Origin of the sequence: Streptosporangium sp. G11 (assembly GCF_051192615.1) — a bacterium.
Taxonomy (GTDB): domain Bacteria; phylum Actinomycetota; class Actinomycetes; order Streptosporangiales; family Streptosporangiaceae; genus Streptosporangium.
The window spans coordinates 228759-285483 of sequence record NZ_JBPJUQ010000006.1; the positions used below are offsets into that span (position 1 = coordinate 228759).

General features: G+C 71.0%; 49 protein-coding genes, 4 tRNA genes, 1 pseudogene and 1 riboswitch (1 of these 55 running past the window's edge). Of the genes and pseudogenes, 31 read left to right on the forward strand and 23 right to left on the reverse strand.

What is annotated here, in order from left to right:
• Together ACSDR0_RS09190 and ACSDR0_RS09195 are read left to right on the forward strand one after the other, a co-directional pair.
• Positions 1–425 carry the 3' portion of a DUF2809 domain-containing protein gene (locus ACSDR0_RS09190; RefSeq protein ID WP_435288331.1) on the forward strand. The gene continues 13 nt to the left of window position 1, outside the view, so only the last 425 of its 438 coding nucleotides appear in the window; the start codon falls outside the window, past its left edge; the stop codon is at positions 423–425.
• A 33-nt stretch (positions 426–458) separates the two neighbouring features.
• The gene (locus tag ACSDR0_RS09195; protein ID WP_435288332.1) at positions 459–1268 is read left to right on the forward strand and encodes an Fpg/Nei family DNA glycosylase; all 810 of its coding nucleotides are present in this window, start codon (positions 459–461) and stop codon (positions 1266–1268) included.
• Between the two features lie 25 nt (positions 1269–1293).
• Here the strand turns inward: ACSDR0_RS09195 and ACSDR0_RS09200 are convergent, their stop codons facing one another.
• On the reverse strand, positions 1294–2148 hold the full coding sequence (locus tag ACSDR0_RS09200; RefSeq protein ID WP_435288333.1) for a tryptophan 2,3-dioxygenase: 855 nt from the start codon (positions 2146–2148) through the stop codon (positions 1294–1296).
• Between the two features lie 149 nt (positions 2149–2297).
• On the opposite strand from ACSDR0_RS09200, the gene ACSDR0_RS09205 reads away from it, so the two are divergent.
• Positions 2298–2723 (forward strand): Lrp/AsnC family transcriptional regulator, encoded by a 426-nt coding sequence (locus ACSDR0_RS09205; protein ID WP_435288378.1) that lies wholly within the window; start codon positions 2298–2300, stop codon positions 2721–2723.
• Positions 2724–2766: 43 nt separating this feature from the next.
• Here ACSDR0_RS09205 and ACSDR0_RS09210 read toward each other — a convergent pair whose 3' ends face one another.
• Positions 2767–3987, reverse strand: coding sequence for an alpha/beta hydrolase (locus tag ACSDR0_RS09210; protein WP_435288334.1), 1221 nt, complete (start codon positions 3985–3987; stop codon positions 2767–2769).
• Positions 3988–4015: 28 nt separating this feature from the next.
• The gene (locus ACSDR0_RS09215) at positions 4016–4702 is read right to left on the reverse strand and encodes a GntR family transcriptional regulator (RefSeq protein WP_435288335.1); all 687 of its coding nucleotides are present in this window, start codon (positions 4700–4702) and stop codon (positions 4016–4018) included.
• Between the two features lie 124 nt (positions 4703–4826).
• Between ACSDR0_RS09215 and ACSDR0_RS09220 the strand changes: the two genes are divergently transcribed.
• The 5 genes from ACSDR0_RS09220 to ACSDR0_RS09240 all read left to right on the forward strand — a co-directional run bounded on the left by ACSDR0_RS09220 (position 4827) and on the right by ACSDR0_RS09240 (position 9757).
• Positions 4827–6200, forward strand: coding sequence for an MFS transporter (locus ACSDR0_RS09220; protein WP_435288336.1), 1374 nt, complete (start codon positions 4827–4829; stop codon positions 6198–6200).
• Between the two features lie 225 nt (positions 6201–6425).
• Positions 6426–7463: an SPFH domain-containing protein gene (locus ACSDR0_RS09225; protein ID WP_435288337.1), complete on the forward strand. Its 1038-nt coding sequence runs from the start codon at positions 6426–6428 to the stop codon at positions 7461–7463.
• A 250-nt stretch (positions 7464–7713) separates the two neighbouring features.
• Positions 7714–8271, forward strand: a complete 558-nt coding sequence (locus ACSDR0_RS09230; protein WP_435288338.1) for a GNAT family N-acetyltransferase — start codon at positions 7714–7716, stop codon at positions 8269–8271.
• 265 nt (positions 8272–8536) lie between these two features.
• Entirely contained in the window at positions 8537–9283 is a 747-nt protein-coding gene (locus ACSDR0_RS09235; protein ID WP_435288339.1) for a sirohydrochlorin chelatase, read from the forward strand.
• A gap of 66 nt (positions 9284–9349) precedes the next feature.
• A complete protein-coding gene (locus ACSDR0_RS09240; RefSeq protein ID WP_435288340.1) occupies positions 9350–9757 on the forward strand; it encodes a nitroreductase family deazaflavin-dependent oxidoreductase in 408 nt (135 codons plus the stop codon).
• Positions 9758–9809: 52 nt separating this feature from the next.
• On the opposite strand, the gene pgeF is transcribed toward ACSDR0_RS09240, so the two are convergent.
• Positions 9810–10496 (reverse strand): peptidoglycan editing factor PgeF, encoded by a 687-nt coding sequence (gene pgeF / locus ACSDR0_RS09245; RefSeq protein WP_435288379.1) that lies wholly within the window; start codon positions 10494–10496, stop codon positions 9810–9812.
• 96 nt (positions 10497–10592) lie between these two features.
• Here pgeF and ACSDR0_RS09250 point away from each other — a divergent pair, with 96 nt between their 5' ends.
• Positions 10593–10958 (forward strand): PH domain-containing protein, encoded by a 366-nt coding sequence (locus tag ACSDR0_RS09250; RefSeq protein ID WP_435288341.1) that lies wholly within the window; start codon positions 10593–10595, stop codon positions 10956–10958.
• A gap of 18 nt (positions 10959–10976) precedes the next feature.
• Here the strand turns inward: ACSDR0_RS09250 and glgA are convergent, their stop codons facing one another.
• Complete coding sequence (glgA, locus tag ACSDR0_RS09255; protein WP_435288342.1) at positions 10977–12173, reverse strand: glycogen synthase; 1197 nt, start codon at positions 12171–12173, stop codon at positions 10977–10979.
• A 48-nt stretch (positions 12174–12221) separates the two neighbouring features.
• Here glgA and glgC point away from each other — a divergent pair, with 48 nt between their 5' ends.
• Together glgC and ACSDR0_RS09265 are read left to right on the forward strand one after the other, a co-directional pair.
• The gene (gene glgC / locus ACSDR0_RS09260; protein ID WP_435288343.1) at positions 12222–13448 is read left to right on the forward strand and encodes a glucose-1-phosphate adenylyltransferase; all 1227 of its coding nucleotides are present in this window, start codon (positions 12222–12224) and stop codon (positions 13446–13448) included.
• Positions 13449–13742: 294 nt separating this feature from the next.
• Positions 13743–14942, forward strand: a complete 1200-nt coding sequence (locus tag ACSDR0_RS09265; RefSeq protein WP_435288344.1) for a DUF5685 family protein — start codon at positions 13743–13745, stop codon at positions 14940–14942.
• Positions 14943–14966: 24 nt separating this feature from the next.
• Here ACSDR0_RS09265 and ACSDR0_RS09270 read toward each other — a convergent pair whose 3' ends face one another.
• The 6 genes from ACSDR0_RS09270 to ACSDR0_RS09295 form a co-directional block, all read right to left on the reverse strand.
• Positions 14967–16124, reverse strand: a complete 1158-nt coding sequence (locus ACSDR0_RS09270) for a mechanosensitive ion channel family protein (RefSeq protein ID WP_435288345.1) — start codon at positions 16122–16124, stop codon at positions 14967–14969.
• A gap of 91 nt (positions 16125–16215) precedes the next feature.
• Positions 16216–17211 (reverse strand): ribonucleotide-diphosphate reductase subunit beta, encoded by a 996-nt coding sequence (locus ACSDR0_RS09275; RefSeq protein WP_435288346.1) that lies wholly within the window; start codon positions 17209–17211, stop codon positions 16216–16218.
• A gap of 55 nt (positions 17212–17266) precedes the next feature.
• A complete protein-coding gene (locus ACSDR0_RS09280) occupies positions 17267–19639 on the reverse strand; it encodes a ribonucleoside-diphosphate reductase subunit alpha (RefSeq protein WP_435288347.1) in 2373 nt (790 codons plus the stop codon).
• Positions 19640–19755: 116 nt separating this feature from the next.
• Positions 19756–19956: riboswitch (cobalamin riboswitch) on the reverse strand.
• Between the two features lie 4 nt (positions 19957–19960).
• On the reverse strand, positions 19961–20980 hold the full coding sequence (locus ACSDR0_RS09285; protein ID WP_435288348.1) for a tripartite tricarboxylate transporter substrate-binding protein: 1020 nt from the start codon (positions 20978–20980) through the stop codon (positions 19961–19963).
• 224 nt (positions 20981–21204) lie between these two features.
• Entirely contained in the window at positions 21205–23025 is a 1821-nt protein-coding gene (gene glmS, locus ACSDR0_RS09290; RefSeq protein ID WP_435288349.1) for a glutamine--fructose-6-phosphate transaminase (isomerizing), read from the reverse strand.
• Between the two features lie 43 nt (positions 23026–23068).
• Positions 23069–23344 (reverse strand): hypothetical protein, encoded by a 276-nt coding sequence (locus tag ACSDR0_RS09295; protein ID WP_435288350.1) that lies wholly within the window; start codon positions 23342–23344, stop codon positions 23069–23071.
• A 153-nt stretch (positions 23345–23497) separates the two neighbouring features.
• Here ACSDR0_RS09295 and ACSDR0_RS09300 point away from each other — a divergent pair, with 153 nt between their 5' ends.
• From ACSDR0_RS09300 to ACSDR0_RS09320, 5 genes are all read left to right on the forward strand, one after another.
• Positions 23498–25720: an N-acetylmuramoyl-L-alanine amidase gene (locus ACSDR0_RS09300; protein ID WP_435288351.1), complete on the forward strand. Its 2223-nt coding sequence runs from the start codon at positions 23498–23500 to the stop codon at positions 25718–25720.
• Positions 25721–25809: 89 nt separating this feature from the next.
• Positions 25810–25881, forward strand: a tRNA-Gly gene (locus ACSDR0_RS09305).
• Positions 25882–25906: 25 nt separating this feature from the next.
• Positions 25907–25977: transfer RNA gene (locus ACSDR0_RS09310), tRNA-Cys, on the forward strand.
• Positions 25978–26050: 73 nt separating this feature from the next.
• Positions 26051–26122 (forward strand) — tRNA-Gly (locus ACSDR0_RS09315).
• Positions 26123–26135: 13 nt separating this feature from the next.
• Positions 26136–26207 (forward strand) — tRNA-Val (locus ACSDR0_RS09320).
• Positions 26208–26514: 307 nt separating this feature from the next.
• Here the strand turns inward: ACSDR0_RS09320 and ACSDR0_RS09325 are convergent.
• Entirely contained in the window at positions 26515–26985 is a 471-nt protein-coding gene (locus ACSDR0_RS09325) for a hypothetical protein (RefSeq protein WP_435288352.1), read from the reverse strand.
• Between the two features lie 91 nt (positions 26986–27076).
• Positions 27077–28348, reverse strand: coding sequence for an alpha/beta hydrolase family protein (locus ACSDR0_RS09330; protein ID WP_435288353.1), 1272 nt, complete (start codon positions 28346–28348; stop codon positions 27077–27079).
• 58 nt (positions 28349–28406) lie between these two features.
• On the opposite strand from ACSDR0_RS09330, the gene ACSDR0_RS09335 reads away from it, so the two are divergent.
• The 8 genes from ACSDR0_RS09335 to pcp all read left to right on the forward strand — a co-directional run bounded on the left by ACSDR0_RS09335 (position 28407) and on the right by pcp (position 35365).
• Positions 28407–28958 carry a helix-turn-helix domain-containing protein gene (locus ACSDR0_RS09335; RefSeq protein WP_435288354.1) on the forward strand — a complete coding sequence of 184 codons (552 nt, stop codon included), beginning with the start codon at positions 28407–28409 and terminating at the stop codon, positions 28956–28958.
• 74 nt (positions 28959–29032) lie between these two features.
• On the forward strand, positions 29033–29464 hold the full coding sequence (locus tag ACSDR0_RS09340; protein WP_435288355.1) for a PPOX class F420-dependent oxidoreductase: 432 nt from the start codon (positions 29033–29035) through the stop codon (positions 29462–29464).
• 226 nt (positions 29465–29690) lie between these two features.
• On the forward strand, positions 29691–30215 hold the full coding sequence (locus tag ACSDR0_RS09345) for an NUDIX domain-containing protein (protein ID WP_435288356.1): 525 nt from the start codon (positions 29691–29693) through the stop codon (positions 30213–30215).
• Positions 30216–30424: 209 nt separating this feature from the next.
• Positions 30425–31312 (forward strand): hypothetical protein, encoded by an 888-nt coding sequence (locus ACSDR0_RS09350; RefSeq protein ID WP_435288357.1) that lies wholly within the window; start codon positions 30425–30427, stop codon positions 31310–31312.
• Between the two features lie 31 nt (positions 31313–31343).
• Positions 31344–32294 carry a hypothetical protein gene (locus ACSDR0_RS09355; protein WP_435288358.1) on the forward strand — a complete coding sequence of 317 codons (951 nt, stop codon included), beginning with the start codon at positions 31344–31346 and terminating at the stop codon, positions 32292–32294.
• 113 nt (positions 32295–32407) lie between these two features.
• Complete coding sequence (locus tag ACSDR0_RS09360) at positions 32408–34261, forward strand: endonuclease/exonuclease/phosphatase family protein (protein ID WP_435288359.1); 1854 nt, start codon at positions 32408–32410, stop codon at positions 34259–34261.
• A 28-nt stretch (positions 34262–34289) separates the two neighbouring features.
• A complete protein-coding gene (locus tag ACSDR0_RS09365) occupies positions 34290–34742 on the forward strand; it encodes a thiol-disulfide oxidoreductase DCC family protein (RefSeq protein ID WP_435288360.1) in 453 nt (150 codons plus the stop codon).
• The gene (pcp, locus tag ACSDR0_RS09370; protein ID WP_435288361.1) at positions 34739–35365 is read left to right on the forward strand and encodes a pyroglutamyl-peptidase I; all 627 of its coding nucleotides are present in this window, start codon (positions 34739–34741) and stop codon (positions 35363–35365) included. Before ACSDR0_RS09365 ends, pcp begins: the two co-directional genes overlap by 4 nt.
• Here the strand turns inward: pcp and ACSDR0_RS09375 are convergent.
• The 7 genes from ACSDR0_RS09375 to ACSDR0_RS09405 form a co-directional block, all read right to left on the reverse strand.
• Positions 35362–36027, reverse strand: coding sequence for an MOSC domain-containing protein (locus ACSDR0_RS09375; RefSeq protein WP_435288362.1), 666 nt, complete (start codon positions 36025–36027; stop codon positions 35362–35364). The genes pcp and ACSDR0_RS09375 overlap by 4 nt on opposite strands.
• Before the next feature lie 66 nt (positions 36028–36093).
• On the reverse strand, positions 36094–36708 hold the full coding sequence (locus ACSDR0_RS09380) for an FMN reductase (RefSeq protein ID WP_435288363.1): 615 nt from the start codon (positions 36706–36708) through the stop codon (positions 36094–36096).
• A complete protein-coding gene (locus tag ACSDR0_RS09385; protein WP_435288364.1) occupies positions 36705–37787 on the reverse strand; it encodes a CE1758 family FMN-dependent luciferase-like monooxygenase in 1083 nt (360 codons plus the stop codon). The genes ACSDR0_RS09380 and ACSDR0_RS09385 overlap by 4 nt, the downstream gene beginning before the upstream one ends.
• Positions 37788–37869: 82 nt before the next feature.
• A complete protein-coding gene (locus ACSDR0_RS09390) occupies positions 37870–38430 on the reverse strand; it encodes an NADPH-dependent FMN reductase (RefSeq protein ID WP_435288365.1) in 561 nt (186 codons plus the stop codon).
• Positions 38431–38548: 118 nt separating this feature from the next.
• A complete protein-coding gene (locus tag ACSDR0_RS09395) occupies positions 38549–40657 on the reverse strand; it encodes a BTAD domain-containing putative transcriptional regulator (RefSeq protein ID WP_435288366.1) in 2109 nt (702 codons plus the stop codon).
• A gap of 345 nt (positions 40658–41002) precedes the next feature.
• Positions 41003–42049 (reverse strand): hypothetical protein, encoded by a 1047-nt coding sequence (locus ACSDR0_RS09400; RefSeq protein WP_435288367.1) that lies wholly within the window; start codon positions 42047–42049, stop codon positions 41003–41005.
• An 89-nt stretch (positions 42050–42138) separates the two neighbouring features.
• Positions 42139–43575 (reverse strand): glutamate--cysteine ligase, encoded by a 1437-nt coding sequence (locus tag ACSDR0_RS09405; protein WP_435288368.1) that lies wholly within the window; start codon positions 43573–43575, stop codon positions 42139–42141.
• Positions 43576–43950: 375 nt separating this feature from the next.
• Between ACSDR0_RS09405 and ACSDR0_RS09410 the strand changes: the two genes are divergently transcribed.
• Positions 43951–44982 carry an alcohol dehydrogenase catalytic domain-containing protein gene (locus tag ACSDR0_RS09410; RefSeq protein ID WP_435288369.1) on the forward strand — a complete coding sequence of 344 codons (1032 nt, stop codon included), beginning with the start codon at positions 43951–43953 and terminating at the stop codon, positions 44980–44982.
• Between the two features lie 141 nt (positions 44983–45123).
• Here the strand turns inward: ACSDR0_RS09410 and ACSDR0_RS09415 are convergent, their stop codons facing one another.
• On the reverse strand, positions 45124–46068 hold the full coding sequence (locus ACSDR0_RS09415; protein ID WP_435288370.1) for a class I SAM-dependent methyltransferase: 945 nt from the start codon (positions 46066–46068) through the stop codon (positions 45124–45126).
• Positions 46069–46440: 372 nt separating this feature from the next.
• On the opposite strand from ACSDR0_RS09415, the gene ACSDR0_RS09420 reads away from it, so the two are divergent.
• Positions 46441–48405, forward strand: a complete 1965-nt coding sequence (locus tag ACSDR0_RS09420; RefSeq protein WP_435288371.1) for a S9 family peptidase — start codon at positions 46441–46443, stop codon at positions 48403–48405.
• A gap of 243 nt (positions 48406–48648) precedes the next feature.
• Here ACSDR0_RS09420 and ACSDR0_RS09425 read toward each other — a convergent pair whose 3' ends face one another.
• Positions 48649–49587, reverse strand: a complete 939-nt coding sequence (locus tag ACSDR0_RS09425; protein ID WP_435288372.1) for an MBL fold metallo-hydrolase — start codon at positions 49585–49587, stop codon at positions 48649–48651.
• A 401-nt stretch (positions 49588–49988) separates the two neighbouring features.
• Here ACSDR0_RS09425 and ACSDR0_RS09430 point away from each other — a divergent pair, with 401 nt between their 5' ends.
• From ACSDR0_RS09430 to ACSDR0_RS09445, 4 genes and pseudogenes are all read left to right on the forward strand, one after another.
• A complete protein-coding gene (locus ACSDR0_RS09430; RefSeq protein WP_435288373.1) occupies positions 49989–51332 on the forward strand; it encodes a lipase in 1344 nt (447 codons plus the stop codon).
• A 456-nt stretch (positions 51333–51788) separates the two neighbouring features.
• On the forward strand, positions 51789–52787 hold the full coding sequence (locus tag ACSDR0_RS09435; RefSeq protein WP_435288374.1) for a sensor histidine kinase: 999 nt from the start codon (positions 51789–51791) through the stop codon (positions 52785–52787).
• Positions 52788–52851: 64 nt separating this feature from the next.
• Entirely contained in the window at positions 52852–53469 is a 618-nt protein-coding gene (locus ACSDR0_RS09440; RefSeq protein ID WP_435288375.1) for a response regulator, read from the forward strand.
• Between the two features lie 160 nt (positions 53470–53629).
• Positions 53630–54196 (forward strand): annotated as a pseudogene (locus tag ACSDR0_RS09445) (aldo/keto reductase); the annotation flags it as partial.
• Positions 54197–54409: 213 nt separating this feature from the next.
• Here the strand turns inward: ACSDR0_RS09445 and ACSDR0_RS09450 are convergent.
• Complete coding sequence (locus ACSDR0_RS09450; RefSeq protein WP_435288380.1) at positions 54410–56167, reverse strand: IS481 family transposase; 1758 nt, start codon at positions 56165–56167, stop codon at positions 54410–54412.
• 259 nt (positions 56168–56426) lie between these two features.
• Between ACSDR0_RS09450 and ACSDR0_RS09455 the strand changes: the two genes are divergently transcribed.
• Positions 56427–56725: aldo/keto reductase (locus ACSDR0_RS09455; RefSeq protein ID WP_435288376.1), on the forward strand; the 299-nt coding region annotated here is incomplete at its 3' end.

The window sequence follows — 56725 nt, forward strand, 5'->3', positions numbered from 1 at the left end:
CCCGCGCCCGCCCGTCCCTCTCCCCCCGCACCCGCCTGCTCGCCGCGCTCGCCGCGGCCGTGACCGTCGCCGCCGGGCTGACCCTCCGCGCGGTCACCGGCGGCTGGTTCGGCAAGTACGCGGGCGACGCCCTCTACACCGTGCTCATCCATACGCTGGTGGTGCTGGTGTGGCCCCGGATCACCCCGGCGCGGGCCGCGATCGGCGCGCTGGCGTTCAGCTGGGCGATCGAGCTGGCCCAGCTGACGCCCGTTCCCGCCGCGCTCTCCGAGGCGAGCGTCGTGGCCAGGCTGGTGCTCGGCAGCACCTTCGGCGCGGCCGACCTCGTGGCGTACGCGGCCGGGGCCGTGCTCGCCGCGGCGGCCCACACCCTGCTCGAAAACCGCTCCCGGCACCGGCGGGAGCGGGCGTCCGCCGCGCCCTGAGCATCGCCGGGCGGATCGTATGATCCATAGACCATGCCAGAAGGACACACCATTCACCGCCTCGCCGGAGAGCACCGGCGGGCGTTCGGCGGGGGGGTCGTGCACGCGGAGAGCCCCCAGGGGCGCTTCGCCGCCGGGGCCCTGCGGATCGACGGGCGGGTGCTCACCGAGGCCGACGCCCATGGCAAGCACCTGCTGCTGGGCTTCGACGACGAGCGGTGGCTCCACGTCCACCTGGGCATCTACGGCAAGTACGCCTTCGGCCCCGTCCCCGTGCCCGCGTCGACGGGGATGGTGCGCCTGCGCCTGAGCAACGCGGGCGAGTACGCCGACCTGCGCGGCCCCAACACCTGCGAGCTGCTCGACCCGGCGGGGAGGGCGGCGCTGCACGCCAGGCTCGGGCCCGACCCGCTGCGCGCGGACGCCGATCCCGAGGTCGCCTGGCGGCGGATCAGCCGCAGCCGCGTCTCCGTCGGGATCCTGCTGATGGACCAGTCGGTCGTCGCGGGCGTGGGCAACATCTACCGGGCCGAGGCGCTGTTCCGCCAGGGTGTCGACCCGTCACGGCCCGGCCGCGACCTCACCCGCGCCCGGTGGGAGGCGATCTGGGCGGATCTGGTGCTCCTGATGGCCGACGGCGTCCGGGTGGGCCACATCGACACGGTCAGACCCGAGCACACGCCGGAGGCGATGGGCCGTCCGCCCCGCGTCGACGGCCACGGCGGCGAGGTCTACGTCTACCGGCGCTCCAGCATGCCCTGCTTCCTGTGCGGCACGGAGGTCCGCACGGAGGTGCTCGCCGGGCGCAACCTCTTCTGGTGCCCGGTCTGCCAGGTCGGCTGATCCCCGCGCCGGGACGGGGAGCGCCTCACATCAGGGTTCGGGCGGTCCAGAGTTCGGGGAAGATCTCCCTGCGCATGCTCCGCTCGAGCCAGCTCAGGCCGCTCGACCCGCCGGAGCCCGGCTTGGCGCCCATCGAGCGGCGTACGGCCATCAGGTGCCGGTAGCGCCAGTCGGAGAACTGCTCGGCCAGGTCGGTCAGTGTCTCGGCCAGCGGCGCGAGCGGGCCGCCGTAGACCTCGACCCAGACCGCCTCGACCTCGGGGTCGGGCCCGTACTCGGCGGCGCGGTCGCGCTCGAGCACCGAGCGGGGAACCGCGTGGCCCGCGCGGGCGAGGAAGGCCAGGACCGAGTCGTAGAGGCTCGGCCCGTGCAGTGCCTCGACGAGTTCCTCGTACGCCTCGGGGTTGCGGCGGTGCGGGCGGATGAGCGCCTCGGACTTGTTGCCGAGCAGGAACTCCACGTGGCGGTAGAGGGCCGACTGAAAGCCGGAGCCCTCGCCCAGGGCGTCGCGGAAGGAGTTGAACTGCGCCGGGGTCAGCCAGCTCAGCGCGGCCCAGGCGGCGTTGAGCGCCTCGAAGTGCCGTACGGTGCGCCTGATCGTCAGGGTCGCGGCGGTGACGTCGTCCTCGTCGAGCTGCCGCTGGGCGAGGCGCCACTCGGTGCGGAGCAGCCCGAAGTAGAGCTCCATCACCTGGGTGGTGACCAGGAACGGCAGTTCCTCCGGGACGTCGGTCACGGTGCGCTGGAGCCCGCGCAGGGTGGCGGTGCCCACGTAGTCGTCGTAGGGCGTGCCGGCCTCGAAGCCCAGCGTCGGCAGCCCCTCGTTGGCCTCGGCGCGCGCCTTGCGGTCCTGCTCCGTGAGCTGCTTGATGCCGGTCATCACTCCTCCTCCGTTTGTATATCTCCATGTTGGTCCTTATCGGCCTGTACGGAAATAATGGAAGGAAGGCGATTATCGGATTGGGCCTTCGGAACGGAAGGCATCGAGCGGATCAAGTTACGACGTGACGGAGCGTGACCGTGGACGCGATGGATTGGGCGCTGCTCGCCGAATTGCAGGGCGATGCGCGGCTGTCGTACAGCGAGCTCTCGCGCCGGGTGCACCTGTCGGCTCCGGCGGTGGCGGAGCGGGTGCGGCGGCTGGAGGAGACCGGGGTGATCACCGGCTACCACGCCCGGGTGGACCCGGCGCTGGCCGGGCGCGGGGTGGCCGCCCTGATCAGGATGTCGTGTTACGGGCCCCGCTGCGTGCTCCGCGACGAGCAGGCACTGGCCTGGCCGGAGATCCTGGAGGTGCACCGGGTGACCGGTGACGCGTGCTGCCTGCTGCGGGTGGCCGCCTCCTCGATGACGGCCTTCGAGGAGATGATCGACCGGCTCGCTCCGTACGGCCACCCGTCGAGCATGATGGTGCTCTCCAGCCCCGTCCCCTGGCGGCCGCTGTCCTCCATCTGAGGGGCCTTCGCCCGGCGGGCCCTGCACGACCCGCCGGGGCGCCTCAGAAGGGCTTGCGGTGCTCGGCGACCGCTCCGGCGGTGGCCCGCCAGATCGGTGACGCGGGGTCGATGACGTCGAAGTGATCACCCGACATTTCTAGATATGTCACCTGATCGCCGGACTCCTGGGCGGCTCGCGCGTAGCGGCGGCCGAAGTCGACCAGATCCAGGTCGTCCCCGCCACCCTGCACGATGAGCTGGGGCACCCCCAGCGGAAGCCGTTCCAGCGGCCCCGAACGCCGGTAGGCGGCGGGCACCTCGGTCGCGGATCCGCCGAGCGCGACGGCGACCGCGCCGGAGCTCATGTGCCTGCGGTCGCCCTCGGCCAGGTCGAGCACTCCCGCCAGGGAGACGGCCAGAGTGATCCGGTGGTCGTCGGCGGCGGCGCGGAGGGCGAGCTGCCCGCCCGCCGAGTGGCCGATCACCACGAGCGGGCCGCGCGCGCTCTCCGCCGCGAGGGCGACGCCCCGGGCGACGTCCTCGGTGGTCGCGTCCCAGCCGTGCAGGTCGGGGCGGCGGTATTCGAGGTTCCAGGCGGCGAACCCGCGATCGGCGAGGTCGACGGCGAGCGCGTCCATCAGGTCCGCGCCCCAGATCGAGCGCCAGAAACCACCGTGCAGCAGCACCACCGTGGGCGCCTGTTCCCCGCCCCCGCGCGTCGCCGCCACGGGCGCCCGCTCACCGGCCTCGTGCGGCGCCGCGGGCGACTGCCCGCCGGGGGAGCGCACCTCCACCCACTGGTCGGGGTGGTCGCCGTAGGCGATCCTGTGCGCGGGCCGGCGCAGGCGGTGGACGGCGTGCCTGATCGCCCAGGTCAGCCCCCAGATCCCCCGCCCGTGCAGATGGGTGCCCGCCATGACCCCCGCAGTACCGCCCGCGCCACCCCCGGACGCCGTACCGCCCGCCGGTGCCGTACCGCCTGCGGACTCCGTGTCACCCGCGAGCGCCGGAAGCGGGGTGTCGGCCTTCGTCAGGTCGAGCCAGACCGCGTCGGGACGCTCGGCGAACAGGCCGCGGGCCTCCGGGTCCGGGCCCGGCAGGACGACCAGGACGTCCGGCGACTTCAGCGCCGCCCGGAAGCCGGGCAGGTCCGGGGTCGCCGACACCGTACCGCCGACGCCGAGGGCCGCGAACTCGCGATCGGCCACCTCGGTGAGCAGGCGAAGGTCCGCGACCAGGCCGGGACCGGTGAGCACGAGCACATGCGGATTCGGAGGAGACATCCGCTTATTCTGCCCCATTACTTCGTGTTTACGGCTCGGGCATATATGCCTGCATGAGCAGTTTCTCGGCATCGTCCAGATAGCTCTCCAGAGCCCGCTCGGCCTCGGCCGCGCGCCCGGCCTCCACGAGCTCGACCAGCTCCATGTTGCGGGCCACGAAAGGCTCATGGAAGGCGCGGGGGTTCTCCATGACGTGGAAGACCAGGCGGAGCTCGGCCAGCAGCTGGCGCATCGCCTCGTCCAGGCGGGGGCTGCCGTTCAGGGCGGCGAGGCTCTGGTGGAAGCGGATGTTGGCCGTCCCGACGTCCTGCCAGCGGCCCTCGTCGGCGGCGCGGGACGCCTCGGTGACGGCCTCCTTGATGGCGACCAGGGCGTCACGGGTGGCGTGGGCGCTGTTTCGCACGGCGGCCCCCTCGATCACCCTGCGCACCCGGTAGAGGTCGGCCACGTCCTCGGCCGACAGCACGCGCACGAACACGCCCCGGTTGAGCCGGTGCTCCAGCAGGCGCTCGTGGCCGAGCAGCCGGAACGCCTCGCGCAGGGTGTTGCGCGAGACCTCGAGCGCCGCGCCGATGCTCTCCTCCGACAGGCGCTGACCTGGGACGAAGAGCCCCTCGGCGATCCGGTCACGGAGGATGTCGGCGACCACCTCCGCCGCGCTGCTGCGCCCGAGACGACCGCGATCGTGCTGTAGCGCTGCGGTGACGTTTTCCACGTCCTCAAGAAATCATCAAACAAACCTATTGTCGAATTGTTGAACGATTCTTATGTTGATAGAGACCACAACAAGAAGCTAGCTCACGGGACATCCCCCCACAAGAAGCTAAGGAGCGCATGCGATGGCAAGCTCCCAGGCCAGGCGGGTCATTGTGGCCGGTCTGGTCGGCACCTCCCTGGAGTGGTACGACTTCTTCCTCTACGGCTCGGCCGCCGCGCTGGTCTTCAACAAGCTCTTCTTCCCCACCTTCGAGCCGCTGACCGGGACGCTGCTGGCGTTCCTCACCTACGCGATCGGGTTCGTCGCGCGGCCACTCGGCGGCATCGTGTTCGGCCACTTCGGCGACCGGGTCGGCCGCAGGAACGTGCTGGTGGTGACCCTGCTGCTGATGGGCACCGCCACCTTCCTGATCGGCCTGCTGCCCGGCTACGCCGGCATCGGCGTGGCCGCCCCGCTGCTGCTCGTCACCCTGCGCTTCGTGCAGGGGCTCGGCCTGGGGGGCGAGTGGGGCGGGGCCGTGCTGATGTCCATCGAGCACGGTGACCCCCGCCGGCGCGGGTTCAACGCGAGCTGGCCGCAGGTCGGCGTGCCCGCGGGAAACCTGCTGGCGGCGGGCGTGCTCGGGGTCATGTCCGCGACGCTTCCCGAGGAGGCGTTCCTGTCGTGGGGATGGCGGGTGCCGTTCCTGCTGTCGGGCGCGCTGGTGGTCGTGGGCCTGTGGATCCGCCTGCGGATCGTGGAGTCGCCGCTGTTCGCCGAGGTCGAGCGGGCGGGCGCGAAGGCCAGGATGCCGCTGGTGGAGGTGCTGCGCACGCACCCGCGCGCGCTGGTCTCCGCGGGCCTCGCGCGCATCGGCGTGGACGTCGCCTTCTACATCTTCGTGACCTACGTCCTGGCCTATGTCACCGGTCCCCTCGGGCTCGAACGCGGGGTCGCGCTGAACGCGGTGCTGATCGGCTCCGCCTTCCAGCTCTTCCTGATCCCGCTGTTCGGCGCGCTGTCGGACAGGATCGGCCGCCGCACGGTCTATCTGGCGGGCGTGATCGGGGCCGCGGTCTGGGTGTTCGCCTTCTTCCCGCTGCTCGACACCAGGTCCTTCCCGGTCATGGCGCTGGCCTCGGTCGTGGCCCTGGCCTGCCACGCCGCGATGTACGGGCCCCAGGCGGCCTTCATCGCCGAGCTGTTCAGCACCCGCCTGCGCTACAGCGGCGCCTCCATGGGCTATCAGGTCGCCGGGATCTTCGGGGGCGCCCTCGCCCCGATCGTCGCGCTGTGGCTGTTCGATCGGTTCGGCGGCACCCTGGCCATCTCGCTCTACGTGGTCGCCGCGCTGGCCGTCACCGCGGTGGGCCTGGCCATCGCCCCGGGGACGCGCGACGACGACCTCCCCGGCCCCCTGGACGGCACCCGCGACGGTGCCCCCGCCGGGGGCCACGGCGACACCCGCGACGGCGACCCGGGAACGCGCACGGGGACCGCTTCCCGGGACGCCTGAGCTCCCTCCGCGGCCACCGGCCCTCCCGGTGGCCGCGGTTTTCCCAAAAGTCCGGAATCTCCAGGTTTTCGGCACAACCCACCGGCCCACCGGCTCGTCAAAGTCCGTAGGAGCACGCTAGGAACCACCAGAGCCCGCCACGAAGGGAAGCCGGGCGGGCCGGTGGCCGGGGACGGCCATCCCCGGCCACCGCCCTCCGGTGCCCACCCCCCAAGGAGGATCGACATGCGCATTGGAAAGAGCATCGGCGTCGTGGTCACCGCGGTCATCGCGGTCGTCGCGGCGATCGTCCTGATCGGCGTCGGAGGCGGTTTCGAACGCACCGAACCCGGCCAGGTGGCCGTCGTCAGGGACGGCGGCCCGCTGGACGACTCCGGGATCCGGCAGGTCATCCCGCCCGACTCGGGGCTCACCTGGGTCGGGCTGTGGTCGTCGGTGCACTCCTATCCCTCCCAGCAGCGGATCTACACCATCACCACCGACGCCAAGCGGGCCAGCTCCAGCGGCGTGGACGAGGTGACCGTGCCAAGCTCCGACGGGGTGAACCTCGGCATCGAGGGCACGCTCTACTTCACGCTCAACCTCGACCAGGAGGCGCTCAAGCGCTTCGACGACAGGTACGGCACCCGCACCTACCTGGGCCAGGACGGCGAGTCCCGCTACGCCTGGGACGGGGACGAGGGATGGAACGCGTTCTTCATCCAGTCCGTGCGCCCGGTGATCTACAACGCCCTGCGCAGCCAGATCGGCGCCGCCGAATGCGCCGAGCTGCTCTCCTCCTGCTCGCTGGTGCAGACGACCTCCAACAAGAAGGCCGCCCCCGCCGTCCCGGCCGTCATCGACAGCAACGCCTCCATCACCCGCGCCCAGAACGGCATCAACCAGCTCCTGGAGCGCGACCTGGAGCAGCTGCTCGGCGGCCGTTTCTTCACCGGTCTGCGGTTCACGCTGGTCCGGGTGACGCTGCCGCCCGAGATCCAGGCCGCGGTGAACAAGACCCAGGTCGCCCAGGCGGGAATCGCCGAGGCCGCGGCGAGGGCGTCGCAGGCCGACGTCGAGGCGGAGTCGAAGATCAGGCAGGCCGAGGCGGACGCGAAGGCGTCGGTGGCGCTGGCCAAGGGTGAGGCCGAGGCGAACAAGCAGCTCCAGGAGAGCTACCGGAAGTGCCGCGCCTGCGTCGAGATCGACAAGCTGAACGCCCTCCCCGACGGCATCACCGTCTACGCTCCGGGCAACTCCGACCTCGTCGTCCCGGCGAAGTGAGCCCGGCCCCTCGACGCGACCTCCCCGCCCGGCCCGCGAGGCTCGGAGCCCGGAACCTCCCTGAGACGACTGGTTCGTCCCGGGGAGGTGCCGAGTCCCCGCGCGCCCCGGCTCCCGGCGAGTCCGGTCATGGACACCCCTGGGCCTGGGCAGATGCGAACCCATGCGTATAAGATCACTAAAATGATGGTATGTCCGCTTACCGGAAAGATCTCTAGCCGTGGAACCACCGAGACGTTAGCGTCTGCGCATGCGCCACGTTGAGATCTCGGGCAAGAGGCTCCGGCTCAGAGAGATCACCATCGATGACGTGAACGCCCTGCATGCCGTCTACGGTGACCCCACGGCCACCGAGCACCTGCCGTTCGACCCCCGCACGCGCGAGGAGGTCGAGGAGACGATCGTCGAGGCGATCAAGGGCTCGGAGGTCGAGCCCCGGCGTCTCTACGTGCTGGCGGTGACCGACCTCGACAACAGCGAGGCCTTCGGCGTCGCCCGGCTGCACATCGAGGCCGACCACCCGCACAGCGCGGAGATCGGCCTCGGGCTCCGCCCCGACCACTGGGGCCGGGGCATCGGCACCGACCTGATCCGGCTGATCCTGACGTTCGGCTTCCGCGACCTGCGGCTGCACCGCATCTGGGGTGCCCGCTCCCCCGCCAACACCGCCGCCCAGCTGGCGATGCTGGTCGCCGGGATGGTCGAGGAGGGCAGGATCAGGCACCACGTACGGGCCCGCGGGGTCTGGCGCGACTCCATCGTGCACTCGGCGCTGGAGGACGAGTGGGAGGGTCACCGTGAGGTCTGACCCGACGGGCCTCCCGGCTGTGAACCGGTCGTGAACCAGTTGGTGAACCGACTGTGGAATCGATCACCCATCGGCCGCGAACCCGCCTCGGACGTGGGGAAACCCACCCCCGAGCCTCACCTTTTCAGAATGTTGTGACGGAAATACTGCCGTTTTCGGGTACGGGAGGTGTCAAATGGCCCTAGAGTCCGCGCATGTGAGCGAGAGTCCCATCCTCCCCGTACGAGGGCGCCCAGTGCGGCCCTCCGGAAGGCACCGCAGGCCCGTGCCCTCCCAGCTCCCGCCCGAGGCACCAGCGCTGGTGCTGGCCGCCCTCGGCGACGCCTCCGGCACCGCCGCGGAACTCGCGGCCCTCATACGGGGGGACAATCCACAGATCCAGGTCCGCCTGGCCGCGCTCGGCGAGGACGGCAAGGAGCTGACCTCCGAGCTGGAGGCGGCCGCCAGGGAACGTCCCGAGGACGCCACGGCCGCCATCGTGGTGCCGCTGCTGACCGGCCCGCATCCGGTCGTGGACCGGCTGATCTCCGCGGCGGTCGCCTCCAGCAAGGTCCAGGTGACGGTCACCGAGCCCCTGGGGCCACACCCGCTGCTCGCCGAGGCCCTGCACATCCGCCTGTCGGAGAAAAGCCTGGCGCGGGCCGACCGGATGCGGCTGCTCAACGTCTCCAGCCCGATCGACGCGGTCATCCTCGCCACCGTCGGCGGCGAGAACGCGGCGGTGGAGGCACAGCCGACGGCGGTGCTGCTGGCCTCGCGGCTGACCCTGCCCGTCCTGGTCGCCTCCCTCGACAGCGCGCCCGCCGTGGCCGACGCGGCCGGGCGGCTCCGCGGCATCGGCGCCCAGCGCATCGCCCTGTCCCCCTGCCTCCTGGGCCCGGAGGCGCCCCCCGGGCTCGCGAGCGCGGCGGCCGAGGAGATCGGGGCCGAGTGCGCCGACGTCCTCGGCGCGCACGATCTGATCGCGAACCTGGCCGCCCGTGCCTACGGAAGCGTCCTGTCGGCGGACTGAGCGACCCGGTGTGACGAATCCCCTCTGACGGGTACTGACCTGCGTAATTGTCAGAGGGGATAGATCATGCTGTTCGGAAAAGAGCATGTCGACAGATATCAGGCGACCGACGGCGCCGAAGGCCACGAGTGGCAGGGCACCACGGTTCTGATCCTCACCACCACCGGCCGCAAGTCTGGCGAGCGGCGCTCCGCCCCGCTCATCTACCAGCGCTACGGCGACGACCTCCTCGTGGTGGCCTCCAAGGGAGGCGACGACAACCCGCCACTGTGGTATCTCAACCTCCAGGCCGACCCCGAGGTCGAGGTCCAGGTGCTGGGCGACCGGTTCAGGGCCAGGGCGCGCACCGCCACCCCGCAGGAGAAGCCGGAGATGTGGTCGGTCATGACCGCGGCCTGGCCCGCCTACGACGAGTACCAGACGAAGACCGACCGGGAGATCCCCGTGGTCGTGCTGGAGCGTGTCACGTCATGATCGGCACCTCGTCGACCGGCAGGGCGCCACCGCGCCCTCCGCGAAGGGCCTGTCAGGGCTCCAGCCAGACGTAGCCCGCGAACCTGCCGGTCGTGCCCTCCCTGCGGTGGGAGAACAGGTCGGCGCTCTCGATGGTGCAGCGGGTGTCGTGGGTGATCTCCCCGACACCCGCCTTGCCCAGCTGCGAGGTGATCGCGGCCCGCAGGTCGAGGGCCGGGGTGTCCTGGCGGGTGATCGACCATGCCTCGGGAAGCATCACCGCGACCTCGTCGCGCATCTCGGCGGGAACCTCGTAGCAGGTGCCGCAGGCCATCGGGCCGATCAAAGCGGTCATCCTCGCCGGATCCGCGCCGCGCCGGGCCATCTCCTCGACCAGGGCCGTGACCACGCCGGACATGGTGCCGACCCGGCCCGAGTGCGCGGCACCCACCAGTCCGGCCTCCGGCTCGGCCAGCAGGACGGGCGCGCAGTCGGCGCAGAGCGCGGCCAGGCCGAGGCCGGGCACGTCGGTGCAGACCCCGTCCAGCGGCGGCGGGTCGTCGCCGAACGGCTCCCTGACGTAACGCACGTCGGCGCTGTGGACCTGCCGCATGAACACGACCCGCCCCAGGCCGAACTCGGCGGCCGTCCTGGCCCTGTTCGTCGCGACCGCGTCCGGCTCGTCACCGCACATGCCGCCGAGATTGCGGCTGCCGTACGGATCGGCGCTGACACCACCGTGACGATCGGTGATCCTCATCTGAAAGTTCACGGGCCGACCTTACCCGCCCAGGAACCCGGTCCCCGGGACGTTCGTTCCACAGAGACACGGATCCCCCGAGAGATCGCGAGCGTCATGGCCCAGGTTGTGTACGACCGCAAGGAGCAGTACCAGCAGATCGAGAGCGGGCTCATGCCCGGCGAGCAGATCATCGCCGTCTACGACGCCATCGGCACGGGCACCGGCTTCCTGGGGCTCACCGACAGGCGCGTGATCGTGCAGGACAAGTCGTTCGTCGGCAAGAAGATCGCCATCACGAGCATCCCCTACAACAAGGTCTCCGCGGTGAGCGTGGTGAGCAACAAGTCGCTCGCGGGCTCGTTCTTCTCCTCGGGGGCCATCGCCATCCACGTGGGCACCCACACCTACGAGGTGGAGTTCCGGGGCGACAACAAGGCGCACCACGTGCACAACGTGATCCTGCACTTCATCACCGCCTAGGAACCCCTCGCGGAAACGTCACCCGGCGGAGACCGGCGCCTCCCCGCCGGCGACCCGCCGGTAGAGCTCCATCGTCCGCTCGGCGATGCGCTCCCAGGAGAAGTGCTCCACCGCGCGGATCCGCCCGGCCTCACCCATCCGGGTCGCGAGGGCGGGGTCGGCCAGCAGCCGGTTGACCCGCTCGGCGAGGCCGGCGGCGAAGGCGTCGGGGTCGTGCGGGGTGCCGTCGGCGGCCTGGTCGATCGGGACCAGCAGGCCGGTCGAGCCGTCGGCCACGACCTCGGGGATGCCGCCGGTGGCGGTGGCCACGACGGCGGTCTCGCAGGCCATCGCCTCCAGGTTGACGATGCCCATCGGCTCGTAGACGGAGGGGCAGACGAACACGGTCGCGTGGGTGAGGATCTGGATCACCTCGGGGCGGGGGAGCATCTCCGAGATCCAGACGACGCCCTCGCGGTCGAGCCCGCGCACGAGCGCGGTCACCTCCGCGGCGATCTCGGGCGTGTCGGGCGCGCCCGCGCAGAGCACCAGCTGGGCGTCGGGGTGGAAGTCGCGCGCCGCGTGGAGCAGGTGGACGAGGCCCTTCTGCCGGGTGATGCGGCCCACGAAGACGACGTACGGCCTGCTGGGGTCGATGCCGTGCCGCTCCAGGACGTCGGTGCCACGGTCGGGGGCGTACTCGCCGGTGTCGATCCCGTTGTGGATCACCGTGACCTTCTCCGGCGGGATCTCCGGATAACTCGCCAGCACGTCGCGGCGCATTCCCTCCGAGACCGCGATGATCGCGTCGGCGGTGGCCAGCGCGCCGCGCTCGGCCCACGATGACAGCGTGTAACCGCCGCCGAGCTGCTCGGCCTTCCACGGCCGCAGCGGCTCCAGGCTGTGCGTGGTCACCACGTGGGGCGTCCCGTACAGCATCTTGGCGACGTGGCCCGCGAAATTGGCGTACCAGGTGTGGCTGTGGACCAGGTCGGCGCCCTCGCACCCGGCGGCCATCTCCAGATCGACGCCGAGCACCTGGAGCGCGGCGTTGGCCGTCTCCAGGCCGCCGGGCACCCGGTAGGCCGCGACGCCCTCCTCCGGTCGTGACGCTCCGAAGCAGCGGACCCGGGCGTCGGCGAGCCTGCGCAACTCCCGGGCGAGGTATTCGACGTGAACTCCCGCCCCTCCGTACACGTCGGGGGGATACTCACGGGTCAACAGATCCACTCGCATGCGATCAGCCTAGTGTTTCATCCCTGTTCATCAGGTTAGGGTCCATCTATGAGAGTCCTCGCGATCGTGCTCGCCGGTGGAGAAGGTAAGAGGCTGATGCCTCTGACAGCTGATCGAGCGAAGCCCGCGGTGCCTTTCGGGGGGATATACCGGCTCGTCGACTTCGTGCTGTCCAATCTCGCCAACGGTCACTACCTCCAGATCGTCGTGCTGACGCAGTACAAGAACCACAGTCTCGACCGGCACATCTCCCGGACATGGCGCCTGTCGGCGATGCTCGGCAACTACGTCACGCCGGTTCCCGCCCAGCAGCGCCTCGGCCCCCACTGGTTCTCCGGCTCCGCCGACGCGCTGTTCCAGAACCTGAACCTCATCTACGACGAGATGCCCGACCACGTCATCGTGTTCGGCGCCGACCACATCTACCGCATGGACCCGCGGCAGATGGTGCGGCAGCACATCGACAGCGGAGCCGAGGTGACCGTGGCCGCGATCCGGCAGCCGCTGTCGCTCGCCGACCAGTTCGGGGTCATCGAGACCGACCCCGCCGGGCGCAAGATCACGGCCTTCCGCGAGAAGCCGAAGGACGCGGTGGGGCTGCCCGACGCGCCCGACCAGGTCTACGCGTCGATGGGCAACTACGTCTTCAAGACCCAGTCGATGATCGACGCGCTCAGGGAGGACGCGCTCGACCCGACGAGCAAGCACGACCTGGGCGGCAACATCATCCCGATGATGGTCAAGTCGGGCAGCGCGGAGGTGTACGACTTCGCCGACAACATCGTGCCCGGCTCCACCGAGCGCGACCGGGGCTACTGGAGGGACGTCGGAACGCTCGACGCCTACTACGAGGCCCACATGGACCTCATATCGGCGCACCCCGTCTTCAACCTCTACAACAGCCAGTGGCCCATCTACACCGGCCACGACCCGCTGCCCCCGGCCAAGTTCGTGCACAACGACGGCGACCGGGTGGGCAGGGCGGTCGACTCCCTGGTCTCCGCGGGCGCGATCGTCTCCGGCGGGCTGGCGGAGCGCTCCATCCTCTCCCCCGGCGTGGTGCTGCACTCCCACTCCCACGTCGAGGACTCGGTCCTGATGGGCAACGTGAAGGTGGGCCGCGGCGCCATCGTCCGCAAGGCCATCGTCGACAAGAACGTGATCATCCCGGACGGCGCCAGGATCGGCTTCGACCTGGAGTACGACCGCAGCCGCTTCGCGGTGACCAGCGGCGGCATCGTCGTCATCGGCAAGAACGAGATCGTCGAACGCTGACCCGGGCCCGCCCGCCATCCCCGGTCTCCGGCCCTCGGTCTCCGGCTCCGGTTTCCGGTCCCCGGCCCCTGGTCTCCGGTCCCGCCACCACGGCGGGACCGGACGCCTCGCCGAGGCCGCCGGCGCCACGCGGGCGCGCGGGGCGCGGACCGGCGCCGATGGGTCGCCGAGTGATCTGGTAACCGTCATCGCCGTCCCGCGCTCCCCATGGCGACTTCTTGATCCGTACGGGATAGATTCCCCTGGTACGTTCCACAGCTTCCCGGACAAACCCCCCAAGTACGAGAGATCGCCATGTTCGGAATCATTCGCCCCTGCGGCGAGCACTCCTGCCCGACGCTGCACCGGGCCTGGATGGCGCATCTGTGCGGCCTGTGCCTGACCCTCAGGGACGGGCAGGGGCACGCGGCCCGGCTCGCCACCAACTACGACGGTTTGATCATCTCGGTGCTGGCCGAGGCGCAGGGCCCGGCAAGCTCCCCGCACCGGGCCGCCGGACCCTGCGCGCTGCGCGGGTTCCGCCCGGCGGACGTAGTGGACGCGCGGGCCGGGGGCGCACGGCTGGCCGCCACGGTGTCGCTGGTCCTCGCGGCGGGCAAGCTGCGCGACCACGTGGCCGACGGCGACTCCGCGCCGGGCACCGCCACGGCGCGCAGGATGCTGGCGGCCCGCTGGGAGGCGGCCGGGGCCCGGATGGGAGCCGGTATCGGGTTCGACACCGCCTCGCTGGCCTCGACGGCCGAACGCCAGATCGAGCTGGAGAGCGCCTCGGGAGTGACGCTGCTGGAGCTGACCGGCCCCACCGAGGAGGCCGTCGCCGCCGCGTTCGCGTACACCGCGACGCTCGCGGGCACCCCCGGCAACGCGGCGGCGCTGGCCGAGGCGGGCCGGTTCTTCGGCCGGATCGCCCACCTGCTGGACGCCGTGGAGGACCGGGAGGAGGACGCCGCCCGGGGGGCGTTCAACCCGCTGACCGCCACCGGCACCTCCGTGCGGGAGGCGCGGCGGCTGTGCGACGACGCCGCGCACGGCCTGGAGCTGGCGCTGCTGGAGCTGGAGCTGGCCGACCGCCACCTGGTGGACGTGCTGCTGGGCACCGAGGTGCGGCGGGCGGTGGACAGGACGTTCCGCCACGCCTCCGGCCCGGACCACGCTCCTTCCCGCGAGGCGTGCGCCCGCCCGCACGGGGAGCACGGGGAGCACGGCCACTCCCCCGGAGCGCACGACCACGAGACGTCGTCCCGCCCCGGGGAGACGGGCCACTCCTACGAGCGGCCGGGATTCGTCCGCAAGTCGGCCGCCGGGGTGGGCACCCTGCTGACCTGCGGGGTCTGGCGGCCCCGGTGGAGCTCCCTGAGGCGGAAGGACTGGGATGATCGCTGCTACCTGAGGGGGTGCGACGGCTGCAGCGGATGCGACGGATGCAGCGGGTGCTGTGACTGCTGCAAGTGCTGCGGCAAGTGCGACGGATGCGCCTGCGACTGTGGCGCCTGAGACTCCGGGACGCGGCCCGTCGCCTCAGACCGGATCCCGCCGGTCGCCGTCCCGCTCGCGGGAGCCGTCCTGCTCCGAGGGGTCCCCGCCCAGGCCCCGCGACATCAGCCCCGAGCCCGTCAGCCCGGTGAGCGTCCCGGGAACGGTCGCGGACGGGGGCGGGGGCGGGGTCCCGGGAACGGTCGCGGACGGAGGCGGGGTCTCGACCCGGAAGCGGGGCAGCGCCTCGGGATACCTGTCGCGGATGAAGGCCACCATGTGCTCGCGGATGTCGCACTTGAGATCCCAGGCGCTGGCGGAGTCGGCGGCGCTCATCAGGGCGCGCAGCTCCAGCAGCCCGTTGGGCAGGGTGTCGGTGACCTGGAGGATCCAGTCCTTCTGGTCCCAGAGCGGGTGCTCGCGCAGGGCCCGGTAGAGCTCGGTGCGCAGCTCCTCCACCGGCACCGACCAGTCGACCCTGATCATCACGTGGCCGATCACCCGGCTGCTGTGCCGGGTCCAGTTCTCGAACGGGTTGGTCGTGAAGTAGGAGACCGGCAGGACCAGCCGGCGCTCGTCCCACAGCCGCAGCACCACGTAGGTCAGGCTGAGCTCCTCTATTCGACCCCACTCGCCCTTCACCACGACGACGTCGTCCAGGCGGAGCGCGTCGCTGAAGGCCAGCTGGAGCCCGGCCAGCATGTTGCCCAGGGTCGACTGGGCGGCGATACCGACGACGACACCGGCGATTCCGGCCGAGGCCAGCAGCCCGGCCCCGAGCGCCCGCACCTCCGGGAAGGTGAAGAGCATCGCGCCCATCGCCACCACGATGATCACCGCCGAGGCGACCCGGCGGACCAGGGTGATCTGGGTGCGGATGCGGCGGGCCCTGCGGTTGGCCTCGCCCTCGACGGTGATCAGCCGCTCCAGCACCACGTCGGTGATCGCGAAGGCGGCCTGGATGAACAGCCAGGTGACGCACCCGATCATCGCCAGGCCGAGACCGCGATAGACCACCCGGCCGACCGAGGTCGCCACCATGCCGGGCTCGTAGGCGGTGTAGGCCGTCACGACGGCTGCCGTGGCGAACCCCGGCCAGGTGCAGCGGCGCATGAGCGGACCGGCGAGAACCCACTTCTCACCGATCAGCCGCGAGCGCAGCACCCGTCGCACCACCTCCACCGCCACGACGGCGGCGGCCACGGAAGCAATCATCATGATCCAGCCGGACACTTGAGGCGTCCTCCTCGACGTCTTTCATCCTCGTCGTTCTCTTTCCTGGATCACCACCTAATCAGAAGGATTCGTCGAAGGTGACATTCCCTTCGACGGCCACCTGGTAGGCCGAAACCCGGCGTTCGAAGAAGTTGGCCAGTTCCTGCACGTCCTGCAGCTCCATGAACGCGAACGGGTTGGCCGTGCCGTACCGGACGGGCATCCTGAGCCTGACCAGGCGCTGGTCGGCCACGTACTCCAGATACAGGCGCATCTGGTCCACGCTCATCCCGAGCAGGCCGTCGCCGCACAGGTCGGCCGCGAAGGCCAGCTCGGCCGCCACCGCCTCCTCGATCATCCGGGTGACCTGCTCGGCGAGCTTGTCGTCGAACAGGTCCGGCTCCTCGGCCCGTACGGTCTCCACCACGCCGAAGGCGAACTCCATGTGCATGGACTCGTCGCGGAACACCCAGTTCGTCCCGGTGGCCAGGCCGCTGAGCAGGCCCCGGGAACGGAACCAGTAGACGTAGGCGAAGGCCCCGTAGAAGAACAGCCCCTCGATGCACGCCGCGAAGCAGATCAGGTTGAGCAGGAACGCCCGCCGGTCCTCCCGCGTCTCCAGCCGGGTCAGCCCGCCGAGCGAGTCGATCCAGCGGAAGCAGAACTCCGCCTTGTCCCGGATCGAGGGGATGTGCTCGACCGCGGCGAAGGCCTTCACCCGCTCGTCCAGATCGGGCAGGTAGGTGTCCAGCAGGGTCAGGTAGAACTGGACGTGCACGGCCTCCTCGAACAGCTGCCTGCTGAGATAGAGGCGCGCCTCGGGGGCGTTGAGGTGTTGGTAGAGGTTGAGGACGAGGTTGTTGGCCACGATCGAGTCGCCGGTGGCGAAGAACGCCACGAGGCGGTTGATCAGGTGGCGCTCCTCGGGCGTCATCCTCGCCAGGTCCGCCAGGTCGGAGGTGAGGTCCACCTCCTCGACGGTCCAGGTGTTGCGGATCGCGGCCCGGTAGCGCTCGTAGAACTCGGGGTAGCGCATCGGCCGCAGGGTGAGATCCATGCCGGGGTCGAGCAACATCGGGAAACTGCCTTTCCGAGAGCTTTCGGGGAAACCTTTCGAGGAACCGGGACGGCTACTGGCAGGCGTCGCAGTACTCGGGGTTCTCCAGGGAGCAGGCGACGGCCAGTTGGAAGGCCGTGTCGACGACCGTCTGCGCCACCGGCGCCGCCACGGTGGCCTGCGCGATCCGGGTGGCCGGGCGCGAGCGCAGGTAGTAGGTGGTCTTGAGGCCCGACTTCCACGCGTAGGCGTACATCGAGGAGAGCTTGCCGATGGTCGGCGTGGCCATGAAGAGGTTCAGCGACTGCGACTGGTCGATGTACGGGGTGCGAGCGGCGGCCAGGTCGATCAGCGCCTTCTGCGGCAGCTCCCAGGCGGTCCGATAGAGCGCCTTCAGGTCGGCGGGGATCTCCGGGATGTCCTGGACGGAGCCGTCGGCGCGCTTGATGGCGTCGCGGATCAGCGGGGTCCACAGGCCGCGGGCCTGGAGGTCGCGGACGAGATAGCGGTTGACCTGGAGAAACTCCCCCGAGAGGGTCTCACGCTTGAAGACGTTGGAGACCTGCGGCTCGATGCACTCGTAGCAGCCCGCGATGGAGGCGATCGTGGCCGTCGGCGCGATCGCGATCATCAGCGAGTTGCGCAGGCCGGTCCCGGCGACCCGCTCCCTGACCTCCGCCCACTCCTTCGACCTCGCCGCCCCGTAGTGGTCGGGGTGGAGCACCCCGGCGGCGGCCCTGGTCTCCTCGTACGAGGGATGGCGGCCCCGCTCGACGGCCAGGTCGGAGGAGGTCCGGTAGGCGGCGAGCGCGATCTCCTCGGAGATCCGGGTGGACAGCTCCAGGGCGCGCGGCGAGTCGAACGGCAGCCGCAGCGTGAACAGCACGTCGGCCAGGCCCATCACGCCGAGCCCGATCGGGCGCCATCTCTGGTTGGCGGCCCTCGCCTCGGGGGTCGGGTAGAAACCCAGGTCGATGGTGCGGTCGAGGAACCGCACGGCGGTACGGACGGTCGCGCGCAGCCTGACCCAGTCGACGGCGCTCCCGGCGTCCCCGGCGCTCCCGGCGTCCCCGATGCTCCCGGCGTCCGCGGACAGGTGGGCGGCGAGGTTGATCGAGCCGAGGTTGCAGACGGCGGTCTCGCCGTCGCCGGTGACCTCCAGGATCTCGGTGCAGAGGTTCGACAGGTGGATGACGTTCTCCGGCCTGGCCGTCTGGTTGGAGGTCCGGTTGGCCGCGTCCTTGAAGGTCATCCAGCCGTTGCCGGTCTGGGCGAGCGTCCGCATCATCCGCCCGTACAGGGCGCGGGCGGGGATCTGCCGGGTGAACCTGCCCTCGGCCTCGGCGGCCCGGTAGGCGTCGTCGAACGCGGTGCCGTACAGGTCGGTGAGGTGCGGCACCTCCTTGGGGTCGAACAGCGACCAGACGCCGTCGGCCTCGACCCGGCGCATGAACTCGTCGGGGATCCAGTTGGCCAGGTTCAAGTTGTGCGTGCGGCGGGCCTCCTCGCCGGTGTTGTCGCGCAGCTCCAGGAACTCCTCGACGTCGGCGTGCCAGGGCTCCAGGTAGACGCAGGCCGCGCCCTTGCGGCGGCCTCCCTGGTTGACCGCGGCGACGCTGGAGTCGAGCGTGCGCAGCCAGGGCACGATGCCGTTGGAGTGGCCGTTGGTGCCCCGGATCAGCGAGCCCCGCGAGCGGACCCTGGTCCAGGCGATCCCGATGCCCCCCGCGTACTTCGACAGCCGCGCGACCTGACCGTAGCGCTCGTAGATGGACTCCAGCTCGTCGCGGGGCGAGTCGAGCAGGAAGCACGAGGAGAGCTGGGGCCTGCGGGAGCCGGAGTTGAACAGCGTGGGCGAGCTGGGCAGGTAGGACAGGGTGGCCATGAGCGCGTACAGCTCGGCGGCCTCCTCGACGGTCTCGGACAGGCCGCAGGCCACCCGGAGGAAGAAGTGCTGCGGGCGCTCCAGGACCTTGCGGGTCCGCGGGTGGCGCAGCAGGTAGCGGTCGTAGACGGTGCGCAGCCCGAAGTACTCGAACCTGGCGTCGGCCTCCGGATCGACCATCGCGTCCAGGACTCCGGCGTGGGCGGCCACGAACTCAGCGAGACCGTCCTGGATCAATCCCGCCTCGTGGGTCGCGGCGATGGACTCGGAGAAACGGCGGACGCCGTGCTCGGCGGCCTCGTCGGCGATCAGCTCGGCCAGCATCGCGGCGGCGACCCGGGAGTTGCCGGGATCGGTGATCACCCGGGCGGCCGCCTCGTCGATGGCCAGCCTGCGGTCGTCCGCCGCGCTCACCGCGCTCGCGACACCGCCGGTGTCGCCGCCGTCGTTCGCGGTCGCCGCCGTGCTCCCCGCCGCGCTTCCCGTCGCGGTCGCCACGGTGCTCTCCGCCGCGGTCTCCGCCGCGCTCCCCGCCGCGGTCTCCGCCAATGCCTGTGTCACGTGGTGCCCCTCGCTCGCTCGAACTTCCCCGTACGGCTTCGCCGGATGGGCACGCGTCCGCGAGCGATCCCGGGCACGCCGGATCGCCTCGTTCCGCGGACCCTCCCACGAGGCCCTGGACAATCACGTCACCGGCAGGTCTTCGGACTCACGGGCGCACTGCGCATGCCTACCGGCCGTCGCTTCCCAGGCATGGTTCGCCCAGTGCTCAATGACGGCTTTCGTTCCCGTTCACCGCTGCGGGGCAGTCCCGGAATCTCACCGGGTTCCCTCTTGCCTCGCCCCCCGCGGGGCGAACCAGCAACGAGCAGGATCCTACATCTAGGGGCGCCTGACGCAACTACCCCAACAGGTTGTGTCGGAGGACTTCAACAACCCGAGCTCGTGAAGCACACCGCGGGTGCGGGCCGTCTCGGTGGAGAGCCACTTGCGGAACTCGTCGCCGCTGAGATAGACCCGGCTCCAGCCGTGGGCCGCGCACAGGGCACGCCAGCGTGGCGCGGCGTCGATCCTGTCACACAGGGCGATCGCGGCGTCCCGGTCCCCCGGGCTCATGCCCTTGGGGCCCAGCAGGCCGCACCAGTCGCTGTACTCCAGCCGGACGTCGACCTCCATGAGCGTCGGCGCGTCGATCCCGTCGATCCGGCCGCCGGAGGAGACCACCAGGGGGCGCAGACGGCCCGCCGCGATCTCGGGCCGCAGGGCGCGCGCCGACCCCAGCAGGGCTGCCACCCGGCCGACCTGGAGCGCCTCGGCGGCGTCCTCGGGGGCGAGGTATCCGGCGTACTCGAGCAGCCGGGTGTCCACCCCCAGGCACTTGCCGATCATGCCGTAGAGCACGTGGTCGGAACCGCCCTCCGACCGGCCGCCGACCGCCAGCCCCGCCGGGTTCCGGCGCAGCCGCGCGGCGAAGTCCTCGAAGGTCCGCAGGTTGGAGCCGGAGGGGACGACCAGGACCGCCCAGTCGCCGACCAGGCGGGCGAGGGGGGTGGCGGCGTTCACCACGGCGGCGGTGTTGGCGATCTCCGCGGCGGCCACCATCGGCATCGCGGTGACGAGCAGCCTGCCCTCGCGCGCGAAGGGGCCCCGGAAGACGCCGAACGCGTCGCGCGGGGCCGAGCCCAGGGCACCCGCCCGCTCGACGGCCATGGCGGTACGCGCCAGTCCCGACTGGACCAGGACGGTCGCCAGCCTGCCCGCGATCCCGTCCCAGCCGTGGCCGTCGGCGATCGGCTCGAAAACGAACAGGCGCTTCACCGTCGCGTCGGCGCCGCCGTCCGCGTCGCAACCCGCGGCGACCACGACCCCCGCAGCCAGTGCGAAAAACCCCCTACGGCGCATAAGCGCCCCTTCCCCCAAGAAGCCCCTATACCATAGGTTACTTCTCCATCACTTTGTGTGATTAAGCGGGGTCTGCCCGAACTCCGCCCGCCGCCGGACACGAGCCGCCGGGCATCGAGCACCGGACATCGCGGATGACCGCCTCACGGGAGTCCGAGGGAGCACACGGCGCCCCCGGCACCGGTGCCGGGGGCGGGGGCGGGGGCAGGGGCAGGGCGGGGTATTTACTCCACCGTGACGCTCTTGGCCAGGTTCCTGGGCTTGTCGACGTCCCGTCCCAGCGCCACGGCGGCGTGGTAGGCGAAGAGCTGGAGCGGGATCGACAGCAGGATCGGGTCCAGCTCGGTCTCGTTCTTGGGCACCACGACGCAGTCGTCGGCCAGCTTGGGATCGGCCGTGCGGTGGCCCACCATGAGCACCTGGCCGCCCCGGGCGCGGATCTCGCCCAGCGTGGTGAGGTTCTTGTCCAGCAGCTCGTCGTCGGGGACGATCGCCACGGTCGGCATGTCCGGGCCGATCAGCGCCAGCGGCCCGTGCTTGAGCTCGCTGGCCGGGTACGCCTCGGCGTGCACGTACGAGATCTCCTTGAGCTTCTGCGCTCCCTCGCGGGCCACCGGGTAGCCCCTGACCCGGCCCACGAACATCATGCTCGGCGACTCGGCGTACTTGCCCGCCAGTTTCTCGATCTGCGGCTCCAGCGCCAGGATCTCCTTGATCTGGTCCGGCAGCCTCCGCAGGCCGTCGCAGATCCTGCGGCCGTCGGCGGGAGACAGGTCACGCACCCGGCCCAGGTGCAGCGCGATCAGCGCGAAGGCCACGGCGGTCGAGGTGAACGCCTTGGTGCTCGCCACCGAGACCTCGGGACCCGCGTGCAGGTAGACGCCGCCGTCGCACTCGCGGGCGATCGCGCTGCCCACGGTGTTGACGATGCCGAGCACCCTGCCGCCCTTGCGCTTGAGCTCCTGCACCGCGGCGAGGGTGTCGTAGGTCTCCCCCGACTGGCTGATCGCGACGTAGAGGGTGTCGGCCTCCACCACCGGGCTGCGGTAGCGGAACTCGCTGGCCGGCTCCGCGTCGGCCGGGATGCGCGCCAGCTCCTCGATGAGCTGCGCGCCGATCTGCCCGGAGTAGTAGGCGGAACCGCAGCCGATGATCTTCACCCGGCGGAACGAGCGGGTCTCCCGCGCGTCCATGTTGAGACCGCCCAGGTGGGCGATGTGGAAGCGGTCGTCCAGACGTCCGCGCAGCGTCCTGGCCACCGTGTCGGGCTGCTCGGAGATCTCCTTGAGCAGGTAGTGCTCGTAGCCGCCGGTGTCGTAGTGCCCGGCCTCCCAGTCGACGGTCAGCGTCTCCTTGGCCGTCTCCCGCGCGTCGCTGGCGAAGGTGTTGAACCCGTCGGCCCGCAGCACGGCGATCTCGCCGTCCTCCAGGTGGACCACCTGACGGGTGTAGCGGACCAGCGCGGCGACGTCGGACGCGGCGAACATCTCCTTCTCGCCGATGCCCAGCACGATGGGGCTGCCGTTGCGCGCCACGACCACCTCGCCGGGACGCTCGGAGTCGATCACCGCGATCCCGTACGTGCCGACGACCCGCTTGAGCGCGGTCCGCACGGCCTCCTCCAGCGAGTCGGCCTCCTTGACCGTACGGGCGATCAGGTGCGACAGCACCTCGGTGTCGGTCTCCGACAGGAAGATCGCGCCGTCGGCTTCCAGCTTGGCGCGCAGCTCGTCGGCGTTCTCGATGATGCCGTTGTGCACGACGCCGATGCGCTCGTCGGTGGACAGGTGCGGGTGGGCGTTGACGTCGCTGGGCGCGCCGTGGGTGGCCCAGCGGGTGTGGCCGATGCCCAGACCGCCCTTGAACCGCGCGGGCACGACCGCCGCCAGGTCGGCCACCCGGCCCTTGACCTTGCGCATCTTGAGGCCCTTGTTGGAGACCACCACACCGGCCGAGTCGTAGCCCCGGTACTCAAGACGCTGCAGGCCCTCCAGCAGGATGGGTGCCGCGTCCTTGGGCCCTACATAGGCCACGATTCCGCACATGTAACCGCTCCTTATCCGTAAACGATCGAGGTGCCGTCATCCGCTACCCGTAGACGATCCGGCGAAGCTGTCGCAGGGAGAGTTCGGGTGCCGCGACACGGCGCATCGCCAGCTCGGCGGCCACCCTGGGGAAGATCTCGTCGTTGACCAGCCCCCTGGCCTTGAGCTCCGTGTGACGCCGCCGGACGAACTCGTCGGCGGGCTCGGAGAAGTAGGCCAGCACGTCCGCAACGACCCGCGCCGCCTCGCCCGGACCGAGCGCGCTCGTCCGGATCAGGTGGGTGATCAGATCCTCATGCGGATTCCGCGCCGTGGACACAGAGCAGGACCATACGCATCCAGGAGAGAACTCACCAAGTTTCCTGCCCGATTTCGGGCAAAGAATCTCTTCAACATCTCAACCCCGCCACAATGCGCGACAATCGGTAATCTCTGATAACTCTAGGTAGTCGCCAGAGGGGGAGGAACCGCTATGCGCCGCCTGCCGGGGGTCACCGTCGTCGCCGCTCTCGCCATCCTGGCCTCGGTCGTCCCGGCGGAGGCGGCACGCCCCGGGGATCGGCCGGCGCGGCTCCCGGCGCACCCGGCCATCTCCAGGACCACGGCACCGCCCGGCACGGCGACGGGAGCGAGGCCGCGGTCCGGCAGGCAGGCCGCCTTCACCGAGGCGGCACGGACGTACGGGGTGCCGGAGAGCGTGCTGCTCGCGGTCTCCTACCTGGAGTCCCGCTGGGAGGGCCACGGCGGGCTGCCCAGCGTCTCCGCCGGGTACGGTCCGATGCACCTCGTCGACGGCCGGGCCGAACCCGGGCGGCCCCACGGCGTCGGCGAGGACCCGCGCGGCGACGAGACCCGGCCCCGCGTGATCACCCTTCCGCCCGTCGCGACGGACCCGCCGGAGGACACCCTGCGGCGGGCCTCGGAGCTGACCGGCCTGTCTCCCGACCGGCTGCGCGAGGACGCCTCCGCCAACATCATGGGCGGCGCCGCGCTGCTCGCCGACTACCAGCGCCGTACCGGCGGGAGCCTCCACGACGACCCGGCGGGCTGGTACGACGCCGTGGCCCGCTACCCCGGCACCCGGGAGGAGGGCGCGGCGGGCAAGGAGGCCGCGCTGTCCTTCGCCGACGAGGTCTACGCGACGATCAGGACCGGTGCCGCACGCGTGACCGACGACGGCGAGCGGATCGCCCTCCCCGCCACACCGGACCTGTCCACCCCCTCCAGGCCGTCCAGGCCACCGGCCCCCTCCGGGCCGCCCGCCGCGCCCCCCGCCCCGACAGCGCAGCGCCGCGCCCTCGTCCCCGCGCCCGCCCCGGCCCCGGCCACCGTGCGCGCCGTGCGCGCCACAGAACCCGCCACCACCACCGCACCCGCGTCCGTTCCCGCGTCCCCGCCCGAGTCCGTGCCCGCCACGGAGCCCGCCGGGAAGCCCGGCCCCACCCCGGCGCCCACGCCCGTCACGAAGATCGCCATGATGCTCCCCAAGCGGCCCGCCCCCGCTCCCGCGCCGGGCCCCGACTGCCCGGGAAACGTCTCCTGCGAGTGGCTCCCCGCCGCCTACAAGCGGCTCCCCGGCGGCGGGTACGGCAACCACGACCGCTCCGACGGCCCCCGGAGGATCGACTACATCGTGATCCACGACGGGGAGACGAGCTACGACGCCATGACCCGCCTGGTCAAGAACCCCGACTACCTGAGCTGGCACTTCACCATCCGCTCCGCCGACGGCCACATCGCCCAGCACCTGCGGGCCAGGGACGTCGGCTGGCACGCCGGAAACTGGTACGTCAACTCCCGCTCCATCGGCCTGGAGCACGAGGGCTACCTGGCCAGGGGCGGCGCCTGGTTCACCGAGGCGATGTACCTGGCGTCGGCCAGGCTGGTCCGCCACCTCGCCGCCAAGTACGACATCCCCCTCGACCGCGCGCACATCCTGGGACACGACAACGTGCCGGGCACCACCCCGGAGACCGTCGGCGGCATGCACGAGGACCCCGGCCCCTACTGGGACTGGGGCCACTACTTCGAGCTGCTCGGCAAACCGTTGCGCGCCTCGGGCGGCGACGCCGCGCGCTCGGTGCTGATCAGGCCCGACTACGGCACCAACAACCCGGGATTCACCGGCTGTACCGGGGGGTGCCGCGGCCCGGGCGCCGCCTCGGTCTGGCTGCGCACGCGCCCCTCCCTCACCGCGCCGCTGGTCAAGGACGTCGGCAAGCACCCCACCGGCGACTCCACCTACAGCGTCTACGACCACGCCGCCCGCGCCTCCACCGGCCAGCGGTACGCCCTCGCCGAGCGCAGGGGCGACTGGACCGCGATCTGGTATCTCGGCCAGAAGGCGTGGTTCCACGACCCGGCCGCGGCCCCCACCTCCGTACGCGCGTCGGGCCCCCTGGTGACGCCCAGGCCGGGCCGCTCCCCGATCAAGGTGTACGGCAGGGCCTACCCCAAGGCGCCCGCCTACCCTTCGGGCGTCCCCGTGCAGACCCTGACCCCGCTGCAGTACTCGATACCCGCAGGGCAGGCGTACAGCTCCGACATGACGACGCGGGGCTCGTACCTCAGGGCGGCCGCCTTCGACCCGTCCGAACACCGCGTCGTCAGGGGCGGGATCCGCTACCGGCAGATCCAGTTCGGGCACCGGATCATGTTCGTCCGGGCCTCCGACGTCCAGCCGGTCACCAGATGAAGATCTTCGGCAGCCCGGCTCGTTGCGCACATCCGCCCTGTGGAGGCGCTAGAGTTTTCACGTGCCCCGGAGCCGTTTCCCGGGGTCACGCGGAAGTGGCTCAGTGGTAGAGCATCACCTTGCCAAGGTGAGGGTCGCGGGTTCGAATCCCGTCTTCCGCTCCGGCGGGTCCTCAGGGGCCTGACCGGTGGAGTGGCCGAGAGGCGAGGCAACGGCCTGCAAAGCCGTCTACACGGGTTCAAATCCCGTCTCCACCTCAACGCACGACCATCGGACCCTCCGGGATCCGGTAAAGTAGTGCGAGCGCCGAGGGGAAACCCGAAGCGAAACGCGGAAGTGGCTCAGTGGTAGAGCATCACCTTGCCAAGGTGAGGGTCGCGGGTTCGAATCCCGTCTTCCGCTCTGATTCACCCGAGGACGATTAGCTCAGCGGGAGAGCGCTTCCCTGACACGGAAGAGGTCACAGGTTCAATCCCTGTATCGTCCACCCGGCTTCACCAGCTCGAAGGCCAGATCCGGAGATCACGGATCTGGCCTTTCGCTTGTCGCCCTCCACCTCGTCGAAGGACATCGCCGCGTTCAGGTGAGCTTTGCCGGGCGCCCTGGCCCCTTGCGACAGGCGCGGTTCGCCGGTCGGCGACACCCACTGGTTTTTCGGCGATCGCCACCGGAGCCCCCGGCTCCTTTCCGGGCGAAACGCCGAGCGCCGCCGTCGCGCCGCGCGTTCCGACGTCGGATCTTGGCGCGAACCTCCGGCGCGGCCCGGTCTCACCGGGCCGAACACCGAACCCGGCTCAGCCGCAGTCGCCCCAGGACTTCCAGCGAGCCGTGGCGACGGCGGCGCCGCGCCCGTCATCCCAAATCGTGCCGGAGTACTTGACGCACCGGCCCTTGCCGTAGACCTTCAGCGGGCCCAGGTAGTGCTTGACCTGCCGGCCCTCGTTCTTGCCGCCCCCGGTCGAGTACGCCCCCCGCTTCTGCGTCGTGATCGTGGCCGAGACGAAGGTGGCGACGCCGACGTTCGAGGTCTTGATCGTGATGACGCAGTTGTAGCCGGTCCTGCGGTTGTACAGCAGGTAGACGTGGCCGAGCACCTTTCCGGAGGGGGTCTTCGCGGCCTGCTTGCTGTGGGCGACCCGGGCGAAGCCGGAGCCGCACACCCGCTCCGGGCCGGGGGCCGAGGCGGCCGCGTGCGCGGGATTGACGATGATCCCTCCGATCGACAGTGCCGCGGCGAGGAGGATCGTCTTCGTGGGCCCGCGCATTCAGCCATCCCTTCTCAGCCGTCTCCCGCTTTCCGGGGGACCGACGGTTGATCATTCTGCCGAAGGATCCGACATCAAATAACGGAAATGGTCAAATAAGCGACCGCCGGCTCGCACCCGACGTCAGCCACTCGGCGATGTCGGCGACGACGACCGGGTCCACGTGTTGCGGGGGTTCGTACTCCGCGGGCGTGGACGGACCCGCGCCGGGAAAGAAGAGGTGGTTGTCGGCGTCGTAGACGCGGATCGTGACATCGGGCCGGTGAGCGAGGCCGGCCTTCCACCCCGACAGGTCGTCGGCGACGGTCACCTGATAGTCGCGGCCACCTTGGAGGATGAACATCGGCCTGTCCAACGCCGCCGCGGTCGCGACCGGGTCGTAGTCGCGCAGATCCAGCCAGTACGCCGCCGGCCGGCCGAACAGCAGCGCCTCGGCGGGCGTCGACGGCGACAGGTCGGGGTCGGCGACCATCGCGGCCTGCCGCGTGAACGCCTCAACGGCGGCCTCCATCGCCGGGCCGGGGTCCAGCGAGGCGAGGTACCGGACGACGCGGACGACGGCCTGGTGCATCGGCTGCGTGTCGCCGGCCATGATCACCAGACCGGCGACCGACGCCTCGGCGGTCGCGACACGCGGGGCGACCTTGCCGCCCATGCTGTGGCCGAGAACGAAGACGCGGGCAGGGTCCACGTCCGGCTGCCGCTGGAGCAGCCGGACGGCGTCGACCGCGTGCGGCACGTACTCCTGGGCCACCGTGAAGTCGGGTGCGCCCGCCACCTGGCCGCTGTGGGTGTGGGTCACCTTGTCGAACCGCAACACCGCGACACCGCGGCCGGCCAGCCCCCAGGCCAGATCCTTGAGCGGTTTGTTGGCTCCGCCGGTGGCGTCGCGGTCGAAGGGCCCTCCCCCGCTGAGCATCACGACTCCCGGCCGCGGCCCTGGCCCGTGCGGCAGGCTCATCGTTCCGGACACGGCGAGAGGTCCCTCGCCGATCGTGACGTCGTGCTCATCGAACCTCGTCGGGTCGGCGTACGGCGGCGGCTCCCAGGGCGCGGCGTCCGGGACGAGCCTCAGACCGTTCAGCATGTCGTCGCGGTCGACCGCCATCACCACGGTGAGTCCTCCGCGTTCGCAGGTCACCGGGACACTCACGTGGACCAGCCCCGCCCCCGCCGGTTCGCTCACCGGCTCCCCGACGGCGGAGACCGGTCCGCTCCTGTCCGTCTCGGCCGCCCAGGCGGCCCGCAGGGCCTCAGCGCCGACCACCGCTCGCAGCGACGGCGCGAAAAGCCCCTCGATCTCGGCGAAGCGTCCCTGGCGCGCCATCTCGACGACCGTGAGGGCGGTTGCTGTTTGGTTCATGCCGACTCCACCTTTCTCGTTTTTTGAGAAAGGTAGCACGATATGAGATCGTAGGAAGGTGAACACGTTCGAGCTTCTGGGGCACCCGATACGGCTACGCGTCGTGCACGCGATGCGCGGAGGGCGGACGCTGACGACCTCCCAGCTGTGCGCCCGCATCCCCGACGTCTCCAAGGCCACCGTCTACCGGCACGTCGAGCTGCTCGCGACCGGGGGAATCCTGGAGGTTGCCGACGAGCAGCGCGTGCGTGGCGCGGTCGAGCGCCGCTACCGCCTGCGCCAGGATCGGGCGGTGATCGACGCCGGCATGATCGAGTCGATGTCGCTCGACGATCATCGCCGCGGATTCGCCACGGCGATGGCCACCCTGCTCGCCGAGTTCAGCGCCTACCTCGACCGGGATCACGCCGACCCGGTGGCGGATCTCGTCGGCTACCGGCAGCACGCCGTCTGGCTCGGCCGGGACGAACTCCTTGAGATGATCGGCGAGCTGCGCGCCGCGATCGCGCCCCGGCTGGCGAACCAGTCCGCCCCCGGCCGCGCGCGATACCTGCTCAGCCCGATCCTGTTCCCGGCCGAGGAGGCGTCCGCCGCCCCCGAGACCGACTGAGCTGACACCACAGTAGGCCCCCGGTCCCGTGACGCCAGGAATAACCGGCGTCCGGTCGCGACTTGGCCCTGGACATGACCACCACAGCATTCGATCCGCGCGCGCTGCTCGTGGAAAGCCGGCTCGGTGTCCTCGCGACGATCAAATCGGACGGCCGCCCCCAGCTCTCCCCCGTCATGCCCTTCTACGACCAGCGGACCGGCGTCATCTACGTCTCGATGACCGAGGGACGCGCCAAGACGGCGAACCTGCGCCGGGACCCGCGAGCCACGCTGGAGGTGACCAGTCCCGACGGCCTGGCCTGGGCCACCGCCGAGGGGACGGCGACGCTCACCGGGCCGGGAACCGACCCCCACGGTCCCGAGATCGAGGCTCTGGTCGACTACTACCGCACCGCCGCCGGGGAGCACCCGGACTGGGACGAGTACCGGTCGGTGATGGTGTCCGACCGCAGGGTGCTCATGGTGATGACGGTCGACCACGTGTACGGCGACAAGGTCGGCTGACAGCGCTCCGGAGAGGCGTTCGAACGTCGAAGGTCCGCGCCGGCGACGGCGGGCGAGCCGTGCGACCGGCGCGGGCACGACGATCGCTCACCCTCATGGCGTGAAGCCGAAACCACTCACCCTCGCGGCGTGAAGCCAAGACCACTCGTCCTCGCAGCGCGAAGCCGAGACCGCTCGTCCTTTAGCGTGGAGCCGAGATCAGGCAACCACGCTGGGAGCACACCGCATGCGCTGGCAGGTCCACTCCGAGAAACCCCTCTACACCGACCGGTGGCTCGACGTCCGGGTGGCGGAGGTGGAGCTTCCCGACGGCAGGCGCCTGGACCACCGGCTGATCCGTACCGCGCCGGGCGCCGGGGCCGTCGTCACCGACGACCGGCACCGGGTGCTGCTGATCTGGCGGCATCGCTTCATCACCGACTCGTGGGGCTGGGAGATCCCCATCGGCGGGATCGACGACGGTGAGGAGCCGGCGACGGCCGCCGCGCGCGAGGTCGAGGAGGAGACCGGGTGGCGGCCCGGAGCGCTGCGCCCGCTGCTGCGCGTCCAGCCGACCAACGGGCTCTCCGACTCGGTCCACCACATCTTCCGCGCCGACGGCGCCACCCACATCGGCCCGCCGGCCGAGGCGTGGGAGGCCGAGCGCGTCGAGTGGATACCCCTCGCCGGCATCCGCGACATGGTCGGCAGGGGCGACGTCCCGTGCGGCACCAGCATGGCCGCCCTGCTCTACGTCCTCACCGGGCCGTAGGACGCGAAGCGTTCCACGCCACGGACCGGCCGCCCTGCCCCGCACTGCCTCCTGGCGGATCCATCCCCACCTGGGGCGATCTCCGGGCAATCATTACGATCATCTTTTGGCACGCGATACTCGATGATGGAGAGGCACCATGTAAGGACGCATGACCCGAAACATGGTTAATCGCTATGCTCTTGAAACATGGCAAAGGGGGCGAGCCTGTGCAACGCGTGGTGGTCGATCCTGAGGTGCCCAGGGATGTCGCCGACCTCTTCCGCCGAAACGGCCCCCTGCTCTATCGCCTCCGCACCAAGCGCCCGCCCAGGGACGGTGACGCCCCCCGGGTCCCGGGAGTGCTCACGGGGATCTTCGGCGGGACGGTGGCCCTCGCGGCGTTCGGCCTCTTCCTCGTCGGCGCCCCGTTCGCCGAGTCCGTCGTGCTGCTCACCGCGCTGAGCGGCTTCTACCTCTTCATCCTCGGGATGGTCTACCTCGCCAGGAAGCCCTCTCCCGCCGACTCCGTCGAGCGGCTCCTGTACGCGCACGCGCACCACTGGCAGGGGCGCTTCCTGATCCTGGAGGACTTCGACTACGACGCCAGGCACCTGCTCGGCCGGGTCCAGCGGGCGATCGACCACATCCTGCGCTCGCGGGTCAACGCGATGGGCATGCTCGACAGCGTGCGCAACTCGGTGATGCTCCCCGCCGAGGAGTGGGAGATCGCCCGGCTGCTGACCAAGCTCTCCGCGCTGCGGGCCAGGCACCGCCACCTCGCCAGGGGCGGCAGGAGCCCCGAGGTGGCCGCCGCCATGGCGCCGCTGGAGCGGGCGCTGGCCGCCAGCGAGGCCGCCGTGCTCGCGCGGGTCGAGGCCCTGGAACGCTACGCGGGCCACGTGTCCGACGCCGAGCGGGCACTGCTCTCCCAGGGACAGATCGATGCCCTGCGAGCGCACTTGCCCGAGTACGAGCAGCTCGTCGCGGAGACGGGCGCGGCCAGATTCTCCGGACCGGAGATCGGGCATCTCAGCGACGACGCCGACATGCTCCGGCGGGCGCTCCGCGAGAGCGTACGCTCGGCGCACGAGGCGTTTCGCCATCTCGACGGCTGATGTGAATGTGATCGAACGGAGGGGCGAGCCTGTGCGGCGAGTGGTGGTCGATCCTGAAGTTCCCTCCCGGACCGCCGACCTGTTCCGCCGGCACGCGTCGATGTTGTCGCGCATCCGCGCCGGCTGGAGCCCCGAGCCCCCACCGCCCAACTCGCGTCTGCCCGGACGCTTCCTGAACTTCGGCGGGGGGGCGGCGGCGCTCTTCCTGGTGTGCCTGATGTTCCTCGCCGACGTCGGGCAGTTGCTGTTCTTCATGCTCGCGCTGCTCGTCTTCGTGGTCTTCGTCGGCCTGCTGGCCGCCCGCGAGCCGGCGGAGCCGGAGACGATCGAGCACGAGCTGTACCGCGAGGCCCGCTGGTACGAGGGCCGTTACCTGCTGCCCGCCGAGGACTTCGACTACAACGCCGGGCAGCTGCTCGACCGGACCCAGCAGGCGATCGACTACATCCTGCGCTCACGGGTCAACGCGATGGGCATGCTCGACAGCGTGCGCAACTCGGTGATGCTCCCCGCGCAGGAGTGGGAGATCGCCCGGCTGCTGACCAAGCTCTCCGCGCTGCGAAACGACCACCAGGAGTTCGTGTACGGCGGCAGCACCCCGGAGGTGGCCGCCGCCATGGCGCCGCTGGAGCGGGCGCTGGCCGCCAGCGAGGCCGCCGTGCTCGCGCGGGTCGAGGCCCTGGAACGCTACGCGGGCCACGTGTCCGACGCCGAGCGGGCACTGCGCGCCCACGACCAGATCGAGGCGCTTCGCGCGCGGCTTCCCCGCTACGAGGAACTGCTGGCGGAGTCCGGGGCGGACGCCTTCGCCGTACCGGAGATAGGGAGGCTGGCCGAGGACGCCGGTCACCTGGAGCAGGCGCTGCGCGACAGTGTCCGCTCGGCGCACGAGGCGTTCCGCCACCTCGACGGACCTCACATCCCCGCCCCGGGAGACCCGGCCTCGCCCGATGGCCGGGCCGAGGAACCCCCGGCCCGCTGAGACACTCCGGCAAGGCCCTTTCCGGCCCGGGTCCCGGCCGCGCTTTGGGCAGGTCTCACCCTTGTCATGGATCGCGAAGAAGGCGAGGATAGCTCGCGTTCTTTGGAGGTAGCATGCGGATCCGCCTGGACGTGACGGTCGGCGTGGTCGTGCTCGTCGACGTGCTGCGGGTCTTCCTGCCGTCGCTGATCACGATCTTCGGCCGGGCGGGGAGCACCCCCGCAGAGATGATGGGCCTGTACGCCGTCTCCTGGTTCGTCCTGGCCTTCCTGACCGTCCCGCTGGCCAGGTCCGTCCGGCCGCCGCTGATCGCCCTCGGCGCCGCGGGCCTGCTGCTCCTGGCCCGGCTCGCGCTCCAGCTGACCGGCGGCGGGGGTCCGCAGCTGTACGTGGCCAGCCTGGGCCTGCTGGCCGGGCTGGTCTGGCTGGTGGCGATCGCGATGGACAGCCGGGACGCCCGGCCCGTGATGGGCGGGGTGATCGCCGGCCTGGCCGCCTCCACGGTGATCCACGCGGCGCTCGACGGCATCGACCTGATGTGGCGGCCTGGAGCGGTCCCGTGGACGCTGCTGCTGGTGGAGCTCCTGCTCTTCTGCGCGTTCACGGTTCGGGCCGAGCCTCCGGACGAGGAGTACTCCGGGGCTCCCCGCGCCTGGCTGGCGGTCGGTCCGGCCCTGCTGCTCTGGGGCCTCTACACGGGCAACACCGCGCACGCCCAGGCGGCGACCGACTCCGCGCAGCAGGCCGCCGCCGTGATCGTGGCGACGTTCGCGGTGGTGTCTGCGGCACCCGCCGCGCTGCCGGTGCTGCGCCGCCCGCTCCCGCCCGCGGTCGCGCTGGTGGCCTCGGCGGTGGCGTTCACACTGGGCAGGGCCACCGTGGACGGCGTCCACGGGGTGGCGCCCGGCTGGACGATCGTCGCGCAGATCGTCGGCCAGGTCGCGCTGGGGGCCTGCCTGGCGCACGCCGCGGCGACCTTCGGCCAGGACCGGCCGGCCCGGCGGGGCCTGGCGGCCGCCGGGGGGATGCTGCTGTTCGTCGTGTTCGTCTTCGGCTACTACGCCGCCTACGACCTCTACCTGTCCAACGGGTGGGTACCGGTCTGCGCGTCGCTCGTCGTCGCGCTCCTGGCCGTCGTGGGCAGCGCGGGCCTGCCGCGCCGCTCCTACGACCGGCGGTTCGCGGCGGCCGCCGTGGCCGCGGTCGCGCTGGTGGCGGCCGTCCCCCTGTGGCAGGGCACCCGGCCCCGCTGGGAGGGGCCGGGCGACGGGCTGCGGATCGCGGCGTACAACATCAGGATGGGGTACGGCGAGTCCGGCAGGCTCTCCCTTGAGCAGCAGGCCGACGCGCTCAGGGAACTGAGGCCGCACGTGGTGGTACTGAGCGAGGCGGACAGGGGCTGGCTGCTCAACGGCGGCCACGACGGGGTGCGGCTGATCGCCGAGCGGCTGGGCATGCACTACATCTGGGCCCCGGCGACCGACGAGGTGTGGGGCGACGCCCTGCTCACCACCCTGCCGATCACCGCGATGAAGAACCACGTGCTGGTCCAGGGCGGCCCGACCGGCGCGCAGGCGCTGGAGGTCGGGCTGCGGTGGCGGGGCGAGGACGTCACCGTGATCGGCACCCACCTGCAGCCTCCGCCGGACTGGCGCGAGCTCGGCCAGGTCGAGCAGCTCGGGGAGATCGTCAGGAACGCCGCGGGAAGCGGCGCCCCGGTGATCGTGGCCGGTGACCTCAACCTCCAGCCCGGCGACCGGGCCTGGGGGGTACTGACCGCCGCGGGCCTGACCGACCCCTTCGCCCCGGTCAGGCCGTTCAACACCATCCCGTCCCGCAGCGGCCCGGCCGAGCAGATCGACCATGTGCTCGTCACCCCGGGCTTCACCGGGAAAGACCAGGCCAACCCCGATGTCCCCCACTCCGACCACCGTCCGGTCGCGGTCACCCTGGTCGCCGGGCCTTGATCGGATCCTCCTGGGTAATGTCAGGTGCATGAGGGGACAACCTGTACTGGTCTTCGACGGCGACTGCGGTTTCTGCACGACGAGCGTCCGGTTCGCCGAGCGCCACGTCGGGGTGCGCGCCAGGGCCGTCCCCTGGCAGTTCGCGGACCTGCGGGCGCTGGGCGTCACGCGCGAGCGGGCCGAGCGCGAGGTGCTCTGGATCGAGGACGGCCGGGTGTACGGCGGGGCGCGGGCGGTGGCCAGGCTGCTGATCGCCGCCGGTCGCCCGTGGAGTCCCCTGGGGTTCGTGCTGCGGGTCCCGCCGTTCCTGTGGGTGGCCGAGGAGGTCTACCGGCTCGTCGCCGCCAATCGTCACCGCCTGCCGGGCGGCACCCCCGCCTGCGCCCTGCCCCCGAACTCCAGACCCGCGGGTTCCCCGCCCACGGGCTCCGTGATCTCGGACCCCGCGGCTCCGGCCCCCGCCGTTTCGGAGAATCGATGAAGGGCGTCCTGCTCACCGGGATGGAGCCGCTCGACGGCGCCGGCAACCCGGCGTGGGAGGCGATCAGGCTCGTTCCCGGGGTGCGGACCGCGCTGCTCCCCTGCGCGTTCGGCGGGGCGCTGGAGCACCTGCGCGAGGCGGTGGCGGAGCACGATCCCGCGGTGGTCGTGTGCGTCGGGCAGGCCGGGGGACGGCCGGACGTGACGGTGGAGCGGGTGGCCGTCAACCTCGACGACGCCCGCATCCCCGACGGCGCCGGGCGCCAGCCGATCGACGAGCCGGTGGTGCGCGGCGGCCCCGCCGCCTACTTCTCCACCCTGCCGGTGAAGGCGTGCGTGGCGGCGGCACGGGCCGTCGGGGTCCCGGCGAGCGTCTCGCAGAGCGCCGGTACGTTCCTGTGCAACCACCTGTTCTACGGCCTCATGCACATGATCGCCACCGAGAGGCCGGCGATCCGCGGGGGATTCGTGCACGTGCCGTTCAGCCCGGAACAGGTCCTGGGCGAGGCCAGGCCCTCCATGCCCGTCACGGTGGTCGCCCAGGCGCTCACGGCGATCGTGACCACCGCCGTCTCCGTCTCCCTGGGCGGTGACCTCCGCCTGGTCGGCGGCTCCCTCCACTAGGTGATCGATCCCCAGGGGTTCACGCGCCGGCGGGCCAGCTCCTTGATCTTCTCCGGCAGCGCGTCGGCGGCCGGCAGCCGCGGCAGCAGCTGGGGTTCCAGCGTCGTCGCCCGGAAGACGAGCGCGACGGTCACCTCGTGGCCGGGCCGGTGCACGACCACGACCGGGTCGGCGGCGCGGATCTCGCCGGGCTCGATCACCCGCAGGTACGCGCCCGGCCGCGCGGCCCGCGTGAACCGCTTGATCCAGCCCTCACGCTCCAGCCAGCCCTGGAACGTCGCGCACGGGATGCGCGGGCCCGACACCTCCAGGACGGCATCCGGCCCGACCCGCCAGCGCTCACCGATCAGGGCGCCGTTGACGTCCAGCCCCAGGGTCGTGAGGTTCTCCCCGAAGACCCCGTTCGGGAGCGGCCTGCCCAGCTCGGCCTCCCACCCGTCGAGATCCTCGCGGGCATAGGCGTAGACGGCCTGGTCGGAGCCACCGTGGTGTTTCACGTCATGGACCCGGTCACCGGCGAGGCCGACCGCGCCGGTGCCCTTGGAGCCCGGGTCGGCGACGGCGACCGGGCCGTCGACGGGTCGCTTGTCGATGCCCGTCAGGCCCAGCCCCTTCCACGGGTTGGGGCGGGGCCGGCCGACGTTGACCGAGAGCAGCTTCATAACGCGACGGTACGTTCCCTCGCTCGCCCGGGCGACACGTTTTCCCGCCCCTCGCCGGATGCGCGATCAGTCGCGGGGAAGCAGCTCGCTGAAGGGCACCGGGGACTCGAAGGGGTCGTCGAAGGCGGGCGGGTCACGGTGGCCGACCTCGCGGGCGAGTTCGGCGGCCGCCCGGTCGATCCGTCGTGCCAGGGGCTCCTCGGTGACGCCGGCGGCGCCCCAGTCCTCGGGGGCGGCGAAGACCCCGGTCGGGACGACGAGGGCCCGCAGGTAGGAGAAGAGCGGCCGCAGCCCGTGCTCGAGCACCAGCGAGTGCCTCCCCGTGCCGCCGGTCGCGGCGATCAGCACGGGTTTGTCGACGAGCGCGGTGTCGTCGAGCACCTCGACGAACATCTTGAACAATCCGTTGTACGACGCGGTGAAGGTCGGCGTCACCGCGATCAGCCCGTCGGCGTGAGCGACCTTCCTGAGCACTCGCTCCAGCCCTTCGGACGGGTAGCCGACGACCAGGTTGTTGACCAGGTCGTGGCCGTGGTCACGCAGTTCGATCGTCTCGAGATCCACCTCCGCGCCGAGCCGTACCAGCTCGCGGCGCGTCGCCTCGGCCAGCCGGTCGGCGAGCAACCGCGTGGACGAGGGTTGCCGCAGGCCCGCGGCCACCACCGCGATGGTGCGCTTCAACGTCCGGCCTCCTTCGCCGCCTTCAGGGAGGCGTGCGTGGGCGCGTCCGGGACCTGCGCGGGCCTGCCGGCGGCGAACTCCTTCCGGAGCACCTGGGCGATCTCCCCGAGCTGTTCGATCTGCTCCAACACGAGCGCGCGCGGCACCCCCAGCGCGTCGACGTTGAAGAGCTGCCGCTGGTAGTCGCCGCCGGCGAACTCCCGGAACTCCATCGTCCGATCGATCACCTGCTGCGGGCTGCCGACCAGCAGGGCGGTGTCCCGCGTCGTCTCCTCCAGCGAAGGCCCGCCGCCGTAGACCGGCGAGGCGTCGTAGTACGGGCGGAACTCACGGATCGCGTCCTGCGAGTTCTTCCGGACGTACAGCTGGGCGGCGAGACCGACGATCGCCTGGTCCGCCGGGCCGTGGCCGTAGTGCTCGAACCGCCGGCGGTACAGCCCGACCATCTGCCGGACGTGCCGCTTCGGCCAGAGCACGTTGTTGTGGAAGAACCCGTCGCCGTAGTACGCGGCCTGTTCGGCGATCTCGGGGCTGCGGATCGAGCCGTGCCAGACGAACGGCGATACGCCGTCCAGCGGTCGCGGCGTCGAGGTGAACGCCTGCAACGGCGTCCGGAACCGGCCCTCCCAGTCGACGACCTCCTCCTGCCAGAGCCGGCGCAGCAACGCGTAGTTCTCGGCGGCGAGAGCGATCCCGTCCCGGATGTCCTTGCCGAACCAGGGATAGACCGGCCCGGTGTTGCCCCGGCCCATCATCAGGTCGACCCGGCCGTCGGCCAGGTGCTGGAGCATCGCGTAGTCCTCGGCGATCTTCACCGGGTCGTTGGTGGTGATCAGCGTGGTCGAGGTCGACAGGATGATCCGGTTCGTCCGGGCGGCGACGTGGCCCAGGATCGTGGTCGGCGACGAGGGCATGAACGGCGGGTTGTGGTGCTCGCCGATCGCGAAGACGTCGAGCCCGACCTGCTCGGCCAGCTCGGCGTACTCCAGTACCGCCTTGATCCGCTCGCGCTCGGTGGTGAGACGGCCGGTGACCGGGTCGGCGACCACGTCCCCCACACCGAAGATCCCTATCTGCACCTTTCCCCCTCTCCTGGGCACTCGTCCTCGATCGAGACCCCGTGCCGTGCTCCGGCGGCGATTCCCGTCGAGGTGCCGCGGATCACGCCGCCCTGACCGGCGCGAGGGCGTTGCTCCAGGTGACGACCTGGTCGAGCATCGTGTCGACCTCCGCGAGGTGGTAGTCGGCGGGGGCGAACCGGGTGTAGTTCACGAAGTCCGTCGCCAGCGACAGCGCGACCTGGGCGCGCACGGTGGCGACCTTCAGCTCGGCCATCACCAGGCGCAGGTGCTCGACGGCGCGGGCGCCGCCGACGGAGCCGTAGCTGACGAAGCCGGCCGCCTTGTCGTTCCACTCCGCGAACAGGAAGTCGATGGCGTTCTTCAGCGCGCCGGAGGTGGAGTGGTTGTACTCGGGCGTGACGAAGACGAAACCGTCGAACGACCTGATCTTCTCCGCCCAGGCGAGCGTGTGCGGCCGGCTGTAGTGACCGGCCGCCGGCGGGATCTCCTCGTCGAGATGCGGCAGCTTGAAATCGGCGATGTCGACCAGCTCGAACTCGGCGTCACCGCGCTGCCGGGCGATGTCGAACACCCACCTGGCCACGGACTCGCCGACACGGCCGGGACGGGTGCTGCCGACGATAACAGCGATCTTGGGCATGAGGTCTCCTCAGAGCTTGTGTGCGGACCTTCCGCACCGGCGGCGGATGGCTCCGCACCGGCTCTGAGCGTGGCACCCCGGCGTATACGTCCTGTCTATGTTCTGTGCAGCGCCCCGGCTAGCGGACGGCCGCCGACCTCGTGAGCCTCAACGGGCGGGGCGTGGCCGCCACGCCGGACGGCGGCGGGGTCCTCCCCAGGCCTGACTGAGCGATCATGCTGGTCAGCCGTTCCGCCGGCGCGTCGTTGATCTCGGCGGCCTGCGAGGCGGTCGCCCGCGCGTTCTTCTGTTCGTCCCGTATCCAGGCCAGGGCCGTGTCGGCACTGTCGAACTCCAGCCCGGCCGACGTGGTGCTTCCGAGGACCCGGCCGGTGACCAGCAGCGCGTTGCCCAGGGTGGCCGCGTAGAACCGCGTCAACCTCACCAGCGCGGCGCGGCAGGCGGCCTCCCCCTCCTCGAGCAACGCCCGGGAGCGGGCGAATTCGCGAACCGGGTTGTGGAAGAAGTAACGCTCGTCGGCGGTCTCCAGGAGGTGAAGATCGGCGAGCGACTCCAGCAGGCTCTCGGCCCGGTCCACCCCCAGATCGAGCATGGCCGCCGCCGCCGGCAACGAGAAGTCGGCGGTCTGTGCCACGGCGAGGAGCCGGAGCGCCCGGATCTGGTGGTGGGGCAGGCCGTGCATCGTGGACTCGAACCTGCCCTCGATCATCGAGCACTCCTCGTACCCCCACCCCGGGTCGCGGCCGCGGACACCCAGCCTCCTCACCGCGGTCGCCAGGCTCCAGTCCGGCCGCGACGCCAGGCGTGCCCCGACCGCGTGGACCACCTGCGGCAGGCCCGAGGTGAGCCCGTACAGGCGGCGGGCCGCGGCGGGCTCCGCCCGCATCCGTGTCGTGCCCAGCGTCCGCTCCAGCAACACGAGCGTCTCCTGCTCCGACAGCGGGCCGAGCTTGGTCCAGCGGGCGTGGGACAACCCGAACAGCCGCCTCCGGGCGGTGACGACGACCCCCGCCCCGCCGGCGCCGGGCAGGAGCGGCCGCACCTGCTCCACGTCACCCGCGTTGTCCAGCACCACCAGCAGACGGCGCCCGATGGTCAGCGACCGCCAGAGCGCGGCACGCTCATCGGAGGACCGCGGTGGTACGGCGACCCCGGCCGCGTGCAGCAAGGCCGTGAGGGGGTCGTCGGAGGTGCCCAGGTCGACGAAGAACTGACCGTCGGGGAAATCACCGGCCACCCTGTGCCCGAGGTGGACCGCCAGGGTGGTCTTGCCGATGCCGGGAAGCCCGGTGATACCGATCACCGGCACCTGTGTGTCGGAGGCGGCCAGCATCTCGGCCAGCTCGCGCACCTCGCCGGACCTTCCGGTGAACACCGGCAGGTCGGGCGGCAGCTGCCTGGGAGATTCGATCACCTCGCCGCCGGCCTGCCGTGCCCCGGTCACCGCCCGCCGGTCCGGCCTCGGCGCGGCCAGCGAGGGGTCCGAGGCCAGGATCCGTCGCTGCATCTCCCGCAGCTCCGGCCCCGGATCGAGCCCGAGCTCGTCGGCCAGCAACCGTTGCGTCTCCTGGAACAGCGCGAGCGCGTCCGCCTTGCGTCCCGCCCGGTACAGCGCCAGCATGAGCAGCTCGCGTGGCCGTTCCCGCAGGGGCTGTTCGAGCGCCACCGACGCCAGCAACGGCCTGGCCTCCGCGTGCCGGCCCAACTCGAGATCGGCGGCGGACAGGTCCTCGATCGCCGTCAACCGGAGCTCGACCAGCCGGGTGCGCTCGTTGTCGGCGTACTCACCTCGTACACCGGCCAGCGGGGTTCCCTTCCAGAGCCCAAGGGCGGCGCGCAGCTCGGTCGCCTCCGTCTCGAGGTCACCGGTCCGCCGGGAGTCGCGGGCGGCCCTGATCCCGCGCTGGAAGTCGGCGAGGTCGAGGGTGTCGGCCGTCACCGGCAGCGCGTAGCCACCGGCCACGGACTCGATCACCGCGGCCGTCGAACCGCCGTCCAGGGCTCGGCGAAGTCGTGAGATGTAGGACCGGACCATCCCCGCCGCGGCGGACGGCGGCTCCTCGCCCCAGACCGCCGAGATCAACTGGTCCGTGGACGCCACCGCGCCCTCGCGCAGCAGCAGAACGCCGAGAATCGCACGCTGCTGGGGCGCACCGAGGTCGACTTCGATCTTCCCTCGCCATGCCCGGACCGATCCGAGCAGCTCCCACCGAAAACTTTCCCCCACCGTGCGCCCACCCTCCAAGCCGCCTGAGCACCGAGCTCACTAGGTGAACACGGTGTCTCCCGTGAGGCTTCCTGCGTAACAGCAAAGATCTTCGCGCCCGCGGACGGGGATCGGTGGCGTGCCCGCTCTCCCTGTGCCGGTGCGCCGAGGGTGCCGCGGGGTCACCTTCACGGGCGTGACCGCCCTCGGGCCGCGCCTACAAGGTCGCGCCCACAGGGCCGTGCCCACAGGAAAAGAACAAAACGACAACGTCACACCGCCGGTCCGCGCTGCGACGTCTGATGAGTGCCGTGATCCAGGCATCGACGGCGACGGAGATCGACCTGGAGGACCCGGTACGGCCTCTCAGAGCGGCACGCCGTACACCACGCGGCGGCCCGCGAACTCGCTCACGCTCCACAGCGTCTTCTTGTCGCGGACACAGGTCAGGTCTTCCGGGCCCACCGGGTAGGGCCGCCTGCGCACCGTGTCGCCCACCACGATCAGGGTGCCGTTCCCGGTGGAGCCCGCCGTCTGGCTGAGATACCAGGCGCCCTCGTAGGAGAGCGCGCCCTGGATCTTGCCCGCCGGCAGCGCGTAGGCGTCCATGGCCTGGGCGACACCCCCGGCGGGGGCGTTCAGGGTTCCCCCCTCGGCCAGCGGCCATCGGGCCACCCGTCCGACCGTGCCCGCGGTGTCGACGTACTCGCCGGAGATCAGGGTGTCGGGGGCGGTGCTGCGGTCGACGGCGGCGAAGGAGAAGCGGACGGTGCCGCTGGTGGTGGTCCAGGCGTCGGTCTGCGGCATCACGTACCGGTAGCCGAACGCGTCGTACACGCCGCCCTTCCTGCCGATGGTCTCCGTGCCGTCCCCGTCGATCTCGAAGATCTGCCGGGTGTCGAAGACCCGCAGGCCCCGCGTGGTGTCGGCGACGTACAGCAGGCCTCCGTACCAGGCGACGCCGCCCGCGTGGATGTTGATCGGCGCGATGTTCCCGTCGGCGCCGGCCCGTACGAGCAGGACGTGCCGGTAGCGGAGCGTCGCGGTGTTCAGGAAGCTCAGGCGCACGCCCCGCTCGACCCCCGAGGCCGGCGTGTGGTACCAGCTCACCACGAACGTGCCCCCGCCGATCCCGGCGTCGGAGGCGCAGGTCAGGCCCTGGGGATACCACTCCTTGGTGGTGTTGTCCCCGGCGTCGAAGCAGTACCAGTCGACCGGTTTCGGCTTCATCGTGGCGAACGCCCCGGCGCCGGCCGACCCCCTCCTGACCGTGACGCGGTTGGCCTTGGCCAGGACGGTGTCGAGGGACACCCGCTTGAGCTCCTTCTCCAGGATCTTGATCCCGGTTCCGAGGGCGCCACCGTCCCGCTTCAGCCCGAACGGCTCCGCCGATACGGCCTTCATCTGACTCATGAGGGGTCTCTCCCTGTCCGGTTCCACCAGGATTGGCGGATCAAGATACGGAGTTCATGAGTATGCCGGTACTCAAATCCCTTTTGTAGTTAGAAAGACCAGGTGTGGACGGGCTCCCCGGCCAGCGACAGCTCCCGGTACCGGCTCACCACGCGCGCGGCCGCGGCCTGGTCGCCGCCCTCGCGGGCCAGCGCCTCCCGCTGCCAGATCGCGCCGGTACGGCGGCGGGTGACGCGTTCCCGCACGATGTCCAGCGCCCACCGGGTCTCGTCCGGGTCCACGCCCATCCTGTCGAGCCCGGCCTCGGCGACCGGCAGCAGGTCCAGGGCGAGCCGCTCGGCCGGGACCTCCTCGCTCCGGCCCGGCCAGCTCAGTGGCGCGTCCAGGCCGTGGATCGCGGCGCGGTAGAAGTTGCGGTAGGCCCCGGAGAAGGGGAACTCCTCCACCGGCTGGACGGCCAGGGCGGCGGTCAGCCCGAGCAGGAACGCGGTGTTGGCCGCCATGTCGGGCGCGCTCGGCCCAGCGGGCAGGGCGCGCATCTCCACCCGCAGGTGGCCGCCGCCGGCGGGGTCGTAGACCGGCCGGTTCCACTGCCACACGGTGCCCTGGTGGAGCCGGAGCTCGGCCAGCTCGGGGACGCCGCCGCCGGGCACCTCCCTCGGTGCCGAGGTCATCGGCAGCACCGGCTCGTAGTCGCGGACGCACGTCTCGAACATCTCCTCGATGCTCCGCACCCAGCCCGAGCCGAAGCCGACCCGCCGGTTCCTGCGGTCGAGCCGCTCCACGTCCCGGTCGTCGGCGGCCTCCTCGAACAGCGCGATCCTCGTCTCCTCCCACAGCCGCCTGCCCAGGAAGGCCGGCGAGTTCCCGCTGACCGCGAGGACCGGGCCGATGGCCAGCTGGGCGGCGTTGTAGACGCGGGCGAAGTCGGCGGGGGCCGTGCGGAGATGGACCTGCCACGAGGTGTTGGCGCTCTCCAGGATCACCCCCTCGACCTCCAGCTCCAGCAGCTCGACGCCCTCGATGCGCACCCGGAACGGCTCTGTGCGCAGCCGCCGCATGCCCCTGGCAAGCGCCCGGTAGCGGCCCTCGCCGCTCAGCGCCTCGTGGGTGAAGTCGAACTCGCTCAGCGACGGCAGGATCCCGATCGCCACGGCCTGCCCGCCCTGCGTCACGGCCGCCGCGTCCACCACGGCCGTGATCTCCCGCATCTCCCGTACCAGGGCGGTGAACGGCCGCCCGGCGATCGGCAGCGGGGTCAGGTTGGCCTCCAGGTTGAACCTGCCCAGTTCCAGCGTGAGCCGGGCGTCGTCCGCGGCGGCCTGCACCTCTTGGTTGCGGGGAAGCGGCCGCCCGTCGGGCGTTATGAGGAACATCTCCAGCTCGGCCCCGATGGTCGCGGGACCGGTGCCGAACCCTGGTCTCGCGAGCACTTCTCGGAGGGTGTCGAGCTGCTCCGCCAGTCTCCCCCTGAAACGGAGGAACTCCGCCTCGGAGTAGCGGTCCTTGTCGACTTTCTGCCCCATCGCACCGTCCGATCAGTTGACCCTTGTGCCCCTCCCTCTCTCCCAGGGTGACCGTTCTAATCAGGACCCTGATCAGGGCACACCGCGATCGGCGGCGCGCCCGGCGTATCGGGGCCCCACGTCCCTCGGGAACGCCCGGCCTGGCGGGTCTCCGGCTGACCGGCCGGAAAGCTGACCGGCCGCGATGGCTCGTCGGCCGGAAAGATTTACCGGCGGGACGGCTCGCCGACCGGAAACGCTCACCGGCGGGGACTGCCCTTCGACCCGGGACGGCCCACCGGCCGGGACGGCCGCGGACCGAATAGGCTCACCGGCCAGACGGGCTTACCGGCGGAAGGAGCCGGGGCCGGGGCCGGAGCAGAGGAGTGTGCGCGGGTGCGAGCCGTGGTTTTCGACGCCTTCGGGGCCGATCCAGAGGTCCGGGAGGTACCCGCCCCCGAGCCTCCGCCCGGCGGAGCGGTGATCCGCGTGGAGGCCACCGGGCTGTGCCGGAGCGACTGGCACGGCTGGCAGGGCCACGACCCCGACATCCGGGCCTTCCCCCACGTGCCGGGACACGAGTTCGCCGGGGTCGTCGAGGCGGTGGGCGCGGGCGTCGCCTCGTGGCGGCCCGGCGACCGCGTGACCGTCCCGTTCGTCTGCGCCTGCGGCTCCTGCCCGGCCTGCCTGTCCGGCGACCAGCAGGTCTGTGAACGCCAGACCCAGCCGGGGTTCACCCACTGGGGGTCCTTCGCCGAGTACGTGGCCGTCGACCACGCGGACGTGAACCTCGTACGGCTCCCCGGGGAGATGGCCTTCACCACCGCCGCGAGCCTGGGCTGCCGCTTCGCCACCTCCTACCGCGCCGTGACCGCCGTGGGCCGGGTGCGGCCGGACGAGTGGGTGGCCGTGCACGGCTGTGGCGGCGTGGGCCTGTCCGCCGTCATGATCGCCGCCGCGGCCGGGGCCCGGGTGGTCGCCGTGGACGTCTCCGCGGGCGCCCTGGAGCTGGCCCGGCGGTTCGGCGCCGTCGCCTGCGTCGGCGCCGAACCGCCGGAGGCCGACGTGGCCGCGCGCGTCAGGGAGCTGACCTCGGGCGGCGCCCACGTCTCCATCGACGCGCTCGGCAGTCCCGAAACGTGCGTGGCGTCGATCGAGAGCCTGCGCCGCCGGGGACGCCACGTCCAGATCGGCCTGCTGCCCGGCCTCACCCCGCTCCCGATGGGCCGGGTGATCGGCCACGAGCTCGAACTCCTCGGCAGCCACGGCATGGCCGCCCACGCCTACCCGGCGATGCTGGAGGCCGTCGCCGCCCTGAGCCCGGACGCCCTGGTCACCCGTTCCATCGGCCTGCGGGAGGCGGGAGCCGCGCTCGCCTCGATCGGCTCCGTCCCCGGGGTCACGATGATCGTGCCGTCCCTGCGCTGACGGGCTCACCGGGCGCGCACGCGTCCTGGCGGGACCGTGGGGACCGCGTCCGGGCGGGGCCGTGCTTGCGGGGCCGTCCGGGCGGAGCGCGGGAACGCGGACCGCCCGACGGTGAAGCCCCGGGCCCCGTTCTCCCGCGGATCAGGTCAGGCGGCGGACCTGGAGGGTCGTGCCCCACCTGTCGATCGCCTCGTCGTCGGCGAAGGCCAGGGCCCTGAGCATGTTCCCGCCGTCGCTGATCTCGACGTTGCGGCGCAGGCGCCGGGTCAGCTGCTCGGGCAGCCTGGTGGTGTTCGCCTCGACGGTGTCGCCGTAGAACGGGGTGAAGGCCACCCCGGCGAATCCGGTACGGCACAGCAGGACCGGTACGGTCTCGGCCGAGTAGAACATCAGGTGGTTCTTGGTGAAGCCGTTCCAGCCGCTGCCGTACGCCTTGAGCTGCAGGGAGGCGGCGTTCACGGTGAGGACGAGCAGCACCCCGCCGGGGGCGAGCAGGGAGCGGAACTGCCGGAAGTCGTCGACCGGCCGGGGCAGATGGGCCAGGACCGACCAGAGGGTGATGACGTCGAAGCCGCCCGCGGCGATCTCCGGGACGTCCTCCGGGGCCCCGAGGTAGGCGCGCGCGGTGGTGAGGCGCTCGTTGGCGGTGGCCACGGAGTCGGGTGAGAGGTCGATCCCGACCGCGTCGAAGCCGCGCTGCTCGGCGAGCCGCAGGAAGAGCCCGGCGCCGCAGCCGAAGTCGAGCAGCCTGCGCCCCTGCCCGGAGGAGAAGACGGGGCCGAAGGAGTCCATGGTCAGCCGGTAGCGCCGCTGCCGGTCGGCCGCGTACTTCCCGGTCAGGAAGCCGCTGTAGCCGGTGGCGTACAGGTCGCCCAGCCGTTCGGGCCGGATGTTGGGATTGCGGTAGAGGAAGCCGCACGCCGGGCAGCGCACCACCCGGTAGCTCCATCGCCGCCTGTCGCCTCCCCGCCTCTCCCCTGTCGGTTGGAACATCGGCTGCTGGCGTGTCTCCCCGCACAGGTGGCAGGTGACGAACTCCTCGATCTCCTCCAGGAGCATCCGCTCCCGGTAATCCTGGAACCTCATGATGGGAGCCCGTCGAACTCTCAGGCGCCACTGGATCTCGCGGGCGAGCCTTTCCCCCGGGCGGACGTAAACCCTCTGTCCCCAGGGGACCTGGTCGTAGCGGGAGCCGTATACGACTCGCGAGAGCGTTCGTTTGGCGGACACCGCAGCCATCCCTTCACCAGCACCTTCTCCAAAAGGAGGGTTCATATCAAAAGTGACACGACACCATCAATGACTCAACCTTCCTTTCGTATCGACGTCTTCATGCATTTGAAGAGACCGGATAAACAACCTCGTTTTTCAAATAACAAGAGCCTCATTTCCATCAGAACGGACATAGCACTTTAAACAGCATTATCAATGACTAAGCGGGTGATAGCGTTGCTGACTATGCGTCCTGAAGACCTCGCCCTGCTCAATGTTCCCGGTAGCGTCACGCTCCACGGCGACCTTCTCCTCGTCGACGTGGCCCGGCCCGATCCGGAGGCCGACGCCTACCTGGGGAGCCTGTGGCGGGTGCCGGCGGAGGGCCCGCCCGTCCGGTTCACCTTCGGCGAGCGCGACAGCGCGCCGCGCGTCTCCCCCGACGGCGCCTGGGTCGCCTTCCTGCGCGCCGCCGCCGGCGACGAAGGGAAGGGCGGCGAACCGCAGCTGTACGTGATGCCCACCGGCGGGGGCGACGCCCGGCCGGTCACCGATCTGCCGCTGGGCGCGGGCGTCCCGGTCTGGGCGCCGGACTCCCGCCGGATCGCGTTCGTCACCCGGGTCGCCGAGCCCGGCCGGTACGGCACCGAGGAGGGGGTGGGCGCCGCGGCCGAGGCGCCCCGCCGGATCACCGGGCTGCGCTACCGGACCGAGGGCGTCGGTTTCACCTTCGACCGGCGGCAGGCCCTGTTCGTGGTCAACGCCCTCGCCGACGTCCCGCGGCCGGTGCGGCTGACCGAGGGGCCCTACGACGTGGAGTCCCCCGGCTGGACACCGGACGGCGAGCACGTGCTGGTCTCGGCCCCCCGCGACCTCGACGGCGAGAGCCTGCACACGGACGTGTACGCGGTCCCGTCCGGCGGGGGCGCCCCGATCCTCGCGGTACGCAGCGACGGCTCCGCCGAGCATCCCGTCGCCCTGCCGGGCGGGGAGGTGCTCTATCTCGGTACGGAGTTCTCCGGCTTCGACGCGATGGCCCGCAACGTGGGCCTCTACCGCGCGCCGCTGCGCATCGGCGGCATCGGCGAGAGCGACGGCATCGGCGAAGGCGGCGGCATCGGCGAGAGCGGCGAGGAGGTGGTGACCGGGACCCGGCTGACCGAGGAGGAGTCGGTGGACTGCGAGCGGCTGCCCCCCGTACCCCGAAAGGACGGCGTCCTGGTCGCGGTGCGGACGCGCGGCGCGATCGAGCTGCGCCTGGTCCCCTCCGGCGCCCTCGGCGCCCCGCTGGAGAAGCTCGCCCAGGTCCTGGGTGAGCGGGCGAGAGTCAAGGCGTTCACCACCTGCGGGGAGCGGATCGTCGCGGTGGTGTCCACGCCCGCGAGCCCCGGCGAGGTGGTCACCCCCGGCGGGGCGCTGACCGACTTCGCCGGCGCCCTCCCCGGGATCAGGCCGCTACGGGAGATCACCGCCGTCTCCGCCGACGGATATCCGGTCCACGGCTGGCTGGCCCTGCCCGAGGGCGACGGGCCGCACCCGGTCCTGCTGAACGTGCACGGCGGCCCGTTCCACCAGCACGGATGGTCGTTCCTGGACGAGACGCAGGTCTACACGGGCGCCGGGTACGCGGTGGTCCTGCCCAACCCGCGCGGCTCCTGCGGGTACGGCCAGGCGCACGGCCGGTCGGTGATCGGCGCGCTGGGCACCGTGGACGCCGACGACGTGCTCGCCCTGCTGGACGCGGCGCTGGCCGCTCCCGAGTGCGACACCGAGCGGGTGGGCGTGATGGGCGGCTCCTACGGCGGCTTCATGACGAGCTGGCTGGCCGCTCACCACGGGGACCGGTTCAGGGCCGCCTGGAGCGAACGAGCGGTCAACGCCTGGGACTCCTTCACCGGCTCCTCCGACATCGGCTGGTTCTTCGCCGAGGCCTACTGCGGCCCCGACCTGGAGGCCCAGCGCGCGATGAGCCCGCTCTACCAGGCCGACCGGATCACCCTGCCGTTCGCCGTGGTCCATTCCGAGGACGACATCCGCTGCCCGGTCGAGCAGGCGCAGCGGATGTTCGTCGCGCTGCGCCGCAACGGCACCCCCGCCGAGTTCCTGCTCTTCCCCGGGGAGGGACACGAGCTCACCCGCAGCGGCCGCCCGAGGCACCGTCTGCAGCGCTTCGAGGCCGTCCTGGAGTGGTGGTCCCGCCACCTGTCCTGACCGCCGCGCCGGGGGGACCCGACGCGGGCGGGGTACCGGGACCTACGGCTTCGGGTCTCGCTCCAGATCCCGGGCCCGGGTCCCGGCCCTGGGGCTCGGTTCCGGTTCTTGGTCCCGGATCTCGACTCTGGGTCCCGGCCCTTGGCTCCGGGTCTCGGCTCCGGGTCTCGGCTCCGGGTCCCGATCCTGGTTCCGGTCCCGGTTCCTGGCTCCAGACCTCGGCTCCGTCCGGGACGACCGGGGTCAGGCCAGGCAGGTGAGGGGCTGCCCCCCGTTGTAGTCGATCATCTCCAGCATCGCGGTGACCAGGTCGATCGGCTCCCCCGGGGCCAGCCCGTCCAGCTCGGCGTAGGCCCGGTGCAGGTTGCCGACGATGCGCTCGGGGTCGAGCAGTCCCGCGTACTCCCCGAGGTCGGTCTCGCGCGCGGTCTCCAGCGGGGACAGCCCGGCCTGCCTGCCACGCTCGGCGGTGGCGAGCACGAACCGCAGATAGCCCTGCACGTGGTCGATGGCCTCCGGCCCGCACACCCCGCCGTGCCCCGGGACGATCGTCTCCGCGCCCAGCGCCCTGAGCTCGTCGAGTGCCGCGATGGACCCGGTCACCGACCCCATCATCACGAACGGCGTGCCGCCGTTGAACACCAGGTCGCCGGAGAACAGCAGCGACCGCTCGGGGATCCACACGATCGAGTCGTTGGTCGTGTGGGCCGGGACGCCGATGTGCCGTACCTCGCAGCGCAGCTCGTCGGAGTAGACGGTCACCCCGTCGGTGTAGGTGAGGAACGGCGGGCGGGCCTCCAGGTTGCCCCAGTCGACCTCGGTCCAGGCCAGCTTCAGGTAGTCGGGGATCCCCTCGGCGAGGATCATCTCCCTGGTCCGCTCGTGCCCGACGACGGTCGCCTCGGGGAAGGCCGAGTTGCCGAAGGTGTGGTCACCGTGGTGGTGGGTGTTGACCAGCGTCGTGATCGGCCGGTCGGTGACCGACCTGATGGCCTCGCGGTAGGCGAGCGTGCGGCGCTCGGTGGAGCAGGAGTCCACACTGATCACTCCGCGGCGGCCGACGAGGAATCCCGTGTTGTTGATCCACCAGCTTCCGTCGGGCTGCAGGTAGACGTAGATCCCGTCGGAGACCTCCTCGACGCGCGCGGGAGGCAGGGGATGGTCGTGTCGCGATGAACTCATACCCGGGATTGTCGGGCCTGGGCTCGCCGCTTGTCACACCGAAAGGGCGCTTTTGACCGCTATCAACCGGTTCTACAGGTAAAAATGCGCACTCGCCTCCCGGGGGCCATCACCCCCGGTGGCCCCCGGAGCGCTCCGGTGAGTCCCTGGCAGGCCGCGATACCCGGCGGGCCGCCTGCCGGACTCGGCCGGATCCGGCGCGCTCGCCGCCCGTCGATCGAGCCGCGGGCGCGTCGGGCCCACCCGCTCCAGCCCGCCCGGCTCCTCGCCGATCCGGCCGCCTGGTGCGGGCCTCACCCGCGCTGCCCGTGAGATTTGTCATCGGCCGGCCGGGAGGAGCTCACCTGAGCCGGTGAGCGTTCGCACTACTTCACAGCCGGGCGGCATCGGACCCTGGGATCATGATGATGCCCGATCGATATTCCCCGATCTTCCGGCCCCGACCGGCTGATCCGGCTCCCCGAGAGGCCGGCTCGCCCCGGCGAGGAGTCACGACGCTCTGCCGCGCCGCGCTGGCGTCGGTGCTGGGGTTGGCGCTCGTGGCCGGTCCCGCACTCGCCGGCCCCGGCGTCGCCCGCCCCGCACTTGCTGGAACGACGCCGGCCGAGAACGGCTCCGGCCCCGGCGCCGACCAGGTGGCACCCGTCCAGCTCACGCTGCCGAAACCCACCGGCCCGCACCAGATCGGAACCGTATCGCTCCACCTGGTCGACCGTTCACGGCCCGACCCATGGGTGCCCGCCATATCGTCCCGGGAGCTCATGGTCCAGTTGTGGTATCCGGCCCGGAAGGCGGCGGCGTATCCCCGGGCGCCATGGCTCCCGCCCAAGATAGCGGAGGCCGTCCTGGCAGGTGTTCCGGCGGGAACCGTACGCCTGCCGGTCACGCACGGGCGAGCGGGGGCGCCGGTCTATCGAGGGCGGGGACCATGGCCGGTGGTGCTCTTCTCGCACGGCTTCGCCGCCGACCGTGCCTCCAGCACCGCCTTGGTGGAGGATCTCGCCAGCCATGGTTACGTGGTCGCCACCATCGACCACACCTACGATGCCGGAGCGGTGGAATTTCCGGACGGGCAGGTGAAGATCCACGCGGCGAGCTCACCACCACCGAACTTCGACAAGCCGGACGATCCCGTCGCCACCAAGGCGGTGGCCGCCCGCCTCGCCGACACACGTTTCGTCGTGGACCGGTTGACCGCGCTCAATCGCGGACACGTCGTCGACGCCGAGCGCCGGCCTGTGCCCAAGGGACTGCGCGGTGCGCTTGATCTGTCCCGCGTCGGCATGTTCGGGCATTCACTGGGTGGTGCCACCGCCGCCGCGACCATGCACGCGGACTCGCGAGTCAAGGCCGGCGTCAACCTGGACGGCTCGATGTTCGGGCCGGTCCTGCGGGAGGGACTGGACCGGCCGTTCCTGCAGGTCGGCAGCTCGGGGCACGGCCGGAGCGACGACCCGAGCTGGGCGGCGCTGTGGGCCCGCCTGCGGGGCTGGCGGCTGGAGCTACGGCTGGACGGTACGGGCCACACCTCGTTCACCGACCTCCAGGTGCTGCTCCGGCAACACTCGCTGGGACTGCCGCCGGATCAGGTCACCGGGATGATCGGCGAAATCGACGGCCCTCGTTCGGTGCTGATTCAGCGCGTCTACGTTCGCGCCTTCTTCGACCGCCATCTGCTGGGACGGCCAAGCCCGTTGCTCGCCAAGCCGTCCAAGCGCTGGCCGGAGATGCGGTTCGCGCCGTAACGGGGGCCATACGGTCAGGGTGAGCTGTGGACGAGCGGTCTGGACGCCGACCGGGCCACGGCGTCCACAGCGGCCAGGCGCGCCGGAACGCCGTAGCGTCAGGGCGGCCGGGTGGCGCGACCCGGAACAGGGCCGCCGGGGCCGGAAGCGTTCGCGGGAGCATTCCGCGAAAACGGGTGCGATCATGACGGGGTGGGTGGGATGGGAAGCAGGCTCACGGACCGGTTGCGGCGGTGGCGCCGGCGTGGTCAGGCGGAGCGCTGGGACCTGTGGACCCGCGTTTCGCTCTCCGGGGCGTATGCCCTTGAAGTGGTGTGGACCGCCATCATGATCGGCCCAGAGGTGGGGACGCTCGCGCGGTGGGTGATATTGGCCTATGTCGCTCTCCATGCCATCAGCTGCGCGTTGCTCGTTCACGCGGGCCTGGATCACTATTTGGGGCGTCGGTCCCGGCCGGTGAGGCTGATCGCCCTCACCGCCGGGCTCACGGTCGTGGGCGTGGTGATCGGGGCCGTGGCCTATCCCGACGCGCAACCCGGTCACCCCGATGGCCCGGCCTCGGGCCTGGTGGTCGTCCTCGCGACCGCGTTCGTCGCCGCCGTGTCATCGGTGGTGCCGTCCTCCGTCACCGTGGGCGTGCTGGCGGCGGCCGTGGCGACAAAGGTCGCGGTGTCCCGGATGGAGGGCGCCCCCATGTCGATCGCCGTCCCGGCCGCGATCAGCCTGGGCGGCCTCATGGTCGCCTGGCTGCTCACCTACCGTGTCTCGATGTGGGGGCTGAAGGGCGTCTGGGAACTGGATCACTCCAGGAAGGCGCATGCTCGACTCGCGGTGGCCGAGGAACGGCTGCGCTTCGCTCGCGATCTGCACGATGTGATCGGCCGCAACCTGTCGGTGGTGGCTCTCAAGAGTGAACTCGCGGCGCGGTTGGTCGAGCGTGGCCGGTCCGGGGCGGTGGACGAGATGCGCGAAGTGAGCAAGATCGCACATGAATCGCTGGCCGAGATGCGCGCGGTGGTGCGCGGGTACCGTACCGCCGACCTGGACATGGAACTGGCCGGTGCCAGGTCGGTGCTCGCCTCGGCCGGGGTGCGCTGCCAGGTGATCGGCGACGGGCACGGCCTGTCCGCCGAGGTACAGAGCACGCTCGGCTGGGTGGTGCGAGAAGGTACGACAAACGTGCTGCGGCACAGCGAGGCGCGGACGTGCACGGTTTCCCTGCACCGGTCGACGACCGGCGGCACCGATCGGCTCACGCTGAGTATGGAGAACGACGGAGTGACGGGTCCGGAATCTCCCGATGGCCACCGGCCGATCGGCAACGGTTTTCCCGGCCTGGCGGAGCGTCTCGCGGCGCTCGGCGGGAGTGTCGTCACCGAGCGGGAGCCACCCGGCCGGTTCCGTCTCATCGCCGAGCTGCCGTTGCCCGTGGCCACCCGGGAGGAGATCCGATGACCGCCGTGGTGCCGCCGCCGCACATGACCACCGGGCGACTCCCGGTCCAGTGGGAGGAGGCCGGGTGAGCGGCGCGCCGATCCGGATCCTGCTCGCCGAGGACGAGCACCTCATCCGAGGTGCCCTGGTGGCGCTGCTCGCCCTCGAAGAGGATCTGAGCGTGGTGGCCCAGGCGGCCACCGGCGCCGACACGCTCGCCATGGCCCGTGTCTTCCGGCCGGACGTGGCCATGCTCGACCTGCAACTGCCTGATATGGACGGGGTGACCGTGGCCCGCATGATCCATGAGGAGTCGCCGGATTGCCGCACCATGATCGTTACAAGCCATGGCCGCCCCGGGCACCTGAAACGGGCGCTTTCCGCCGGCGTACGGGGTTTCCTCCCGAAGACCGTCTCCGCCGCCGTGCTGGCCGACGTCGTGCGCACGATTCACGCCGGGGGCCGCTACGTCGATCCGCAGCTCGCCGCCGAGGCGATCGGCGCGGGCGACAGCCCTCTCACCCCACGCGAGGCCGACGTGCTGGAACTGGCCGCCGAGGGAGCGCCGGTGGAGGAGATAGCCCGCAGGGCGGCACTGTCACCCGGCACCGTACGGAACTATCTTTCCTCCGCGGCCGGGAAGATGGGCGCCGCGAACCGTCATGAGGCCGCGCGCATCGCCCGCCAGTACGGCTGGATCTGAATTTCGGAACCCTCGGTCAAGCCTGGGCGAACGGAGCCCCCGCCCGATCGCCGCCGGAGACCCGACGTGAACCGGCCGCCGGTGGGCCGGGTGGGACGAACCGGTCGGAGGTGGCGGTCGTAGGGTGGAGTCCAAGGTCTTGAGGATCTGGAGGTTTGACATGGAGTACGTGCGCCTGGGGTCCACCGGGATGAAGGTGTCGAGGGTCTGCCTTGGCATGATGAGCTATGGCGATCCCGCCAAGTGGGGCGAGTGGGTGCTGGACGAGGCCGCCGCCGAGCCGATCGTGCGCCGGGCCGCCGACGCGGGGGTGACGTTCTTCGACACCGCCGACGTGTACTCGTTCGGCGCCAGCGAGGAGGTCACCGGCCGCCTGCTCGCCGGGATCTTCCCCAGCAGGGACGACTACGTGCTGGCCACCAAGGTGTTCATGCCGATGGGCAAGGGCGTCAACTCCGGTGGCCTGTCGCGCAAGCACATCCATTCGGCGATCGACGCCTCGCTACGCCGCCTGGGCACCGACTACGTGGATCTCTACCAGATCCACCGCTGGGATCCCGACACGCCGATCGAGGAGACCATGGAGGCCCTGCACGACGTCGTACGGTCCGGCAAGGCCCGCTATCTCGGCGCCTCCAGCATGTACGCCTGGCAGTTCGCCAAGGCCCAGCACACCGCGGAGACCCACGGCTGGACGAAGTTCGTGTCGATGCAGAATCATTACAACAAGTGCTTCATCTCGCGCAGGATGACATTTCTTGCCGCGTGACTCCGACAGTCCGTGATCGACAAGGCGCGAGACGCCCGTTGAGCTGGCTATTCGCTCCGGAAGACGTACCCTTGCCGACTGCCCTCAGCCTTAACGATCTTGCACTGAACACGTTGTAAAGCTTCAGTTGATGATTGACGGATTGGTGTCGGCTGATGCTTTCCACCTGGCCTAGATCCTGTAGTCGATGTGGCCGCTTGCTCGCAGCCGGTTGACCTCCTTGATGACGGTTCGCGGATGCTCCGACAACTCCTCGCCTTCGAACAGCACCCGGAATCGGGTCTCTTCAAGGACGACGGTGACGACTTTGCCGCGGTGGACCTGGCCGACCTGGATCTTGCATCCGGCGACCATGAGGGTGCCGTTGCCGGCCACCACCCGCTCCACCTTCGGGAAGCGGCCGGTAACAGCGTTGGGGCTCTGGGCCAGGCGGGCGCCGTGCAACCGGCCCCGCTGCGAGGGCGTCAACGGGCTCGGCTTGGTGCGCACCAGCACCCCCTCGGCGATCACCCGGACCGTCTGCGCATCGATCCGCAGCGTGACCCGCTGACCGGCGAGCGGAACCCCGACGCTGAGCAGCTTGCCCGCCAGGCCCACGCACCCGGCGTTGTTGACCATCCGGTCGACCTCCACCACCGCATCGGCCGCCAACGGCCCCGATGGCAGCGCGGTCGCCGGCGATGGACGGCCCGGCCTGCCCCCACCGGCCAGTAACCGACCCAGATCGGCACTGGTCAACGTCACCGGATGCGTCTTGAGTAGTTCCTCGCCGATGAAGATGTGCATGGTCGTGGTGCCGGCCCAGACGGTGACCTGCTGCCCGGCCCGCGCCGGCCCCAGCCAGACCTGACGCCCGCACGCCGTCAGGTTCCCGCTCGGCGGCACCACACGGTCGACTTCCACGGCCACCGGCACCGCCTCAGCGACGACCACACTCGACGTCTCAGACGTCGACGCAGCTCGGCTCGGCAGCGCGGTCAGCTCCGCCGGAAGCCGCAACGGCAACTCTTGTGCACCCTCAGCCAGGACCTGCGCAGCGCGGGCAAACCGGCTGGCCGGAGTCGCCATGTCCAGCGCCTGATGCGGCCGGATGGTGTTGTAATCGGCCACCCACGCATCCAACGCGTCCTGAGCCGCCCGCACGCTGACGAACGGCTCACAGGCGGCGAGGAACTCCTCGCGCACCGTCTTGTGCCACCGCTCGACCTTGCCCGTCGTGGTCGGTGAGCGCACCTGCGTATTACGGGCGGTGATGCCGTTCTCTCGACAGATCCGCTCGAACAACACCTCGGTGGGCCGCGGCTTGGTGAACCGGCCGGTGAACTGCTTGCCGTTGTCGGTCAGCACCTCACCCGGCACCCCGAAAGCGCCCATCGCCGCGGCGAACGCCGCACACACAGCCCGCCCCGAGGCCCGCACCACCAACTGCGCGATCACGACGAACCGGGAATGGTCGTCGATGCCACTGATCAGCTTGCACTCCCGGCCATCAGCCAGCATCACCCCGCCCATCACGTCCAGCTGCCACAACTCCATCGGCGCTTCGCGCTCCCAGCGCACATACGACGACCTGGGACGCCGTCGCTGCCCAGGGACGATCAGCGTGTTGCGCACCAAGATTCGATACAGCGTCGCCAGCGACGGCACCGGATCGATGTCACGTCGCCCCAGCTCATAGGCCAACCGCTGCGGACCCCACTTGGGATGGGATCGGCGCAACTCACACACCAACGCCTCCACCGAGGCGGTCGTCTGATGCGGGCACTCCTGCGGCCGATGCGAGCGATCAGCCAGCCCCGCCAGCCCGCCGGCGCGATACCGGCGCACCCACGCGTGCACCGACTGGCGTGATACGCCATAGCGCTGCGCGACCTCGATCACCGGACAGCCCGCCTCTACTTCCAGCACAGCGCGATACCGCTGCTCCATGACGCTCAACTCCACCAGCGCCAACCCGGCCTCCTCGCGTGATCGTCACCGGTCACAGGAAGGCAGGTCAGCCGAAGGGGTGTAAAGCATCAGCCGAAGCCGCACTGTCAAGCATCAACCGAAGTAGGACATTGCACTGAACACGTCTCGGCGAGGATTTTCATTACATGGTCAAGGCGCCCGCTCCGCGCGCGGCCAGTCGCTTGACGTCCCCGTCGATCCCGACCCACATCGCTTATCAAACGTGAGAGAGGTAGCCATGCACATCAGGACACTCGGACAGGGCATGCAGGTCTCGGCTATCGGTCTGGGCTGTATGGGCATGTCTCAGGGCTACGGCCCGAACCCCGGCACCCATGAGGATATGGTGAGTGTGATCCGGGCCGCCGTGGAAGCCGGGGTGACGTTCCTCGATACCGCCGAGGTCTACGGCCCGTACGTCAACGAGGAACTCGTGGGTGAGGCTATCGGCCCCGTCCGCGATCAAGTCCAGTTGGCAACCAAGTTCGGCTGGGACATCCAGGACGGCAAGTCCGTTGGTCTGAACTCCCGGCCCGA

Coding starts and splice junctions, on each gene's coding strand:
- ACSDR0_RS09195 (WP_435288332.1), top strand. CDS start 459: ATGCCAGAAGGACACACCATTCACCGCCTCGCCGGAGAGCACCGGCGG.
- ACSDR0_RS09200 (WP_435288333.1), bottom strand. CDS start 2,148: ATGACCGGCATCAAGCAGCTCACGGAGCAGGACCGCAAGGCGCGCGCC.
- ACSDR0_RS09205 (WP_435288378.1), top strand. CDS start 2,298: ATGGATTGGGCGCTGCTCGCCGAATTGCAGGGCGATGCGCGGCTGTCG.
- ACSDR0_RS09210 (WP_435288334.1), bottom strand. CDS start 3,987: ATGTCTCCTCCGAATCCGCATGTGCTCGTGCTCACCGGTCCCGGCCTG.
- ACSDR0_RS09220 (WP_435288336.1), top strand. CDS start 4,827: ATGGCAAGCTCCCAGGCCAGGCGGGTCATTGTGGCCGGTCTGGTCGGC.
- ACSDR0_RS09225 (WP_435288337.1), top strand. CDS start 6,426: ATGCGCATTGGAAAGAGCATCGGCGTCGTGGTCACCGCGGTCATCGCG.
- ACSDR0_RS09230 (WP_435288338.1), top strand. CDS start 7,714: ATGCGCCACGTTGAGATCTCGGGCAAGAGGCTCCGGCTCAGAGAGATC.
- ACSDR0_RS09240 (WP_435288340.1), top strand. CDS start 9,350: ATGCTGTTCGGAAAAGAGCATGTCGACAGATATCAGGCGACCGACGGC.
- pgeF (WP_435288379.1), bottom strand. CDS start 10,496: ATGAGGATCACCGATCGTCACGGTGGTGTCAGCGCCGATCCGTACGGC.
- ACSDR0_RS09250 (WP_435288341.1), top strand. CDS start 10,593: ATGGCCCAGGTTGTGTACGACCGCAAGGAGCAGTACCAGCAGATCGAG.
- glgA (WP_435288342.1), bottom strand. CDS start 12,173: ATGCGAGTGGATCTGTTGACCCGTGAGTATCCCCCCGACGTGTACGGA.
- glgC (WP_435288343.1), top strand. CDS start 12,222: ATGAGAGTCCTCGCGATCGTGCTCGCCGGTGGAGAAGGTAAGAGGCTG.
- ACSDR0_RS09265 (WP_435288344.1), top strand. CDS start 13,743: ATGTTCGGAATCATTCGCCCCTGCGGCGAGCACTCCTGCCCGACGCTG.
- ACSDR0_RS09275 (WP_435288346.1), bottom strand. CDS start 17,211: ATGTTGCTCGACCCCGGCATGGATCTCACCCTGCGGCCGATGCGCTAC.
- ACSDR0_RS09285 (WP_435288348.1), bottom strand. CDS start 20,980: ATGCGCCGTAGGGGGTTTTTCGCACTGGCTGCGGGGGTCGTGGTCGCC.
- glmS (WP_435288349.1), bottom strand. CDS start 23,025: ATGTGCGGAATCGTGGCCTATGTAGGGCCCAAGGACGCGGCACCCATC.
- ACSDR0_RS09300 (WP_435288351.1), top strand. CDS start 23,498: ATGCGCCGCCTGCCGGGGGTCACCGTCGTCGCCGCTCTCGCCATCCTG.
- ACSDR0_RS09325 (WP_435288352.1), bottom strand. CDS start 26,985: ATGCGCGGGCCCACGAAGACGATCCTCCTCGCCGCGGCACTGTCGATC.
- ACSDR0_RS09330 (WP_435288353.1), bottom strand. CDS start 28,348: ATGAACCAAACAGCAACCGCCCTCACGGTCGTCGAGATGGCGCGCCAG.
- ACSDR0_RS09340 (WP_435288355.1), top strand. CDS start 29,033: ATGACCACCACAGCATTCGATCCGCGCGCGCTGCTCGTGGAAAGCCGG.
- ACSDR0_RS09345 (WP_435288356.1), top strand. CDS start 29,691: ATGCGCTGGCAGGTCCACTCCGAGAAACCCCTCTACACCGACCGGTGG.
- ACSDR0_RS09360 (WP_435288359.1), top strand. CDS start 32,408: ATGCGGATCCGCCTGGACGTGACGGTCGGCGTGGTCGTGCTCGTCGAC.
- ACSDR0_RS09365 (WP_435288360.1), top strand. CDS start 34,290: ATGAGGGGACAACCTGTACTGGTCTTCGACGGCGACTGCGGTTTCTGC.
- pcp (WP_435288361.1), top strand. CDS start 34,739: ATGAAGGGCGTCCTGCTCACCGGGATGGAGCCGCTCGACGGCGCCGGC.
- ACSDR0_RS09375 (WP_435288362.1), bottom strand. CDS start 36,027: ATGAAGCTGCTCTCGGTCAACGTCGGCCGGCCCCGCCCCAACCCGTGG.
- ACSDR0_RS09390 (WP_435288365.1), bottom strand. CDS start 38,430: ATGCCCAAGATCGCTGTTATCGTCGGCAGCACCCGTCCCGGCCGTGTC.
- ACSDR0_RS09400 (WP_435288367.1), bottom strand. CDS start 42,049: ATGAGTCAGATGAAGGCCGTATCGGCGGAGCCGTTCGGGCTGAAGCGG.
- ACSDR0_RS09405 (WP_435288368.1), bottom strand. CDS start 43,575: ATGGGGCAGAAAGTCGACAAGGACCGCTACTCCGAGGCGGAGTTCCTC.
- ACSDR0_RS09415 (WP_435288370.1), bottom strand. CDS start 46,068: ATGAGGTTCCAGGATTACCGGGAGCGGATGCTCCTGGAGGAGATCGAG.
- ACSDR0_RS09420 (WP_435288371.1), top strand. CDS start 46,441: ATGCGTCCTGAAGACCTCGCCCTGCTCAATGTTCCCGGTAGCGTCACG.
- ACSDR0_RS09425 (WP_435288372.1), bottom strand. CDS start 49,587: ATGAGTTCATCGCGACACGACCATCCCCTGCCTCCCGCGCGCGTCGAG.
- ACSDR0_RS09430 (WP_435288373.1), top strand. CDS start 49,989: ATGATGATGCCCGATCGATATTCCCCGATCTTCCGGCCCCGACCGGCT.
- ACSDR0_RS09450 (WP_435288380.1), bottom strand. CDS start 56,167: ATGGAGCAGCGGTATCGCGCTGTGCTGGAAGTAGAGGCGGGCTGTCCG.